The organism is Saccharopolyspora soli (assembly GCF_022678645.1).
Classification (GTDB): Bacteria; Actinomycetota; Actinomycetes; order Mycobacteriales; family Pseudonocardiaceae; genus Saccharopolyspora; species Saccharopolyspora soli.
Window position 1 is genome coordinate 1 of the sequence record NZ_JALBWV010000045.1, and the last position, 54,396, is coordinate 54,396.

The 54,396-nt window shown below is 68.3% G+C and carries 70 protein-coding genes, 1 tRNA gene and 1 riboswitch; of the genes, 59 read left to right on the forward strand and 12 right to left on the reverse strand.

The window, feature by feature from the left end; all coding sequences use genetic code 11:
* Positions 1-122 precede the first annotated feature (122 nt).
* Complete coding sequence (locus MOQ72_RS28870) at positions 123-947, reverse strand: LLM class F420-dependent oxidoreductase (RefSeq protein WP_242188882.1); 825 nt, start codon at positions 945-947, stop codon at positions 123-125.
* 278 nt (positions 948-1,225) lie between these two features.
* Here MOQ72_RS28870 and MOQ72_RS28875 point away from each other — a divergent pair, with 278 nt between their 5' ends.
* From MOQ72_RS28875 to MOQ72_RS28885, 3 genes are all read left to right on the forward strand, one after another.
* Positions 1,226-1,768, forward strand: a complete 543-nt coding sequence (locus tag MOQ72_RS28875; protein WP_242188883.1) for a SigE family RNA polymerase sigma factor — start codon at positions 1,226-1,228, stop codon at positions 1,766-1,768.
* Positions 1,765-2,790, forward strand: a complete 1,026-nt coding sequence (locus MOQ72_RS28880; protein ID WP_242188884.1) for a hypothetical protein — start codon at positions 1,765-1,767, stop codon at positions 2,788-2,790. The genes MOQ72_RS28875 and MOQ72_RS28880 overlap by 4 nt, the downstream gene beginning before the upstream one ends.
* A gap of 103 nt (positions 2,791-2,893) precedes the next feature.
* On the forward strand, positions 2,894-3,574 hold the full coding sequence (locus MOQ72_RS28885) for a hypothetical protein (protein ID WP_242188885.1): 681 nt from the start codon (positions 2,894-2,896) through the stop codon (positions 3,572-3,574).
* A 37-nt stretch (positions 3,575-3,611) separates the two neighbouring features.
* On the opposite strand, the gene MOQ72_RS28890 is transcribed toward MOQ72_RS28885, so the two are convergent.
* Positions 3,612-4,934, reverse strand: coding sequence for a hypothetical protein (locus MOQ72_RS28890; RefSeq protein ID WP_242188886.1), 1,323 nt, complete (start codon positions 4,932-4,934; stop codon positions 3,612-3,614).
* 381 nt (positions 4,935-5,315) lie between these two features.
* Between MOQ72_RS28890 and MOQ72_RS28895 the strand changes: the two genes are divergently transcribed.
* Entirely contained in the window at positions 5,316-5,792 is a 477-nt protein-coding gene (locus MOQ72_RS28895) for a DUF3145 domain-containing protein (protein WP_372495575.1), read from the forward strand.
* A 65-nt stretch (positions 5,793-5,857) separates the two neighbouring features.
* Entirely contained in the window at positions 5,858-6,430 is a 573-nt protein-coding gene (locus MOQ72_RS28900) for a hypothetical protein (RefSeq protein WP_242188888.1), read from the forward strand.
* A gap of 28 nt (positions 6,431-6,458) precedes the next feature.
* On the opposite strand, the gene MOQ72_RS28905 is transcribed toward MOQ72_RS28900, so the two are convergent.
* From MOQ72_RS28905 to MOQ72_RS28930, 6 genes are all read right to left on the reverse strand, one after another.
* On the reverse strand, positions 6,459-7,895 hold the full coding sequence (locus MOQ72_RS28905) for an acyl-CoA carboxylase subunit beta (protein ID WP_242188889.1): 1,437 nt from the start codon (positions 7,893-7,895) through the stop codon (positions 6,459-6,461).
* 151 nt (positions 7,896-8,046) lie between these two features.
* A complete protein-coding gene (locus MOQ72_RS28910) occupies positions 8,047-9,291 on the reverse strand; it encodes a beta-ketoacyl-[acyl-carrier-protein] synthase family protein (RefSeq protein WP_242188890.1) in 1,245 nt (414 codons plus the stop codon).
* Positions 9,288-9,527, reverse strand: coding sequence for an acyl carrier protein (locus MOQ72_RS28915; RefSeq protein ID WP_242188891.1), 240 nt, complete (start codon positions 9,525-9,527; stop codon positions 9,288-9,290). The genes MOQ72_RS28910 and MOQ72_RS28915 overlap by 4 nt, the downstream gene beginning before the upstream one ends.
* 68 nt (positions 9,528-9,595) lie before the next feature.
* A complete protein-coding gene (locus MOQ72_RS28920) occupies positions 9,596-10,576 on the reverse strand; it encodes a beta-ketoacyl-ACP synthase III (protein WP_372495571.1) in 981 nt (326 codons plus the stop codon).
* A complete protein-coding gene (locus tag MOQ72_RS28925) occupies positions 10,573-11,493 on the reverse strand; it encodes an ACP S-malonyltransferase (RefSeq protein ID WP_242188892.1) in 921 nt (306 codons plus the stop codon). The genes MOQ72_RS28920 and MOQ72_RS28925 overlap by 4 nt, the downstream gene beginning before the upstream one ends.
* 196 nt (positions 11,494-11,689) lie before the next feature.
* The gene (locus tag MOQ72_RS28930; protein ID WP_242188893.1) at positions 11,690-12,904 is read right to left on the reverse strand and encodes a PucR family transcriptional regulator; all 1,215 of its coding nucleotides are present in this window, start codon (positions 12,902-12,904) and stop codon (positions 11,690-11,692) included.
* 211 nt (positions 12,905-13,115) lie between these two features.
* On the opposite strand from MOQ72_RS28930, the gene MOQ72_RS28935 reads away from it, so the two are divergent.
* Both MOQ72_RS28935 and MOQ72_RS28940 read left to right on the forward strand, forming a co-directional pair.
* A complete protein-coding gene (locus MOQ72_RS28935) occupies positions 13,116-13,856 on the forward strand; it encodes a mechanosensitive ion channel family protein (protein ID WP_242188894.1) in 741 nt (246 codons plus the stop codon).
* A gap of 135 nt (positions 13,857-13,991) precedes the next feature.
* Positions 13,992-14,876, forward strand: a complete 885-nt coding sequence (locus MOQ72_RS28940; protein WP_242188895.1) for a peptidoglycan recognition protein family protein — start codon at positions 13,992-13,994, stop codon at positions 14,874-14,876.
* A gap of 52 nt (positions 14,877-14,928) precedes the next feature.
* Here the strand turns inward: MOQ72_RS28940 and MOQ72_RS28945 are convergent, their stop codons facing one another.
* Positions 14,929-15,153 carry a DUF3263 domain-containing protein gene (locus MOQ72_RS28945; protein WP_242188987.1) on the reverse strand — a complete coding sequence of 75 codons (225 nt, stop codon included), beginning with the start codon at positions 15,151-15,153 and terminating at the stop codon, positions 14,929-14,931.
* Positions 15,154-15,371: 218 nt separating this feature from the next.
* Positions 15,372-15,505: riboswitch (FMN riboswitch) on the forward strand.
* 99 nt (positions 15,506-15,604) lie between these two features.
* Between MOQ72_RS28945 and pnuC the strand changes: the two genes are divergently transcribed.
* Positions 15,605-16,246 carry a nicotinamide riboside transporter PnuC gene (gene pnuC / locus MOQ72_RS28950; RefSeq protein ID WP_242188896.1) on the forward strand — a complete coding sequence of 214 codons (642 nt, stop codon included), beginning with the start codon at positions 15,605-15,607 and terminating at the stop codon, positions 16,244-16,246.
* Positions 16,247-16,336: 90 nt separating this feature from the next.
* Here pnuC and aceE read toward each other — a convergent pair whose 3' ends face one another.
* The gene (gene aceE, locus MOQ72_RS28955; protein WP_242188897.1) at positions 16,337-19,105 is read right to left on the reverse strand and encodes a pyruvate dehydrogenase (acetyl-transferring), homodimeric type; all 2,769 of its coding nucleotides are present in this window, start codon (positions 19,103-19,105) and stop codon (positions 16,337-16,339) included.
* A gap of 292 nt (positions 19,106-19,397) precedes the next feature.
* Here aceE and MOQ72_RS28960 point away from each other — a divergent pair, with 292 nt between their 5' ends.
* The 4 genes from MOQ72_RS28960 to MOQ72_RS28975 all read left to right on the forward strand — a co-directional run bounded on the left by MOQ72_RS28960 (position 19,398) and on the right by MOQ72_RS28975 (position 21,597).
* Positions 19,398-19,832: a DUF3052 domain-containing protein gene (locus MOQ72_RS28960; protein WP_242188898.1), complete on the forward strand. Its 435-nt coding sequence runs from the start codon at positions 19,398-19,400 to the stop codon at positions 19,830-19,832.
* A gap of 129 nt (positions 19,833-19,961) precedes the next feature.
* Positions 19,962-20,426, forward strand: coding sequence for a peroxiredoxin (locus MOQ72_RS28965; protein WP_242188899.1), 465 nt, complete (start codon positions 19,962-19,964; stop codon positions 20,424-20,426).
* A 105-nt stretch (positions 20,427-20,531) separates the two neighbouring features.
* Positions 20,532-20,606 (forward strand) — tRNA-Val (locus MOQ72_RS28970).
* Between the two features lie 85 nt (positions 20,607-20,691).
* Positions 20,692-21,597 carry a tyrosine-type recombinase/integrase gene (locus MOQ72_RS28975; RefSeq protein WP_242188900.1) on the forward strand — a complete coding sequence of 302 codons (906 nt, stop codon included), beginning with the start codon at positions 20,692-20,694 and terminating at the stop codon, positions 21,595-21,597.
* An 826-nt stretch (positions 21,598-22,423) separates the two neighbouring features.
* Here MOQ72_RS28975 and MOQ72_RS28980 read toward each other — a convergent pair.
* Positions 22,424-22,921 carry a helix-turn-helix domain-containing protein gene (locus MOQ72_RS28980; RefSeq protein ID WP_242188901.1) on the reverse strand — a complete coding sequence of 166 codons (498 nt, stop codon included), beginning with the start codon at positions 22,919-22,921 and terminating at the stop codon, positions 22,424-22,426.
* Between the two features lie 168 nt (positions 22,922-23,089).
* Here MOQ72_RS28980 and MOQ72_RS28985 point away from each other — a divergent pair, with 168 nt between their 5' ends.
* The 23 genes from MOQ72_RS28985 to MOQ72_RS29095 all read left to right on the forward strand — a co-directional run bounded on the left by MOQ72_RS28985 (position 23,090) and on the right by MOQ72_RS29095 (position 34,366).
* Complete coding sequence (locus tag MOQ72_RS28985) at positions 23,090-23,431, forward strand: helix-turn-helix domain-containing protein (RefSeq protein ID WP_242188902.1); 342 nt, start codon at positions 23,090-23,092, stop codon at positions 23,429-23,431.
* A complete protein-coding gene (locus MOQ72_RS28990; protein WP_242188903.1) occupies positions 23,428-23,679 on the forward strand; it encodes a hypothetical protein in 252 nt (83 codons plus the stop codon). The genes MOQ72_RS28985 and MOQ72_RS28990 overlap by 4 nt, the downstream gene beginning before the upstream one ends.
* Before the next feature lie 142 nt (positions 23,680-23,821).
* Positions 23,822-24,061, forward strand: a complete 240-nt coding sequence (locus MOQ72_RS28995; protein WP_242188904.1) for a hypothetical protein — start codon at positions 23,822-23,824, stop codon at positions 24,059-24,061.
* Positions 24,062-24,245: 184 nt separating this feature from the next.
* Complete coding sequence (locus tag MOQ72_RS29000; protein WP_242188905.1) at positions 24,246-24,641, forward strand: hypothetical protein; 396 nt, start codon at positions 24,246-24,248, stop codon at positions 24,639-24,641.
* Positions 24,638-25,258 carry a hypothetical protein gene (locus tag MOQ72_RS29005; RefSeq protein WP_242188906.1) on the forward strand — a complete coding sequence of 207 codons (621 nt, stop codon included), beginning with the start codon at positions 24,638-24,640 and terminating at the stop codon, positions 25,256-25,258. The genes MOQ72_RS29000 and MOQ72_RS29005 overlap by 4 nt, the downstream gene beginning before the upstream one ends.
* Entirely contained in the window at positions 25,255-25,446 is a 192-nt protein-coding gene (locus MOQ72_RS29010) for a hypothetical protein (protein ID WP_242188907.1), read from the forward strand. The genes MOQ72_RS29005 and MOQ72_RS29010 overlap by 4 nt, the downstream gene beginning before the upstream one ends.
* A gap of 5 nt (positions 25,447-25,451) precedes the next feature.
* Positions 25,452-26,249 (forward strand): hypothetical protein, encoded by a 798-nt coding sequence (locus MOQ72_RS29015; RefSeq protein WP_242188908.1) that lies wholly within the window; start codon positions 25,452-25,454, stop codon positions 26,247-26,249.
* On the forward strand, positions 26,246-26,887 hold the full coding sequence (locus MOQ72_RS29020; protein ID WP_242188909.1) for an ERF family protein: 642 nt from the start codon (positions 26,246-26,248) through the stop codon (positions 26,885-26,887). Before MOQ72_RS29015 ends, MOQ72_RS29020 begins: the two co-directional genes overlap by 4 nt.
* Positions 26,884-27,231, forward strand: coding sequence for a hypothetical protein (locus MOQ72_RS29025; RefSeq protein ID WP_242188910.1), 348 nt, complete (start codon positions 26,884-26,886; stop codon positions 27,229-27,231). The genes MOQ72_RS29020 and MOQ72_RS29025 overlap by 4 nt, the downstream gene beginning before the upstream one ends.
* The gene (locus MOQ72_RS29030) at positions 27,228-27,593 is read left to right on the forward strand and encodes a hypothetical protein (protein ID WP_242188911.1); all 366 of its coding nucleotides are present in this window, start codon (positions 27,228-27,230) and stop codon (positions 27,591-27,593) included. Before MOQ72_RS29025 ends, MOQ72_RS29030 begins: the two co-directional genes overlap by 4 nt.
* Positions 27,590-27,982, forward strand: a complete 393-nt coding sequence (locus MOQ72_RS29035; RefSeq protein WP_242188912.1) for a hypothetical protein — start codon at positions 27,590-27,592, stop codon at positions 27,980-27,982. Before MOQ72_RS29030 ends, MOQ72_RS29035 begins: the two co-directional genes overlap by 4 nt.
* Complete coding sequence (locus MOQ72_RS29040; RefSeq protein ID WP_242188913.1) at positions 27,979-28,353, forward strand: HNH endonuclease signature motif containing protein; 375 nt, start codon at positions 27,979-27,981, stop codon at positions 28,351-28,353. Before MOQ72_RS29035 ends, MOQ72_RS29040 begins: the two co-directional genes overlap by 4 nt.
* Positions 28,350-29,765, forward strand: coding sequence for a DNA cytosine methyltransferase (locus MOQ72_RS45315; RefSeq protein ID WP_242188914.1), 1,416 nt, complete (start codon positions 28,350-28,352; stop codon positions 29,763-29,765). Before MOQ72_RS29040 ends, MOQ72_RS45315 begins: the two co-directional genes overlap by 4 nt.
* Positions 29,762-29,989 (forward strand): hypothetical protein, encoded by a 228-nt coding sequence (locus MOQ72_RS29050; RefSeq protein ID WP_242188915.1) that lies wholly within the window; start codon positions 29,762-29,764, stop codon positions 29,987-29,989. The genes MOQ72_RS45315 and MOQ72_RS29050 overlap by 4 nt, the downstream gene beginning before the upstream one ends.
* A 3-nt stretch (positions 29,990-29,992) precedes the next feature.
* On the forward strand, positions 29,993-30,832 hold the full coding sequence (locus MOQ72_RS29055) for a phage replication protein O (RefSeq protein ID WP_242188916.1): 840 nt from the start codon (positions 29,993-29,995) through the stop codon (positions 30,830-30,832).
* A complete protein-coding gene (locus MOQ72_RS29060; RefSeq protein ID WP_242188917.1) occupies positions 30,829-31,359 on the forward strand; it encodes a zinc finger domain-containing protein in 531 nt (176 codons plus the stop codon). The genes MOQ72_RS29055 and MOQ72_RS29060 overlap by 4 nt, the downstream gene beginning before the upstream one ends.
* Positions 31,360-31,361: 2 nt before the next feature.
* A complete protein-coding gene (ssb, locus tag MOQ72_RS29065) occupies positions 31,362-31,817 on the forward strand; it encodes a single-stranded DNA-binding protein (protein WP_242188918.1) in 456 nt (151 codons plus the stop codon).
* A gap of 64 nt (positions 31,818-31,881) precedes the next feature.
* Entirely contained in the window at positions 31,882-32,265 is a 384-nt protein-coding gene (locus tag MOQ72_RS29070) for a RusA family crossover junction endodeoxyribonuclease (protein WP_242188919.1), read from the forward strand.
* Positions 32,262-32,453, forward strand: a complete 192-nt coding sequence (locus MOQ72_RS29075) for a hypothetical protein (protein WP_242188920.1) — start codon at positions 32,262-32,264, stop codon at positions 32,451-32,453. The genes MOQ72_RS29070 and MOQ72_RS29075 overlap by 4 nt, the downstream gene beginning before the upstream one ends.
* Positions 32,450-33,115, forward strand: coding sequence for a hypothetical protein (locus MOQ72_RS29080; protein ID WP_242188921.1), 666 nt, complete (start codon positions 32,450-32,452; stop codon positions 33,113-33,115). The genes MOQ72_RS29075 and MOQ72_RS29080 overlap by 4 nt, the downstream gene beginning before the upstream one ends.
* Positions 33,112-33,339, forward strand: a complete 228-nt coding sequence (locus MOQ72_RS29085) for a hypothetical protein (RefSeq protein ID WP_242188922.1) — start codon at positions 33,112-33,114, stop codon at positions 33,337-33,339. The genes MOQ72_RS29080 and MOQ72_RS29085 overlap by 4 nt, the downstream gene beginning before the upstream one ends.
* Positions 33,336-33,527: a hypothetical protein gene (locus MOQ72_RS29090; RefSeq protein ID WP_242188923.1), complete on the forward strand. Its 192-nt coding sequence runs from the start codon at positions 33,336-33,338 to the stop codon at positions 33,525-33,527. Before MOQ72_RS29085 ends, MOQ72_RS29090 begins: the two co-directional genes overlap by 4 nt.
* Before the next feature lie 446 nt (positions 33,528-33,973).
* On the forward strand, positions 33,974-34,366 hold the full coding sequence (locus MOQ72_RS29095; protein WP_242188924.1) for a DUF4145 domain-containing protein: 393 nt from the start codon (positions 33,974-33,976) through the stop codon (positions 34,364-34,366).
* Between the two features lie 122 nt (positions 34,367-34,488).
* Here the strand turns inward: MOQ72_RS29095 and MOQ72_RS29100 are convergent, their stop codons facing one another.
* Positions 34,489-35,076 carry a DUF4145 domain-containing protein gene (locus MOQ72_RS29100; RefSeq protein WP_242188925.1) on the reverse strand — a complete coding sequence of 196 codons (588 nt, stop codon included), beginning with the start codon at positions 35,074-35,076 and terminating at the stop codon, positions 34,489-34,491.
* Positions 35,077-35,261: 185 nt separating this feature from the next.
* Here MOQ72_RS29100 and MOQ72_RS29105 point away from each other — a divergent pair, with 185 nt between their 5' ends.
* From MOQ72_RS29105 to MOQ72_RS29220, 24 genes are all read left to right on the forward strand, one after another.
* Positions 35,262-35,519 carry an HNH endonuclease gene (locus tag MOQ72_RS29105; RefSeq protein WP_242188926.1) on the forward strand — a complete coding sequence of 86 codons (258 nt, stop codon included), beginning with the start codon at positions 35,262-35,264 and terminating at the stop codon, positions 35,517-35,519.
* 464 nt (positions 35,520-35,983) lie between these two features.
* Positions 35,984-36,394, forward strand: coding sequence for a hypothetical protein (locus MOQ72_RS29110; RefSeq protein WP_242188927.1), 411 nt, complete (start codon positions 35,984-35,986; stop codon positions 36,392-36,394).
* Positions 36,342-37,859, forward strand: coding sequence for a terminase large subunit domain-containing protein (locus tag MOQ72_RS29115; protein WP_242188928.1), 1,518 nt, complete (start codon positions 36,342-36,344; stop codon positions 37,857-37,859). The genes MOQ72_RS29110 and MOQ72_RS29115 overlap by 53 nt, the downstream gene beginning before the upstream one ends.
* Positions 37,860-37,870: 11 nt before the next feature.
* Positions 37,871-38,026 carry a hypothetical protein gene (locus tag MOQ72_RS29120; protein WP_242188929.1) on the forward strand — a complete coding sequence of 52 codons (156 nt, stop codon included), beginning with the start codon at positions 37,871-37,873 and terminating at the stop codon, positions 38,024-38,026.
* Positions 38,026-39,399 carry a phage portal protein gene (locus MOQ72_RS29125; RefSeq protein WP_242188930.1) on the forward strand — a complete coding sequence of 458 codons (1,374 nt, stop codon included), beginning with the start codon at positions 38,026-38,028 and terminating at the stop codon, positions 39,397-39,399. The genes MOQ72_RS29120 and MOQ72_RS29125 overlap by 1 nt, the downstream gene beginning before the upstream one ends.
* Positions 39,399-40,112, forward strand: a complete 714-nt coding sequence (locus MOQ72_RS29130; RefSeq protein WP_242188931.1) for an HK97 family phage prohead protease — start codon at positions 39,399-39,401, stop codon at positions 40,110-40,112. The genes MOQ72_RS29125 and MOQ72_RS29130 overlap by 1 nt, the downstream gene beginning before the upstream one ends.
* A gap of 33 nt (positions 40,113-40,145) precedes the next feature.
* A complete protein-coding gene (locus MOQ72_RS29135) occupies positions 40,146-41,369 on the forward strand; it encodes a phage major capsid protein (protein ID WP_242188932.1) in 1,224 nt (407 codons plus the stop codon).
* Between the two features lie 64 nt (positions 41,370-41,433).
* On the forward strand, positions 41,434-41,655 hold the full coding sequence (locus MOQ72_RS29140; RefSeq protein WP_242188933.1) for a hypothetical protein: 222 nt from the start codon (positions 41,434-41,436) through the stop codon (positions 41,653-41,655).
* Positions 41,625-41,936, forward strand: a complete 312-nt coding sequence (locus MOQ72_RS29145; protein WP_242188934.1) for a hypothetical protein — start codon at positions 41,625-41,627, stop codon at positions 41,934-41,936. The genes MOQ72_RS29140 and MOQ72_RS29145 overlap by 31 nt, the downstream gene beginning before the upstream one ends.
* 115 nt (positions 41,937-42,051) lie before the next feature.
* Entirely contained in the window at positions 42,052-42,582 is a 531-nt protein-coding gene (locus MOQ72_RS29150; protein WP_242188935.1) for a hypothetical protein, read from the forward strand.
* Positions 42,579-43,031 (forward strand): hypothetical protein, encoded by a 453-nt coding sequence (locus MOQ72_RS29155; protein WP_242188936.1) that lies wholly within the window; start codon positions 42,579-42,581, stop codon positions 43,029-43,031. The genes MOQ72_RS29150 and MOQ72_RS29155 overlap by 4 nt, the downstream gene beginning before the upstream one ends.
* A 30-nt stretch (positions 43,032-43,061) precedes the next feature.
* Positions 43,062-43,247, forward strand: coding sequence for a hypothetical protein (locus MOQ72_RS29160; RefSeq protein WP_242188937.1), 186 nt, complete (start codon positions 43,062-43,064; stop codon positions 43,245-43,247).
* The gene (locus tag MOQ72_RS29165) at positions 43,247-44,233 is read left to right on the forward strand and encodes a phage tail tube protein (RefSeq protein ID WP_242188938.1); all 987 of its coding nucleotides are present in this window, start codon (positions 43,247-43,249) and stop codon (positions 44,231-44,233) included. The genes MOQ72_RS29160 and MOQ72_RS29165 overlap by 1 nt, the downstream gene beginning before the upstream one ends.
* Positions 44,234-44,236: 3 nt before the next feature.
* Positions 44,237-44,803 (forward strand): hypothetical protein, encoded by a 567-nt coding sequence (locus tag MOQ72_RS29170; RefSeq protein ID WP_242188939.1) that lies wholly within the window; start codon positions 44,237-44,239, stop codon positions 44,801-44,803.
* A 7-nt stretch (positions 44,804-44,810) separates the two neighbouring features.
* Entirely contained in the window at positions 44,811-45,173 is a 363-nt protein-coding gene (locus MOQ72_RS29175) for a hypothetical protein (protein ID WP_242188940.1), read from the forward strand.
* A gap of 151 nt (positions 45,174-45,324) precedes the next feature.
* Complete coding sequence (locus MOQ72_RS29180; RefSeq protein WP_242188941.1) at positions 45,325-47,712, forward strand: hypothetical protein; 2,388 nt, start codon at positions 45,325-45,327, stop codon at positions 47,710-47,712.
* A complete protein-coding gene (locus MOQ72_RS29185) occupies positions 47,713-48,579 on the forward strand; it encodes a phage distal tail protein (protein WP_242188942.1) in 867 nt (288 codons plus the stop codon).
* A 12-nt stretch (positions 48,580-48,591) separates the two neighbouring features.
* A complete protein-coding gene (locus tag MOQ72_RS29190) occupies positions 48,592-49,836 on the forward strand; it encodes a hypothetical protein (RefSeq protein WP_242188943.1) in 1,245 nt (414 codons plus the stop codon).
* Position 49,837: 1 nt separating this feature from the next.
* Positions 49,838-50,971 carry a hypothetical protein gene (locus tag MOQ72_RS29195; protein ID WP_242188944.1) on the forward strand — a complete coding sequence of 378 codons (1,134 nt, stop codon included), beginning with the start codon at positions 49,838-49,840 and terminating at the stop codon, positions 50,969-50,971.
* Between the two features lie 13 nt (positions 50,972-50,984).
* On the forward strand, positions 50,985-51,710 hold the full coding sequence (locus MOQ72_RS29200; RefSeq protein WP_242188945.1) for an early set domain-containing protein: 726 nt from the start codon (positions 50,985-50,987) through the stop codon (positions 51,708-51,710).
* Between the two features lie 13 nt (positions 51,711-51,723).
* Positions 51,724-52,047, forward strand: coding sequence for a hypothetical protein (locus tag MOQ72_RS29205; protein ID WP_242188946.1), 324 nt, complete (start codon positions 51,724-51,726; stop codon positions 52,045-52,047).
* A gap of 2 nt (positions 52,048-52,049) precedes the next feature.
* Positions 52,050-53,000: a peptidoglycan recognition protein family protein gene (locus tag MOQ72_RS29210; protein WP_242188947.1), complete on the forward strand. Its 951-nt coding sequence runs from the start codon at positions 52,050-52,052 to the stop codon at positions 52,998-53,000.
* Between the two features lie 5 nt (positions 53,001-53,005).
* Entirely contained in the window at positions 53,006-53,278 is a 273-nt protein-coding gene (locus tag MOQ72_RS29215; RefSeq protein WP_242188948.1) for a hypothetical protein, read from the forward strand.
* A 249-nt stretch (positions 53,279-53,527) separates the two neighbouring features.
* Positions 53,528-54,196 (forward strand): cysteine hydrolase family protein, encoded by a 669-nt coding sequence (locus MOQ72_RS29220; protein ID WP_242188949.1) that lies wholly within the window; start codon positions 53,528-53,530, stop codon positions 54,194-54,196.
* Positions 54,197-54,396: the final 200 nt, after the last annotated feature.

The following is a 54,396-nucleotide window of genomic DNA, read 5'->3' on the forward strand; positions in this document are numbered from 1 at the left end:
ACGTCCGGGGTAGCGGCCGCGGTGCCCCTATTTCCTCCCCATTGGCCCGTACTAACCCTGTATCTCACCACGGCCCGGTGGCGGGGTGGGGGGGGCCCCACCCCCGCAACGGGTCTGCTGGGTCAGGTGTGGCGCTTGGCGAGTTCGGTGAATTCGTCGAGCGTGCGCAGCGTTTCGTCGCGCGGTTGGGTCGGCAGGAAGAACAGCGTGCGGTCCACCCCGGCCGCGGCGTAGGACTCGATGACCGCCGGATCGCGCCGCGCCGCGTAGACGGTGACGGGCACCCGCCAACCGGCCCGGTCGCGCACCTTCGCCACCAGATCGCCGAGGTTCTCGACGTTGCCGCGCGGCAGCCAGCCGCCGCCGTACTCGGCGACCCGCGCGATGGCCCGCTCGCTCTCCCCTCCGACGTAGATCGGCGGGTGCGGCTGCTGCACCGGCTTCGGCCACGCGTAGATCGGGTCGAAATCGACGTACTCGCCGTGGAACTCCGCCGTCTCGGCGGTCCAGATCTCCCGCATCGCCCGGATCCGCTCGTCCATCAGCGCGCCGCGGGTGGCCGGGTCCGTGCCGTGGTTGCGCATCTCCTCGCGGTTCCAACCGGCGCCGACGCCGAAGACCATCCGGCCGCCGGAGATCAGGTCCAGGCTGGCGACCTCCTTGGCGGTGGTGATCGGATCCCGCTCGATGACCAGCGCGATGCCGGTGGCCACCACCAGCCGCTCGGTGACCGCCGCCACCGCGGTGAGCGCGACGAACGGATCCAGCGTGCGGTAGTAGATCCGGGGCAGCTCGCCGCCGCCCGGATAGGGCGTTTCGCGGCTGGCCGGAATGTGCGTGTGCTCGGCGATGAACAGCGCGTCGAAGTCGCGTTCCTCCAGCGCTCGGCCGAGATCCGCCGCCCCGATCCCTTCGTCCGTGATGAACGTGGAAACACCGAATTCCATCGGTTTCCTCCCTAGGCGTGCTTGCACCACAGGCGTACATCGCTGAGCGGTGGACGGCAAGATTTCGCTCGGAGCGGTTGCTTACCCCGATCGCGCCAGGCGGTGGTGCGGTGGGGCTGACCGGGCATGATCCATCTGGCGGCAGGGAATGCGCAGGAGATCATCGGTGCGCCGCGCGCCGGTAAACTTCGCCGCCGCTGGGACGCTGCCGATTGATAACGAGTGGAATCCGGCCGCAACCAAGGAGGGGGTCTTGGGCGTCGTGCAGAGATGTGACGGTGTCGATCGCATTGCCCGTGACCGCCTGGCCGGGCGACGGGCTGGCGGCAATGGATGAACTGACGAGCAAGCTGACCGACCTCTACCAGGAGCATTACAAGCAACTGCTGCGCATCGCGGTCCTGCTGGTGGACGACCTCGCCACCGCCGAGGACATCGTGCAGGACGCCTACGTGCGCGTCTTCGACTCCCGCGCCCGGCTGCGAGATCCGGACAAGGCGCTGGCCTTCCTGCGCCAGGCGGTGCTCAACCGCGCCCGTTCGATGCTGCGGCGCCGGTTGATCGCCAAGAAGTACCAGCCGAAGCTCGCCACCCAGGACAGCCAGCCGGACGACACCGGACGTGAGATCGACCGCGCCGTGCTGACCGCCGCGCTGGCGCAATTGCCCCGACGGCAGCGGGAGGCCGTCGTGCTGCGCTACTACGCGGACCTCAGCGAGTCGCGCACCGCCGAGGTGATGGGCTGCAGCCAGGGCGCGGTGAAGTCGTACTGCTCGCGCGGTGTGTCGCGGCTGTCGGATCTGTTGGGGGAGCGGGTGTGAAGGACGGCAACAGCGCTCGGGACGTGGACCTGGTGCGCGCGCAGCTGCACCGGTTGGTCGAGGACGTCGAACCCCGGCCCGACGCCCTGCCTCGGCTGCTCGCCAACGCGCGTCGGCGGAAGTCCCCGCGTCGCCCGCTGCTCGTCGTGGCCGCGGTGGCCTCAGCGGCGGCGGCGTTCGTGGTGGCGATGCTGGCGTTGCCCGGTCAGCAGGAGCCCGAACCGGTCAGCGTCCAGCCCAACAGCTACCTCGCCGCTCCCCGATCCGGGGTGATCGCGTCGTTCGACGTGCTGTCCGGGCGGGAGAACCACGAGGTGGCCCGCGTGTCCGGAGCCGACACCGCGGTCTTGGCCGCCGACCGCGATCGCGTCTACACCCTGGTATCCACTGTGGACGGACGTCGGGTGGTCGAGGTGGCGCTCAGCGGTGGGCAGCAGGTGCTGCCCGGCGACGTCGGCGACGGCCGGTTGCTGGCCGCGGGTGGCGGGCGCATCGCCTACCTCGACGGAACCGCTGTGGTCGTCGTGCACGGCCAGCAGCAACGACGAATCCCGATCCCGGCCGAACTGCGGGTGGACGACCTGGCGCTGGCCGACGACGGTCGACTGGCGGTGCTGGCCGGGCAGCAGGGCAGCGACCACGTGCTGTTGCTGCCGCCAGATGCGAACTCGCTGGCCGGGCACGTCGAGGCGGTGCCCGACGGGCCCTGCGGGCCGGTGGCGATCACCTGGTCCGGGCGCGATCTCGCGGCGCTGCAACCGGTCGACTGCACCGCCGAGCAGGCTCGGGTGGCGACCTTCGCCGCCGACACCGGGCGCAAGATCGGTGCCGGGGCGCCGTTTCGAACTCCGCCGCTGGTCGCGGGCCGGACGCGATTGTCCGCGGATCCGCTGGGTCGCTTCCTGGTGTCCACCGACGGGCAGGGGCAGTGGCTCGTGGACGGCTCCGTGATCCGCCCGATCCCACCGGCCTGCACGACCGACGGAGTTTGCGCGCCGGGACCCGGCACGTTCTGGAGTTGATCACGCTCCGCAGTGCGGACACGCCCCTGATCTGATCAATGCCGGGCTTGATCATCGCGGCGCCCGGACCATCGTCAGCGGCTTCCGGTGCCCGAGGACAGGGGTGGACGTGCAGGCGCAACAACGAGAATTGGCGCGGCTGTACCACGTCGCGCTGAACCGGCCGCGGTGGCAGCAGGCCGTCGCGTTCGTGGTGTCGCTGTGGACGCTGGCGTGGATCATCGGCCAATTCCTCGCTCCGCAGGACGGGCCGACGGCGCTGGGCGTGCTCGGCCAGCTCGCCGCGCGGCTCGGACTCACCGGCGGCACGTGGGCCGAGCGGCTCACCGAGACCTGGCAGAGCAGCGGCGGCGGTTTCGCGGTGCTGGGCGGCCTGCTGTGGGCGGCCACCACAGAGCGCGGCCAACTGCCCGCGCTGCTCGGTTGGATCGCGGTGATGCTGGGATCGGAGCGACTGGGCTACCAGCCCGCGATCCTGTTCGCGGTGGAGACCATGGCGGGCTTCGTGGTCGTGCTCTGGCTGGCGGCGTTGACCAGCGGCCGGTTCGTGGACCGCCGGAGCACCCTGCTGCCACGCGACGTGGTGCGGGCGGGTGTCACCGCGGCGGCGCTGTCGGCCGTCGTCCCGCTGTTCGCCCCGGTGTTCTTCCTGACCCGCTTGGGAAATCCGTACGTCACGAAGGCGCCGCGCCGCCTGCTCGACCGCACCCCCGGACGCGGCGGCTGGTCGAGGATCCCCGAACAAGCCAAACCGGACGACGTCCCAGAACCCGAGCAGTCGTGACCCCGTCCAGGTGAGGGGTGAGGACGGTTCGATCTGCTCACGGCTGGGGTGTCAGGCGCAGCCCGCGTTCGGCCAGCGCGCGCAGCCCCACGTCCTCCGGTGTCGAGGCTCGTTGCCGCCAGACGGTTTGCACGATGCGCACCTGGTTGCCGTCCTGCTGCACGGCCTGCGCCGCGTTGTCGAACCCGTCCGGACCGCCCGGCCAGCCCAGTCCCTCGGTGACCAGATCGGTGACGCCACCAGTGCCGACGGAGTCGGCGACCACCCGCAGTTCGCTCGCCGCCTGCTGGTCGGGCAGTTCGACGATGGCGACCGACACCGCGGCGGGTCGACCGGAGACCTGGGCCTCGAAGACCGCGCGGGTCAGGCTCCGGCACGGCCGCTGCTCGAACCAGCGCTGCACGTCACCGAAGGAATGCCGGGCGCAGTCGGTCTCCCGGGTGGTCACCTGTTGCACGAACTCGACGCCGTCCACCCGCTGGATCGGCGCGGCCCGCGGCGGAGGGCTGGCGGCCGGTCGGTCGAGCGTCAACCACACCCCGACGACCCCGCAGATCAGCACCAGTGCCGCCACCGCCGCGATCAGCTTGGTGCGCGGGGAAAAGCGCGACAGCGAAGAAGAGACGCGCGACAGCGGCAGTCGGTCTGCGGACTTCTCCGTGTACTTCGGGATCAGCATGGTGTCCACGGTGGCCAGATCCGTGCCGTCGGATTCCGGGAAGCCCTCGTCGGCCAGTTCGGCGACGCTGAGCTCGCATTCCTCGTCGAGCACCCGCAACAACCGCTGCACGGGTTCGATCGGGCAGGGGCGTTCGTAGGTGGCCAGCTCGCGGGCGGCCGCGAGGATGGTCGTCGTGTTCGGCGAAACCACCCGCACGCCCCGGTGCAGGTCGGTGGTGGGCTGCGTGACCTGCCCGGCATACGGGCCGACCACCACGATCGCGGCCACCGGCAACGGCTCCAGCCCGCGCGACTGCAGGCTGCGGGCCAGCGCCGCGGCGGATTCGAGCCCTTCCAGACCGGGGTTGACCGCTCCCTCGGTGCGCACCAGCGGCCAGCCGTCGATCGTCCACGGGGTCTGCAGCGGCGCGTCGACCTTCAGCGCGGGTTCGGGCAGGTCGATGCCGAGCACCACGATCACCCCGCGGGGCAGCACGATCACCGCGTCCAGCGGGCGCGGACTGCCCGGCGGGCGGCAGCCGAACACGGCGACCCCGCCGAGCACCGAACCACCGACACCCCACGCGGAGATGGCCGCTCGGATGTCGGTGCCGACCTGCGTCGGTTCCGCACCGAGCCGCACCAGTCGCATGACCACCTCCAATGTCCGGCGGGCGTCGCGTTCGCGGCGATCACGCACCTGTTCGAGCAGAGACGTTAGCCGGCGTGGTCAAGTATTGTCGCTGGGTTCTTTCATTCCTCCGTTCGAGTGGTATCCGCCACTCGTCCGCCGCTGCCGCGTTGGTGCGTTCGAGCGACGCGGAAAACCCGTGACAACGCCCCGGATCTGCGATTTCCGCTATTCGGAGCAGTCGCTGGCGGATACCGCTGGGCAGGCCGAGCGTACTGTGATCCGTCGTGAATGACGCCGTTCTGGTGGCGGAGTGATCCGTCCGCAATGCAGAATGGCGCCGCACCTGTTGATCGCCGGTACGCGAGGTCGTAGGGGAAGACGTCCCTCGTCGAACAGCGGAGGTCAGCAGTGAGCACCCGTGGCAGCGACCGTGGCCCCACCTCCGGTGTGGTCTACGTTCACTCGTCGCCGTCTGCGGTCTGCCCGCACGTCGAGTGGGCGATCTCTGGCGCACTCGGCACCCGGACGGATCTCCGCTGGACGGCACAACCGGCAGCCCCTGGGCAACTCCGCGCGGAGTGCAACTGGTCGGGGGAGCCGGGCACCGGCGCACGTTTGGTCACCGCGCTACGCGCGTGGCCGATGCTGCGCTTCGAAGTCACCGAAGACCCCAGCCCAGGGGTGGACGGGCAGCGGTTCTGCCACGCCCCCGGACTGGGCCTGTGGCGCGCTTGCACCAGCGCCAACGGCGACATCATGGTCAGCGAGGACCAGTTGCGGACGCTCGCGGCCAACGCCAAGGGGCCGGAGGCGTTCAGCCACCGAGTGGACCAATTGCTCGGTGCGGCGTGGGACGACGCCCTCGAACCGTTCCGCCGCGCTGGCGACGGCGCCCCGGTGACCTGGCTGCACCGCGTCGGCTGAGAGCCGGGGCGGCCGATCCCTGGAGACGCCTGCTGGCGTTGATCGCGGTGTGCGAAGCTGACGCCGTGCGTTCCTGGTTGAAATGGGGTCTACCACTCGCCCTCGTCGTGCTGCTCGGCGCTGCTGGCGGTGGGGTCTTGCTGGCCCAGTACGTCTACCGCGACCCGCAGTCCCAGCAGCAGCCCTCGACCCTGGGCCAGCCCGCCGCGGCGGTCACGTCGCCGTTGGGCATCGTCTACACCTCGGACGCCGCGGCGCATCCCGATTACCAGGCGGTGCAAGCCCTGCTGGACCAGCACTTCGACTCGATCAACCGGCAGCAGTACGAACGCTGGCAGGACACCGTGGTCCCTGCCAAGTGGAAGGAGCTGCCGAAGGGCGAGTGGCTGAATGCCTACGACACCACCCGCGACGAAGGCTGGACCGTGCAGCGGATCGACCCCGGCCCGGACGATTCGCTGCTGGTGCTGCTGACCTTCCGGAGCAACCAGGCCATCGAGGACGCGCCGCCGCAGCTCAAGGCGACGTGCGTGCTCTGGAACGTGGTGTACCCGGTGGTGGTGGACGCCGGGACGAGCAGCGGACTTCGCCTGGACACCGGCAAGCTGCCCAACAGCGCCCTGTTCAGGCGCTGCTAGGCGTGAGGGGCCTCTGCTGCTCAGGCGGTCACAGCGGGATGTTGCCGTGCGAACCGCGGCCCGCGGGGGCGGCGGCGAGCGCCTCAGCGATGCGGCGGCGCGTGGTGGACGGGTCGATGACCTCGTCGACCACGCCGATCGACATCGCCCGGCCGACGCCGCCCGCGACCCGCTCGTGCTCCTCGGTGAGCTTGGCCTGCAACGCTTCCCGCTCTTCCTCGGGTGCGGCGGCCAGCGCCTTGCGGTGCAGGATCCCGACCGCGGCCTTGGCGCCCATCACCGCGACCTCGGCCTCCGGCCAGGCGAACACGGTCGTCGCACCAAGAGAGCGGGCGTTCATCGCGATGTAGGCGCCGCCGTAGGACTTGCGGGTCACCAGCGTCACCCGCGGCACCACGGCCTCGCCGAAGGCGTGCAGCAGTTTCGCGCCGCGCCGCACCACGCCGCCCCACTCCTGGCCGACGCCAGGCAGGTAGCCGGGCACGTCGACCAGCACCAGCAGCGGCACGCCGAACGAGTCGCACATCCGCACGAATCGGGCGGCCTTCTCCGCCGACAGCGAGTCCAGGCAGCCGCCCTTGCGCAGCGGGTTGTTGGCGATCACGCCGATGCTGCGGCCACCGAGCCGACCGAGGCCGACCACGATGTTCGGCGCCCATTTGGCTTGCAGTTCCTCGAAGTCCGCTGTTCCGTCGGCACGGGTGTCCAGGATGCCGCGGATCACCGGCTTGACGTCGTAAGCGCGCTGCGGGCGGTCCGGCAGCAGCGCGCGCAGGTCGGCCTCGTCCTGCACTGAGTGCAGGTCGAACAGACCGGGCTTGGCGAACAATCCGGTCAGCCGCCGCGCCCGCAGGTACGCGTCGGCCTCGCCGTCGGCGACCACGTGCACCACACCGGACTTCTCGCCGTGCGCGGAGATGCCGCCGAGCCCTTCCTGGTCGATCTGCTCGCCGGTGACGCTGCGGACCACGTCCGGGCCGGTGACGAACACCCGACCGGCCGGGGACATGATGACCACGTCGGTCAGCGCCGGGCCGTAGGCGGCGCCACCGGCGGCCGGGCCCACCACCACGGAGATCTGCGGCACCCGGCCGGAGGCGCGGATCATCGCCGCGAACATCTGGCCCATGCCGTCCAGCGACTCCACGCCCTCCGGGATGCGGGCGCCGCCGGAGTGCCAGACGCCGATCACCGGGCAGCGTTCGCGCACCGCCATGTCGATGGCGTCCACGATGTGCCCGCAGCCCTCGGAACCCAGCGCACCGCCCATCTTGGTGGCGTCGCTGCAGTAGACGATCACCTTCGTGCCGTCGATGCGGCCGCGCACCGCGTGCATGCCGCTGTTGTCGCGGGGGTGCAGCGGCTCGATCGACTCCGCGTCGAGCAGCTGGTCCAGCCGCACCTCGGGGTCGCGCAGATCCCGCTGTGCCTGCTCGCTTTCCGGTCGGGTGGCCAGTGCGGTCATCGATTCCTCCGGAAGTTCGGTGTCAGGAAGGGCCGCCGTGCGGCGGAAAGACCGCCCAGTGCGACCGACCAGATGCGGCTGTCCTACCGCGGAGCACTCGGGGACGGGTTGAGCGACGGTCCACCCAGCCCGGCCCCGATGCGCCGCCGAGTCATGCCTTCGTGAAAGCGAGCGCGACGTTGTGCCCACCGAAGCCGAAGGCGTTGTTGATCGCTGCGGTCTGCTCGACGTGCCGCGGCTTGTCGGCCACCACGTCGAGCTCGACCTTCGGGTCGATCGTTTCCAGGTTCCGGGTCGCCGGGATGAGGCCGTGGTGCAGCGAGAGGACTGTGATGATGCTCTCCACCGCACCGGCCCCGCCGACCAGGTGCCCGAGCGCTCCCTTCGGCGCGGTGACGGCCACCTGGTCGCCGAGCGCCTTGCGCACCGAGTTCGCCTCGCCCACGTCACCGACCACAGTGGACGTCGCGTGCGCGTTGACGTGCCCGATGTCCGAGACCTGCAGTTCCGCGGTGCGCAGTGCCCGCTGCATCGCGTTGATCTGGCCGATGCCGTCCGGGTGGCTGCCGGTGATGTGGTAGGCGTCCGAGGTGATGCCCACGCCCGCCAGTCGACCGTAGATCCGCGCGCCGCGCGCCTTGGCGTGCTCCGCGCTTTCCAGGACCATCACCCCGGCACCCTCGCCCAGCACGAACCCGTCGCGGTCGACGTCGAACGGGCGGGAGGCCCGTTCCGGTTCGTCGTTGCGGGTGCTCAGGGTGCGGGCCTGGGCGAACCCGGCGACGGTGATCGGGTGGATGCAGGACTCCGCGCCACCGGCCACCACCACGTCGGCCAGGCCTTGCCGGATCATGTCCCAGCCTTTGGCCAAACCCTCCGCGCCCGAGGCGCAGGCCGATGCCGGGGAGTGCACCCCGGCGCGGGCCCGCACGTCCAGGCTGACCATCGCGGCAGGCCCGTTGGGCATCAGCATCGGCACGGTCAGCGGCGAGACCTTGCGCAGCCCTTCGCCCTCCAGCAGGTCGTCCTGCTGCAACAGGGTCAGCGGACCGCCGATGCCGGTGCCCAGCGACACCCCGAGCCGGTCCGGGTCGACCGATTCGGTGTCGTCGGTCGGCAGCTCGAAACCGGCGTCCGCCCACGCCTCGCGGGCGGCGATCACGGCGATCGCCTCGCAGCGGTCCATCCGCCGCAGCTGCACGCGGGGCAGCACCTCGCTCGGCTCGACCAGCAGCGGCGAACCGATCTTGGCCGGTAGCTCGAACCGGTCCACCCACTCGGCCTCCAGGCGGCGGATGCCGCTGGCGCCGTTGACGATTCCGTCCCAGGTGGACGCCACGTCACCGCCGAGCGGTGTCGTGGCGCCCAGCCCGGTGATCACGACATCGGTGGTCATGCGTTCTTCGTGATGTAGTCCACCGCATCACCGACGGTCTTGAGGTTGGCCAGCTCGTCGTCCGGGATCTTGACCCCGAACTTGTCCTCCGCCTGCACGGCGATCTCCACCATGGACAGCGAGTCGATGTCCAGGTCGTCGACGAACGACTTGTCGATGGTCACGTCAGCGGCGTCGACACCGGCGACCTCCTCGACGATGGCGGCGAGACCGGTGGTGATTTCCTCGTTCGACACGGGTAGTTCCTTCCTAGTTCTTGCGTTCTCGCCGCGGACCGCTGGCCCGCGGCAGCTTGGGGGTTCGCTCAGGGGCAGACGGCGACCTGGGCGGCGTAGGACAGCCCAGCTCCGAAGCCCACGAGCAGCATCACGGCACCGCTGGGGATTTCACCCGCCGCCCGCATGTGGTCGATGGCCAGCGGGATGGACGCCGACGACGTGTTGCCGGAGTAGACGATGTCACGCGCGACCACCAAGTCGTCACGGGCACCCTTGCTCTGCAGCTTCTTGCCGATGGCCTCGACGATCCGCAGATTCGCCTGGTGCGGCACCAGGACGTCCACATCGGAGAGCTGCAGTCCGGCCGCCTCGACCGCGCGGATCGCCACCGGGGCGATCTGGGTGGTGGCCCACCGGAAGACCGTCTGGCCCTCCTGGTGGATGTACTTGTTGTCGCGCAGGTGGATGGTGTCCGCCAGATCACCTGCGTTGCCCAGCACACCCGGACCGAGCTCCGGTTCCTCGGCCGGACCGACCACTGCCGCACCGGCGCCGTCGGCGAAGATGATGCAGTTCGCCCGGTCCTCCCAGTCCAGCCACTCCTGGAACCGCTCCGAGCCGATCACCAGCACGTTGCGGGCCGAACCAGCGCGCACCGCGTCCGAGGCGGCGGACAGCGCGTAGACGAAACCGGCGCAGCAGGCGTTGAGGTCGTAGGCGCTCTTGGCCTTGATACCGATCTGGTCGGCGACCTGGGCGGCGGCGTTGGGAATGCCGCCCTGCATCGTGCAGGTGGCGACGACCACCTGGTCCACTTCGGACGGCGCCAGGCCGGAGTTGGCGATCGCCTTCGCACCCGCCTCGACCGCCATGCTGACCACGGTCTGGTCGTCATCGCCCAGCCGCCGGTGGATGATGCCGACGCGCTGCCGGATCCACTCGTCGTTGGTGTCCACGATCTTGGCGAGATCGTCGTTGGTGACGATCCGGTTGCCCTGCGTGCTGCCGAAGCCGAGCAACCGGGTGGCGGCTGGCATGGCGGTTTGCGCAATGCGGGGTCGGGTCACGCGTCGCTCCCAAGCAGGTCGGTGACCTTGTCCAGGTCATCAGGGGTCTTCAGGGCAACGGACTTGACGCCCTTGAGCTCGCGGCGCACCAGGCCGCTCAGGGTGCCCGCGGGCGGGAACTCCACGACCCCGGTCACCCCGCGGTCGGCCAGCGCGGCCATGCAACTGTCCCAGCGCACCGGGCTGGTCACCTGGGCGACCAGGCGGCGCAGGATTTCGGCGGCCGCGGTGACCACCGAACCGTCCGCATTGGACAGCAGCGGCAGCGCGGCATCGCTCGCGGTCACCTTTTCCGCGTGCTTGGCCAGGGTTTCCTGGGCGGGTGCCATGAATCGGGTGTGGAACGCACCGGCCACCGGCAGCGGGCGGACCCGTGCGTCGGCGGGCGGTTCCTCGGCGAGCTGCGCCAATGCGGGCAGCCGACCAGCAGCGACGATCTGACCCGCGCCGTTGCGGTTCGCCGGGTCGAGACCGAGGAGGTCGAGGTGGTTGACGACGGTGTCCGGGTCGCCGCCGAGCACGGCGGACATGCCGGTCGGCTCCAGCGCGCATGCCGCGGCCATCTCCCGGCCGCGCACGGCGGCCAGCACGACCGCGTCGTCGAAGGTCAGGACACCGGCCACCGCCGCGGCGGCCAGTTCGCCGACGGAGTGCCCGGCGACCGGGGTGTCAGCCGGGATCGTCACGCGGCGACGCAGTTCGTCGGCGGCGATCAGCGACAGCGCCACCACCAGCGGTTGGGTGACCGCGGTGTCCTTGATCTCGTCCGCCTCGGCGGTGGTGCCGAGGCGGATCAGGTCCAGGCTGGTGAGCTCGGACCAGGCGCCGAGGCGTTCGGCGACCCCGTCCAGTTCGAGCCAGGGGTTGAGCATCCCAGGGGCCTGCGACCCCTGTCCGGGGGCTAGAAGCGCGATCACGCTTGCTACTGAACACGTCCCGAGGCGATCGACGTGATGTCGACGGAGACGAAGTCCGGACCACAAAGTTGTGGAGTGTCTACAAGCCAGCCGGTAGCGGGGCGGTGTCAGGACGTGAATTGTTGTTGGCTGTGTCCGGTTGGTGACCGATCAGTGAACACCGGTGAAGATCGGTCACCGCGGGTGATCGCGGCGGTCACCAGAGACCTCGGGCCTTGGCGAGCCGCCCCACCGCCAGGCCGATGCGCAGGACGTGCGCGTCGCGGGCGTTGGACGGGATGCGGCCGGTGAGTTCCGCGACCCGGCGCAGCCGGTAACGGACGGTGTTCGGGTGCACGTACAGCTGCCGCGCGCAGTTCTCCAGCACGCCGCCGACCTCCAGGTACGTGTCGACGGTCTCCATCAGCGAGCCACCGGCGTCCACCAGCGGCAGCACGATCCGCTCGACCAGCTGCCGCTCGGCCTCCGGGTCACCCGCCAACGCCCGCTCCGGCAGCAAGTCGCCGGAGGGCACCGGGCGCGGCGCGGTCGGCCACGCCACCACGGCCCGCAGCGCGGACATCGCGTCGCCAGCCGACCGGTGCGCCTCGGCCAGGCTCGGCACGGTCGGCCCGACCACGACCGGACCGTCGTCGAATGCCTCGGCCAGCCGCTTCGCGGCTTCCTGGTTGGCGCGTTCGTCGTCCGGACCGCCGAAGACCACCACCAGCCGACTGCCCTGCACCCCGAGCAGCACCGGGCAGCCGACCCGCGCCGCGCGGCTGCGCACCTGGTAGACGATGGTAGGCGGGTCGTCCGAGGGGGCGTTGCCGACCAGCACGGTCGCCTCCGAGGACGGCTCCCAGCCCAGCGCGGCGGCGCGGGACAGCAGCGACTCCTCGGCGTCGCCACGCACGATGCCGTCCACCACCAGCGCTTCCAACCGCGCGTCCCACGCGCCGCGGGCCTCCGCGGCGGCGGCGTAGGAGGTGGCCGCGGCGAAGGCGATCTCCCGCGTGTAGCGCAGGATCGACTCGGTCAGCATGGTGCGTTCGTGCTCTTCGTCGGCCAGCTCGGGCAGGCGCTGCTCGAAGACGTCGATCGCGACCCGCACCAGTTCCAGGGTCTGCCGCAGGCTGACCCACCGGGACAGGTCTCGGGGCGCGGCGCGGAACGCCTCGGCGGTCAACCGGATCGCCTCGGTCGGGTCCTGCAGCCACGCCACGAAGTTGGCGACCCCGGTCTGGGTCACCAGCAGCACGCTGGCCCGCTGGTCGGCGGGCAACCGCCGGAACCACGGCAGCCGCTGCTCCATCGCGCTGATGCTGGCGCTGGCCAGCCCCCCGGAACCACGTTCCAGGCGGCGCAGAGTGCCCGCGGAGATCTGCCGCTGCGTACCGGTATCCCGCTCACCTGCGCGTTCGGTACTCATGCCTCCAGAATCGCACGCCACCGATCAGCCCCGGCGGGCAGCAGTGGTCGACCGGGCGGACGCGCAGCGGTTCGGGAATCGACGAATGTCATCTCATCGAATTAATTGAAACGCTCTTTCGGGCTGCCTGTCGCGGTTGCTGCTCGTCGCGGCCGCAGGAAACGATCTCCGGCACACGCGAATTCGCAGCTGTTTCGTCGAGGGGAAAATAGTGGGAACTCTCCAGCAGGGATTGGCGCAGGCATGGGTCGCGGTCGCGACCTTCGTCCCGAAACTGGTCGTATTCATCATCATCGCGCTGGTCGGCTGGCTGATCGCGAAGGCGGTCGCCAAGGGGATCCAGATCGTGTTCGCCCGGCTCGGATTCAACCGGCTGCTGGCCAGATCCGGGCTCGGCGAACTCACGTCGAAATCGAACATCGACGTGGCCAGCGTGTTGGTGAAACTGGTCCACTACTTCATCCTGCTCATTTTCGTCCAGCTCGCGCTGGGCGTTTTCGGGCCGAATGCGATCAAGGACCTCATCGACGTCGTGCTGCTGTTCCTGCCGCGGATCGTGGTGGCCATCGTGCTGGTGCTGATCGCCGCGGCGATCGGTCGGGCGGTCGCCGACCTGGTGCGCGGCGCGCTGGGCAACCGGGCGATCGGCTCGGCGCTGGCCAAGATCACCTTCGGGTTCATCGTCGCGCTCGGCGTGATCGCCGCGCTGAACCAGATCGGCATCGCCCTCACCGTCACGACGCCGGTGCTGATCGCGGCACTGGCCGCGGTGGCGGGCGTGATCGTCGTCGGAGTTGGCGGCGGTCTGATCCAGCCGATGCAGCAGCGCTGGAGCCGGTGGCTGGACAACGCCGAGGCGCAGTTCACCGGCGGTTCGCCGGATGCGGCCTCGAACGGCGCGAAGCCCAGCAAGGCCCAGGCCGAAGACGTCCGGGTGGAAGGCCACGCGTGACCACGTGTCGCCAGCAACGACGATCGGGGCTCACCCGGTGGGTGGGTCCCGACTTTTTCACGCACTTGGCCGTGGTCGCCCACGCCTTGGCACGACACTATGAGGGAACGGATCAAGCCGGGAGAGTGATCAGCAGTGGCCTTGCCCCTCGTCTGGCTCGCCGACGTGTTGCGCGCAGCCGGGTTGACGGTGGTCGAAACCGATGGTTGGCGGGATCGGACCGCGACGTCGGGATCGCAACCGGCACCCGTCGGCGTGCTCGAACACCACACCGCGACGCCTGCGTCTTATGAGAACCCCGCGCCCAGCGTGCAGCTGTGCATCGACGGCCGCCCCGACCTGGCCGGTCCGCTGTGCCACGCGGTGATCGGATTCGACGGCGTCTTGCACCTGATCGCCGCCGGGCGGGCCAACCACGCCGGGAAGGCGAAGGCATCGGGCCCGAACCCGGAGGGCGACGGCAACACCCTCTACGTCGGTTTCGAATGGGACTACCAGGGCGTGGACCAGGGGCCGAGCCCGGAGCAGTACAGCGCGGCGCTGCGGGCCACCACGGCGGTGCTCAACCACCTGGGCCGCCCGATGGACGCCGCACGCGGTCACAAGGAGACGAGCGTCACCGGCAAGATCGACCCCGGTCACGTGGACATGGACCAGTTCCGCGCCGAACTCGGAAAAAAGGAGCAGGAGGACGACATGACCCCGGAACAGGACGCGATTCTGCGGCGTCTGGAGCACGAACTGCTCGGCCCGCGCGGGCCGCAGGGCGAGATCCAGGGCTGGCAGACCGAGGTCGGTCCGCGCACGATCGTCGCGATGCTCGTCGACCTGGTCAACGGGCTGGTGGCGAACCAGCAGAGTTCGGCCGTTCCGGCGCAGGGGCTCGACGGGGCAGCGATCAAGGCGGCTTTCCAAGCCCTGCCACCAGATCAGGCCGCGCCGCTGCTGGCCGAACTGGTCCGCATCCAGCAAGCCCGCCAGCTCACCCCCGAGCAGCAGGCCGAGCGCTCCCAGCAGTAGCGGCGGTGCCGAATCCCGTCCGGCCTGCCGGGTCGGGCGGGATTCGTCGGGTTCAGCTCTCCCGTGCGGCGCGGTGCTGGGCCCGTTGGTCGCGGCGGCGCTGGAGGCGTTTGACCAGGGTCGGCTGCTGCCGCAGCGCCTCCGGTTCGTCCAGCAACCGGTTCAGCCGCTGGTAGTAGCGGGTGGGGGAGAACCCGAACCGTTCCTGGATGATCCGTTCCTTGTTGCCCTGGTAGTGCCAGTGCTCCTGCTCGAAGGCGAGGATGGCGCGGTCCATGTCGTTCACCGGCGTCCCTCCTCGGTTGTCGATCAGCAGTCGATCAGAGTCTACCGACAGGGGCACGGGTGTTCGATCGGCCATCCGGGCCGAAGTCAGCGGCCCGGCCAGGTCACCAGGTCGATCGGCATGACCCGATCGAGGCTGTGATCCATCCCACGTGTCGGTGTCGGAACAGATCCGCGGACGCACGATGTTGACCAGGTCGAACAGAAGTCGTGCGCTCCGGGGCTCGGTGCAAATCCGAACCGGCGGTGAAAGTCCGCGAACCGGCGTCGCCAGGTGGCAGACGTCGGCCGATCCGGTGAAATTCCGGGACCGACGGTGAAAGTCCGGATGGGAGGCAGCGCACGGGCGGCCGCAAGCCGGTCGTCGGCGTGCCGCGCCGACGGTCGTCGGCTCGAGCTGCTCGCGTACCCCGGTGCGTTCGTGGCCGGTGGGAGGAGCGGGCGTGCGGGCTGTCGCGGAATGGGTGCTCGGCAACGGGATCACCGTGCTGGGGCAACAGATCTCCTGGGCGGAACTGGTCGGGCAGTTGTGCGCGCTCGCCGTGGTCTTCCTCGCGCAACGCCGAACGTTGGCGACCTGGCCGGTGCAGGTGTCCGCGACGGTGCTGCTGTTCGCCGTCTACGCCTCCGCCCACCTGGGCGGCCTGGCCATCCGGCAGGTGGTGATCCTGCTGATCTCCATCTACGGCTGGTGGGCCTGGAACCGCCGCAGCGACCCGGTTTACGGCGTCGCGGTGCGCAAGGCCCGCGGCGTGGAACGGCTGGCGCTGATCGCCCTGCTGCTCGTCGGCACGGCCGCGTTCGCACTGCTGCTCACCGCGCTGGACGCCTCGTGGGCGCCGTGGCCGGACGCCTGGATCTTCATCGGCACCCTGGTCGCGTTCTGGGCGCAGGGGCGCGGTCTCGTCGAGTTCTGGCTGGTCTGGCTGGCCGTCGACGCGGTCGGCGTCCCGCTGCAGATCGCCTCCGGCCTCTACTTCAGCGCGGCGATCTACGTGATCTTCGCCGCGCTGGTCATCCACGGCTGGTGGAGCTGGAACCGCACCGCCAAAATCCAACGAACCCGCGAATCCGCCGCGACCTGACCCGTTCGGGGAGGAGTGAAGGGCACCTTTGACCGGCTTACCCGGTTAAAGGTGCCCTTCACTCAGTCTCTGGTGCGCTCGCGAGCGGTGTCAGGCGACGCCGGGGTCTGAGGTCTGCGGACCAGCGGCCCGGACGTCGTCCAAGCGGTACCGGCGGGTCGCCTCGACGACCGTGGCCTTGTCCACCTCCCCGGCGCGCGCTAGCGCGGCCAACGTCGCGACCACTGTGGACTCCGCGTCCACCAGGAACACCCGTCGCGCGGCGGGCCTGGTGTCGGAGAACCCGAATCCGTCGGCACCGAGGCTGACCATGTCGCCGGGGACCCACGGCCGGATCAGGTCCGGTACCGCGCGCATCCAGTCGCTGACCGCTACCACCGGCCCGGCGGCCTGCGACAAGGCCCGCGTCACGTACGGCACCTGCGGCTCGGCCTCCGGGTGCAGCAGGTTGTGCCGGTCGGCGGCTTCGGCTTCGCGTCGCAGCTGCGACCAGGACGTGGCCGACCACACGTCGGCCTGCACGCCCCACTCGTCGGCCAGCAGCTGCTGCGCCCGCAGGGCCAGCGGCATGATCACGCCAGACGCGAGGAGCTGGGCACGCGGCCCCGCGCCACCGGGCGCGGCCTGGTAGCGGTACAGGCCGCGCAGCAGCCCGGCGATGTCCAGGTCTTCCGGCTCGGCTGGTTGCTGGTAGGGCTCGTTGTAGACGGTCAGGTAGTAGAAGACGTTCTCGGCGTCCTCGCCGTACATCCGCCGCAGCCCGTCCTTGACGATGTGCGCCACTTCGAACGCCCACGCCGGGTCGTAGGCGATCACCGCCGGGTTCGTCGCGGCGATCAGCTGCGAGTGGCCGTCGGCGTGCTGCAGGCCCTCACCGGTCAGCGTGGTCCGCCCGGCGGTCGCGCCGAGCACGAAGCCGCGGGCCATCTGGTCGGCGGCGGCCCAGAAGCTGTCGCCGGTGCGCTGGAAGCCGAACATCGAGTAGAAGATGTAGACTGGGATCATCGGCTCGCCGTGCGTGGCGTAGCTGGTACCGGCCGCGGTGAACGACGAGGTCGATCCGGCCTCGTTGATGCCCTCGTGCAGGATCTGGCCCTGCTCGCTCTCCCGGTAGGCCAGCATCAGCTGGTAGTCCACCGGCGTGTAGAGCTGGCCGAGCGGGTTGTAGATCTTCTGCGACGGGAACATCGAGTCCATGCCGAAGGTGCGGGCCTCGTCCGGGATGATCGGCACGATCCGCGGCCCGATCTCGCGATCCTTGGCGAGGTCCTTGAGCAGCCGGACGAAGGCCATCGTGGTGGCGACCTCCTGCCTGCCGGAGCCGCGTCGGATCACCTCGTAGACCTTGTCGCCGGGCAGCACCAGCGGCTTGGCCTTCACCCGGCGCTCCGGCAGGTAGCCGCCCAACTGCCGACGCCGTTCCTGCAGGTATTGGATCTCCGCCGAGTCCTGGCCCGGGTGGTAGTACGGCGGCAGGTAGGGGTCGAGGTCCTGGTCGCTGATCGGGATCCGCAGGCTGTCCCGGAACAGCTTCAGGTCGTCCAGGGTCAGCTTCTTCATCTGGTGGGTGGCGTTGCGGCCCTCGAAGTGCGGCCCGAGCCCGTAACCCTTGATCGTCTTGGCCAGGATGACGGTCGGCTGGCCGTGGTGCTCGGTGGCCGCCTTGTACGCCGCGTAGAGCTTGCGGTAGTCGTGACCACCGCGGCGCAGGCCCCAGATCTGGTCGTCGGTGAGGTGCTTGACCATCTCCTTGGTGCGCGGGTCGCGGCCGAAGAAGTGCTCCCGGACGAAGGCCCCGTCGTTGGCCTTGTAGGTCTGGTAGTCACCGTCCGGGGTGGTGTTCATCAGGTTCACCAGCGCGCCGTCGCGGTCGGCGTGCAGCAAGGCGTCCCATTCGCGGCCCCAGATCACCTTGATGACGTTCCAGCCAGCGCCCCGGAAGAACGCCTCCAACTCCTGGATGATCTTGCCGTTGCCGCGGACCGGGCCGTCCAGCTGCTGCAGGTTGCAGTTGATCACGAACGTGAGGTTGTCCAGACCCTCGTTGGCCGCGACGTGCAGCAGGCCGCGCGACTCGGGCTCGTTCATCTCGCCGTCGCCGAGGAACGCCCAGACGCGCTGTTGGCTGGTGTCCTTGATGCCGCGATCGTGCAGGTAGCGGTCGAACCGGGCCTGGAAGATCGCGTTCATCGGCCCCAACCCCATGGACACGGTGGGGAACTCCCAGAACTCCGGCATCAGCCGGGGGTGCGGGTAGGACGGCAGACCGCCGCCGGGCCCGGCGTGCGAGTACTCCTGGCGGAACCCGTCGAGCTGGTCGGCGGACAGGCGGCCTTCCAGGAACGCGCGGGCGTAGATGCCGGGGGAGGCGTGGCCTTGGATGTAGAGGTGATCACCGCCGCCGGGGTTGTCCTTGCCGCGGAAGAACCAGTTGAAGCCGACCTCGTAGAGGCTGGCCGAGGACGCGAATGACGAGATGTGGCCGCCCACGCCGATGCCGGGGCGCTGCGCGCGGTGCACCATCATCGCGGCGTTCCACCGCATCCAGGCGCGGTACCGGCGTTCGGTCTCCTCGTCGCCGGGGAACCACGGCTCCTGCTCGGTGGGGATGGTGTTGACGTAGTCCGTGCTGGTCAGTGACGGAACACCGACGCCGCTTTCGCGGGCGCGCTGGAGCAACCGCAGCATCAGGTAGCGGGCGCGCTGCTGCCCGTTCGCCGACAGCACCGAGTCGAAGGACTGCAGCCACTCCTCGGTCTCCTGCGGATCGATGTCCGGCAGGTGGGAGGCGAGACCATCCCGGATGACCCGCACCCGCTGAGTGGGCGCGGCGTCGGCGTCGTTGTTGAGCGGGGACAAGGGAACTCCTCGACTACGTCGTGGATGTGGCAGGGTGTCGAAGTGATGTCCGACACTCTCATGGTCCCCCATCTCGCCTGCCGATGCGTACACCGGCGGCAGGACCAGCGCGCATCAGGCTGTTGGCGCGGTGCTACCCGGTCTACAGTCGAGTCTCAACGCGTTGCTACGGCGTGTCGTGCCGTTAGCAGTTGCGCCGGTGGCGGTTCGCAGTGTTCGCTATCGGCCAGATCTGGAAGGTGTGCGGCGCCGAACGGTCGTCGCACCGGTGCATTGGAGGAGTGAGCAAACCGTGGTCGCCGCGGGAGACGCCGGTAAAGGCGAAGCCGACGTCGCCGAGAGGCTCGACATCGAGCCGGAGATGGTTGTCCAGGAACTCGGCTGGGATGAGGACGTCGATGACGACGTCCGGGCCGCGATCGAGGAGCGTTGCGGGAGCGATCTGCTCGACGAAGATGCCGACGAAGTGGTCGATGTCGTGCTGCTGTGGTGGCGCGAAGATGATGGCGACCTGACGGACACGCTTCTCGATGCCATGACGCCACTGTCCGATGACGGGGTCATCTGGGTGCTGACCCCGAAGACCGGCCGGGACGGCTACGTCGAACCGGCTGACATCGCGGAGGCGGCATCGACGGCGAACCTGGCCCAGACGGCCAACGTCAGCCTCGGTGAAGGCTGGATGGGTACCAGGTTGGCCTACCGCCGGGCCAAGGCCCGGCGCTGATCGGCCGGTCGCAAGTCGCTGTGTGCATGGTCCACCCCGTGGGCACCGGTTTCCGCATCGGTGCCCACGGTGGTGTGGTCGGTGTAGGTTCGGCGATGACAAGGTCATGTCGAACAGAAGGGTGTGCTCATGGCGGTTGAGGTCGGTGCACAGGCGCCGGACTTCACGTTGTCGGACTACAACAAGCAGAAGGTCTCGCTGGCCGACTTCCGGGGCGAGAAGAACGTGCTGCTGGTCTTCTACCCGTTCGCGTTCAGCGGGACCTGCCAGGGCGAGCTCTGCCAGGTCCGGGATGACATCGGAGAGTTCCAGAACGACAAGGTCCAGGTGGTCGGCGTGTCGGTCGACTCCCCCTTCGCGCTCAAGGCGTGGGCGGACCAGCAGGGCTACACCTTCCCGCTGCTGTCGGACTTCTGGCCGCACGGCGAGGTGGCCAAGGCGTACGGCGTGTTCAACGAGAAGGCCGGGATGGCCAACCGGGGCACGTTCCTGATCGACACCGAGGGCAAGGTCCGCTTCGCCGAGGTGAACCAGCCGGGCGAAGCCCGCGACCAGAACGTCTGGAAGAAGGCGCTGGCCGATCTGACGGCGTGACGCACCGCCCAAGGCGGTGGTGGCCGACCACGTACCGAGGACGCCGCGAAACCCCGGTAGGGTGGCCGAGGTGATCCGATCGGCGGAACGGCTCGGCCACCAACAGGGCGCATAGCTCAGCGGAAGAGCACTTGCCTTACAAGCAAGGGGTCGTAGGTTCGAACCCTACTGCGCCCACCAGAGAAGGGCTGACCAGCACAAACAGCCTTTGTGTTGGTCATCGACTTCGTTGCACAGCGCACCGCGACACGATAACTTAGCTCCCATGCGGGAGCAATGGGACGGGCTGATCCGTGACTTCAGCAAGGCTTTGAAGCGCGAGAACAAGTCGGCGAACACCATCGAGATCTACACCTCGTCAGCGCGGCGGTTCGTCGACTGGCTGGAGTCCCACGACCGGCTGCACGCGGTTGCCGAGGTCACCCGCCGCGACGTCGGCGACTGGATCACCGAGCTGCTGGAGACCCGTAAACCAGCCACGGCCAACGGCAGGTACCGGGCTCTGCAACAGTTCTTCAACTTCCTGGTCGACGAGGACGAGCTGGAGTCCTCGCCGATGCAGCGAATGAAACCGCCGCACGTGCCCGAAACCCCGGTGCCGGTGGTGCCGCTGGAAACGATCAAGGATCTGCTGAAGCAGTGCGATGGCAAGGACCTCATCTCCCGCCGCGACACTGCGATCATTCGCCTGCTCATCGACACAGGTGGTCGGCTCTCCGAGGTCGCCAAGATCACCGTGGAGGACCTGGACCTCGACCAGGACCAGGTCATGGTGATGGGTAAGGGATCCCGGCCGAGGATGCTGCCCATTGGATCCAACACATCGCTGGCGCTCTCCCGCTATGTGCGGGTGCGCGCCAAGGAGAAGTTTGCCAAGGCTCCGCAGCTTTGGCTGGGGGAGAAGAACCGTGGACCGTTGGGTGACAACGGCATCAAGCTCATGCTGCGTCGGCGGGGCCGCGCGCTGACGCCGCCGATCGACAACCTGCACGCCCACCAGTTCCGGCACACCGCCGCGCATGAATGGCTGGCCGCTGGGGGCAACGAATCCGACCTGATGCGGCTGATGGGCTGGCGCTCGCCGCAGATGCTGCGCCGCTACGGTGCCTCGCTGGCCGACGAGCGGGCCCGCAACGCGCACCGCAAGCTCGCGCTCGGCGACCGCGTCTAGAGGAGCGCCCCGACCAGCTTGCCGACCTTCACGAGGCAGGCACCTGGGGCGATCGTGGGAGTGGGCAGCACCCTCAGACACGTTATTGGCCGATGCCCGTTGCCCCGTGGTGGTTCATTCGGCCCGATCTCGTCGGTTTCCTCGCGCGGGGGCACCTCCGCCGCGGGGGATTCGCCGCCAGGGGGAAGGGATTCGGGGTCGGGTTCTGGGGATGGCTGGCCGGGCGTCGGTGTCGACGCGCTGGGGCGCGTGTGGTCGGGCGGTCCAGCTGTGCGCGTCGCCGGAGGCGCCGGTTCGGGTTGCCCTGCGAACGCGACTGTCCAGGTGGGTGTCGGTGCGGCTGGCGGGGTAATGGCGGCCGGAAGCGGCGTGACGATGACCGGCGGCGGCGTGAGTGTGACCGGCGAGGGTGCGGCGTCACTATGGTGCGGCCGGTCGCGTGTGGGCGGAACGACCACGAGCACGATCGCCACGGCCACGGTGACCGCCGCGCCTGCGGTCGCCGACCATGCGGTCACTCTCGGGCGTCGGAGCGCCCACGACGCGGCAGCGAGGATTCCGGCCGCAGCGAGCAGGCCACCCTTGAGCAGGGCGAGGTGGCGTTTCCCCCGGATCATTGTTTTCTCAACCTGGCTGCGCTCGGCGTCGTCGTTCGCCGCGATGTGGGCTAACTGTGCGTCGATGCGCCCCCGAAGCCGTTCCAGGGTCATGCGCCAGTGGGACGGTGTGATCATCGATCATCCTGGTTGAACGATCTAGTAGGAACGCTTGATCGTAAAACTCGATGTCCATTTTGAACAGTCAGTAACTGCCCATTAGCGCCGCGTCACCCGAATGCGCGCTTTTCTCCTGGCTCGTGTCCGGCCTCGCCGAGTTGGGCGAGCAGCGCTTCGACCTCGGTCACCAACTGTTCTCGCTGGGACTCGTCGGTGACCTCGCCGCGGTCCAGCCGCGCCAGTTCCTCGTTGATGCGGTCGCGCATCTGGTACAGCGCCACCTGTTGACGCAGCCGTTCGAGCTCGGCGCGCTCGTCGTCGGCCGGGGCCGACGCTGCGGCCTGGCTGGCCTGGCCATCGATTTGCCGGTCGAGTGTGGCTTCGTCGCCCGTGTCCAGAAATACGGAGATGGCACTTTCGGTCCAGCCGAGCCCGCCCTCGATCGCCAGGAACACGCTCTGGCCGACGCGTTCGTCGCCAATCTCGGCTCGCGCCACGCTGTTCTCGCTGACCCCGATTGCCTCGGCGAACGACTTCTGACTGCGGTAGCCCGCACCCAAGCGCGCACGCTTGATGCGTCTCCCGAGCGTCTTCCGTCGGCCCTCCATGCGGCCAGAGTATCCCAGAGATTTACAGGAATTGATGCCCCTACCTAGGGGTTTTCCGAGCCTCGTTAGCACTCGCATGTCCAGGAAAGTACAGATAAATCCAGCATCATGCATCCTGCTAGCGGACTAGCTTTGACTTTTCTGTAAGAGTCTGGAAATCTCTTGACCATGCCACCTGTCAACGCAACCCGGCTCCGAGACCGCCGCGACGAGCTTGACCTCACCAACACCGAGCTCGCGCGCCGTGTCGGAACGTCGCAGGGGTACGTCGAGAACATCCTCTGTGGCGCCGACGCGCCCTCGAAACGCGTGATCTACCGCCTGAGCCGGGTCCTCGACCTGCCCGTGGACGAGATCGAGGCCGGGCGGCGTACGCCGCAGGGCGATCCGTCCGAGCCGCCCGTGCAGCCGCCCAACGCGCCTACGCACCCGCCCCGTCGGCAGGACCACGAACCGGGGAAGACCAGCCCCCAGCGCGTCACCAGCTCCGCCCGCGGAACTGCGGCATGACCCCCGAGCAGCGTGCCCTGCGGGCCCGCATCGGGGCACACGTGTCGTGGTCGCAGACCGAAGACCGCGCCGCCCGTACGTCGGCCGCCCGGCAGCGGTTCCTCGACCGCTGCGAACGCGAAGTCGACCCCGGCGGGGTGCTGCCGATGCAGGAGCGCGCCTACCGCGCCGAGCACGCCCGGAAGGCGTACTTCGCGCGTCTGGCCATGCGATCCGCTGCGGCGCGACGCGCACGAAAGTCCGCCTGACCCAACAAAAACGCGGGTCGCCGCCCTTCCGCCAAGAACCGGCAACGACCCGCTGACCAGAGAGGACAGAGCTCTCATGGCTACTAACGAGCCTATCCCACCAGCTGAAAACCCTTGTGAGCGGACCGAATGGTCGATGGACATGGCAGCCGTGCTGAACAGCATGTTGACCAGCGATGTGGCGCTGTTGGAGCAGGACAGCCGGGCGTGGTTGGCGCTGCCTGGTCGCGGCTGCGACGGCGGCCGTCTGCGTCCCTGTACTCGCGACGGGGCGTGGCATTTGCGGGATCACGGCAACGACGTGTTCTGCATCCAGCATGCCGCGCTGTTGCTGCGCGTCGAGGACTGGACGGCCGAAGGCCCCGAGGCGGTGACCGAGTGATGCCGCGCGTTGTTCTTGTGATGTTGCCGCTGCTGGGTGCCCCGTGCGCCGTCTGCGCCCATCCAGCACGCCATGTCGATGCCGACCGGCACGTGATCCACGTCGATCTCCGGCTACGGCCGTGCTTGCTCCCGCCGGTCCCCGCCGCGCCTGCGGTGTCCTCCGATCTCGCCGAGGTGACCCCATGACGACCACGGAAACCGTCAGCAACGACCTGCTCGCCACCTTCGACCGCCTCGTGGGAGCGGGTGAGAACGCGCCGCTGGCCGAGTTGAAGAAGCGGTTCGCCGACGCCGAGTACTTCCGGTACCGGGATCACCAGCTCTACAAGACGTTGATCGAGCTGCCGGTGACCGTCGCCATGATCACGGGCGACACTTCGACCGCCGTGCGCAAGATCCTTGACGGTCTGCGTGAACTCCACGGTGATGATCTGCTGTTCAGCTTCGAGGGACGCGGCGACCAGGTCACCTTGCAGGTCCGGATCTGGCGTGACGAGACCGCGCTGCGGGCCCTGTGGCGCGAATACGCCGAAGACGAGTACAAGTCCACGGTTCTCGCGGGCGGCGGTGCGGCGTGAGCGACCGACTGGACGAGATCAAGGCTCGCGCCAAAGCTGCGTCGGCAGGCCCCTGGCACTGGGCGGGAAACACCGACGCAGGAGACCCCTACCTAGCCAACTGGCGGCCCGGCTACGGCCGATGCACGGTCATGGGCCACGTGCACGTCGAGCGCACCAGCAACGACCGCGCCCTGGTCGACGGGCTCTGTGATGTGCCCGACGAGGACCGGGCCGACGTCATCGACAACTACCTGCACGACGCCTACGGGGAGCCGCGCCACGACGAACGGCTGGCGTTCCCCCTCGACCTGTGGATGAAGCCCGCCCGCGACATGGCCGTGTACCAGGTCGCTCCGCAGGCAACCAGCCGCGACGACGAGCGGGTCTACCGGGCCGACATCAAGGGCATCCGCCACCCCGATGCCGAGTTCATCGCTCACAGCCGCGCTGACATCGATTGGCTTGTGGCCGAGGTCGAACGGTTGCGCGCGGAAGTGTCCGCTGTGCGGGAGCTGCACCGCCCGGACGAGGACGGCGACTGCACCGCGTGCGGCGTCGACACGTACGAGGAGCCGATCCCGTGGCCCTGCGTCACCGTGCGGGCTGTCGATGACGCCTCGGCGGTGACCGCGTGACGGTGTTGGTCGTGGGCTTTGCGCAGCCGGAGGTGTGCCCGCTGTGTGAGGGCTACCCGGCCCTGGAGGTACAGCCGCTCGATGGGCGGGCCGCCGCTCTCATGCCGTGCCCGCTGTGCGTCACGCCCGATCCGATTCACGACTTCCTCAGCGCAAATTTCCTTGCATCGAAAGGCAATCAGGAATGACCACGATGTCACCTCGTGAGCGCATAGTGCGCGGGATTGTGCGGGTGGACTACCCGAACTATCACCGCTACAAGATCGACGGCCGGTGGGCGATCGGGGTCACGACCGCGTTGAAGGGCATCCCGAAAGACGACGCCTTGAAGCGGTGGGCAGCCCGGTTGGTTGCGACGCATGCGGTGGAGAACATCTGGGATCTCAAGCGGATGATCGACGCGGGTGGCAACGGCCCGGCGATCCACTTCCTCAAGGAGTTGCCGAACCAGCGCCGCAACGAGGCCGCGGTGCGCGGCACCGACGTGCATGCGTTGGCCGAGCGCTACATCAAGGGCGACGAGGTCGAGGTGCCCGAACACCTCGAACCGTACGTGCGCGGCTACGCCGCCTACATCGAGGATTTCAACCCGACCACCGTCCACGAAGAACTCACCGTCGCCAACCGCACGCACGGCTACGCCGGAACCCTGGACTCCATCCAGGATATTCCGACGCTCGGTCGGGCGCTGGTGGACTACAAGACCAGCAACGGCGTGTTCGGCGAGCATGCGTTGCAGTGCACCGCCTACCGGTACGCCGAGGTCTACCTCGACGCAGGCGGCGACGAGCAGCCGATGATCCCGGTCGACCGCGTGTTCATCCTGCACATCCAGCCCGACGACTACCAGCTGATTCCGGTGCAGGCCGATGGCGAGGCGTTCGCCAGTTACCTCGCGGCGCAGGCCAACTACGTGGCCAACGTGCAGTCGCGCAAGCTCGACAAGCTGCTCGGCGCCCCGGTGATGCCGCCGGTCGGTGATGCCGCGTGAACATCCAGGAAGCCATCACTGCGGTCATGGAAGACGTGCGCTCGATCGAGAAGGGCGACCACAACGACTTCCACAACTTCGCCTTCCGCGGCATCGACCGCGTCCTGAACCGAGTCGGCCCCGCGCTGCGCTCTCACGGCCTGGTGGTCACCCCCGAGTTGCGGTCGCTGGACTCGCGGGACATCACCACCTCCAAGGGCAAGCGCGAGCGGGAGGTCACCGTGACGGTGGCCTACCACTTCCGTGGCCCGGAGGGCGATTCGCTCGAACCCCCGGTCGTCGTGCCCGGTGAAGCATCCGACGCGGGTGACAAGGCGGTGGCCAAGGCCATGAGCGTTGCGCAGCGCACCGCCTATATCCAGGCGTTCAACATCCCCACCGGCGAAACCGACCCGGATCAGCACACCATCACCCGCGCCGTTGACCCGCTGGTGAAGGTCAAGACCGAGATCTGGGCCCAGGCCGAGAAACGCGGCTGGATCACCGACGACAGCTACCAGCCATTGGCCGACGACTTCGGCCAATGGAGCCAGGGCCGCGACATCACTGAGGCTGACGAGAAGACGCTGCGCGACTACCTCGCGCACATCCGCCCGAAGCGAACCATGCGCCGCGGCAACGGAGGGCAGCAGTCGTGAGCGCCGGACAGCTCGCGCTCGGCTACGTCGACCGGCATGAGGGGCAGGCCGCCGCGCTTGCGGCGGCCACCGCGCCCCAGCGGGGGGACTACCGGCAGCGGTGCGAGGCCGCGCTTGCCGCGCTCGTGCGCGCCGGTGGTGAGTTCACCGCCGACGACGTGCGGCGACTGGCAGGGCCGCAGGACGGGGCCGGGCGCAACGTGCTGCCGTCGGTGATCGGTGTCGCCGCACACCCCGATACCGGCATCATCGTGCCCGCTGGGGAGTACCGCAGCAGGCGACGTGAACGCCGCGGCTCCCGCAACCGCGTGTGGATCGCGCGGCCGAAAGGCGGTGCGGCATGACAACTCCGGACGCGCCGCTGAACCCGGTGCAGATCGAGCAGAACATCCGCACCTGCGCCGAACGCATCCACAAGGGCGTCACGGTCACCACCGACGCCGAGTGCGAGGCTCGACGGGCACGCCGGGAGTACGACGCCGCGGTGGCCCGCGCCTACATGGACCACGAGGGCCCCGCGCACGAGCGGAAGTACGCCGCCGAGCTGGCCACCCAAACCGAGCGCGAAGCCGCCGAAACCGCCGAGATCACCTACAAGTACGCCGAGCGCACCGCCAAGGCGGTCGAGGCCGAGTTGCGCGCCTGGCAGTCCGTCGGCGCATCCGTGCGGCTGATGTATGGCGTGGAGACCGGGGTGGGCCGGTGACCATCGACTACGACGAGGTGCGGCGCCGTTCCCGCGAGGGTTCCCCGTTCTCCAACGGCACTGAGGGCTACGGCTGGATGGCGGTCTGGTGCGAGATCTGCCTGCGTGATGCCCCGTTCCGCAACGGCATCAGCGCCACCGGCTGCCCGATCATCCTTGTTGCCCAGCTCGGCCGCACCCCGGCCGAATTCCTCGACGGCCCACGTGACGAGCACGGCCGCTACTCGATCGCCCAGCGGTACACCTGCATCGAGTACCGCGCACCCGGCAACGGCGGGGGAGAACCCCGGCCGAAGCCCGAACCGCGTGGCATGGACGGGCTTTTCGACCGGCCGGAACGCAGCACGCGGATGTTCGTGCCGCCGACGCGAATCGAGGTGTCGGCATGAGCAAAGCCCCGAGTGCCCGCACTCGCGAAATCGTTGCGCAGCGTGCGGATCGTGGCGGCTGGCCGGTGTGCGAGCGCTGCGGCACTCACCGCGGCGCGAACCTGCATCACCGGCGGCCCCGGCAGATGAGCGGCAGCACCGACCCAGCCACCAACCTGCCGTCGAACCTGCTGCTGCTGTGCGGCAGCGGTACTACCGGCTGTCACGGGTGGATCGAGTTACACCGCGCCGTCGGCTACCAGCACGGGTGGCTGCTGCGCTCGTGGCAGGTGCCGATCGATACCCCGGTGCGCATTCACGATCGCGGTCTGGTGGTGCTGGATGACATCGGCGGGATGACGCCGACCTTGCCTTTGGGAGGCGTGGCGTGATCACGTTCACTGACCTGTTTTGCGGTGCGGGTGGTTCGTCGACCGGGTTGGTCGCTGCGGGGTATGAGCTGCGGCTGGCCGCGAACCATTGGGCGCGTGCCATCGAAACTCACGCCGCGAATCACCGTGACGCCGAGCATTTGTGTGCGGATATCAACAACTACGACATGCGGCGTCTGCCGCCCACCGATGTGTTGTGGGCGTCGCCGATCTGCACGGAGATCTCGCCCGCCGGCGGTCGGCGCCGTACCAAGGGGCAGCTGGCGTTGCTGGAGTACGGGAGTGTCGACAAGGCTGGGTGGGAACGCACTCGCGCCACCGCGTATGACGTGATCCGTGCGACCGAGGTCCATCGATACAAGGCGATCATCTGCGAAAACGTCGTCGAGTTCGCCACCGACTGGGAGTTGTTCGACTGGTGGCGCCACGCCATCGAGCTGCTGGGTTACGAGTCGCAGGTGGTGTCCGTCTCGGCGGCCCACATCGGCGGGGACGGCAACGACTACGCCCCGCAGTGGCGGGACCGTATCTACGTCGTCTTCACCCGCCGCGGGATCAGGAAACCTGATCTGCGGCCCCTCCCGCTGGCATGGTGCGCCGAGTGCGGCGAGGACGTGCGCGCCAGGCAGGCGTGGCGCAACGGGAGGCGTGTCGGGAAATACCGGCAGCAGTACGACTACCGTTGCCCGAACAGCCGTTGCCGTCACGCGCTGGTCGAGCCGTACGTGCGGCCCGCTGCGTCCATTATCGACTGGTCGGATCCCGGCCAGCGCATCGGCGACCGCACGAGGCCGCTCGTCGCGAACACGGTGCGCCGCATCGAGGCCGGACTGACAATGCTCGGCGAGCAACGCATGGTGCTGACTGTCAACCACAGTGGACACGAGCGCACGGTGAAAATCGGTGACGCGCTGCTGGTTCCCACTGGCGGCACCTGGAACAGCACGGCCACAACCACCACCGAGCCCATGCGCACGCGCATGGCCAACCCCAAGGGTTTCGAGGCGCTGGTCACCCCGCCGCAGGCCGACGACTCGTTCATCGTGACCCTGCGCCGCAACGGCACCGCCCGCCCGGTGTCACAGCCGGTGGCCACCGTCACCGCCGAGGGACGGCATCACTGGTTGGTCATCCCCTACCGCAACGCCGCCACCAAAACCGTCGAGGAGCCGCTGCACACGCTCGGCACACGGGATTCCGCCGGGCTACTCGCCGCCGCCCCGGCATTGGAGGACTGCCACTACCGGATGGTGCAGCCCCGAGAACAGCTGTGCGCGCAGCGGTTCCCGCACGACTACATCGTGCACGGCAACAAAGGCGAGCAGACCATGCAGGCAGGCAACTCGGTTGCCGTCAACGTCGCCCAGTGGATCGCCGGAGGAGTCGCGACCTCCCTGGACGGCACCACATGAAACCCGACCTACGGCCGCTGACGGGCCGCGACACCTACCGGTCGTGCCTGCTCGGCAAGCAACCCGCCGAAATCCTCGACACCACGGCTCGTGAGCGCCTGGTCGCCGAGCTGCATGCGCTCGGCTGGACCGACGCCGAGATCGCCGCCCACTGCCGCATGACCACCTACACGACGGGCCGAATCCGGGAACGCCTCGGACTCGCGCCGAACTTTGGAGCGTGACCCATGACCTTCTTCCCGCTCCCCGACGAGTTCCACTCCATGCCCGAATTCCTCGGCGCTTCCGATGCCGCCGTGGCCCTGTATGCGCGCGCCGCGTCGTGGTCCGCCTGCCATCTCACCGATGGGCACGTGCCGACCGCCGCGCTGCCGTTGTTCACGGCCAACCACGAGCAGGCATCGGCAGAACTGGTGGAACGCAAGGTATGGCGTCGTGCTCGCGGTGGCTTCCAGTTCGCCGACTGGCCGAAACAGGCCAGCCGCGCCTATGTGGAAGCGAAACGGGAAGCCTGGCGACTTCGTCAGCAGAAAACCCGCAGCTCACAAGGGGGAATGTCACGGCGTGACACACACGTGACTCACGCAGGAGTCACATCCGGAGTCCCTGACGAGTCACAGCGTCCCTATTCCACTTCCAGTTCCAAGAAGGAATCTCCTAACGGAGATTCCTATAAGGGCCGCAACAGCGCCGAGCTGGCCCCGCAGTCTCGCCTCGACGTCGAACAGCTCTGCTCGCACATGCTTGACCGGCTCACGGCGAACGGCGTCCGAGCGTCGATCACGAAGCAGTGGCGCGACGACGCGCGACGCCTGCTCGACAACGACAAGCGCGACCTGCACCAGGCGCTCAGACTGATCGACTGGGCCACCGCTCACCGCTTCTGGTCGGCGAACATCCACAGCATCCCGAAGTTCCGCAAGCAGTACGACAAGCTGCGCATGCAAGCCGAACGGGAAAACACCCCACGGTCCACGACGAAAGCCGACCGGATCGACGCCCTCGACGCGTTCCTGGTGCCCGACGCCGAGCCCCACCTCCGCGCACTGCCCGGCGGTGTGGCATGAGCCTCACACAGAACGAGATCGTCGGCGTGCTCAAGGTCGCCACGGCCTACGACGGCCGCCAGCGCGGCGAGGCCGATGTCATGGCCTGGATGGACTCCGCAGCCCGCGCAGGGTGGACCTACACCGAAGCGCTCGAAGCCGTGAAGGAGCACTTCGCGTTCGATGGCAGCTGGATCGGCCCGGCGGTGGTCACCAAGCGCATCCACGCCGCGCGTGAGTCCGCCGAGCGTGCCCGGCTGGCTGAACTCGGTGCGGCCAAGCGCGCCGAACTCGAATCCGGTGGCGACGCGACCGCCGACCCCGAGCGCGCGCACCGGTTCTTCGAGGCGATCGCCGACCGGTTCGGCTGGCAGCACAAGCCCAAAGCCGCCGCCCCGGCGCTCGCCGTCGCCTGCCCACACTGCCAGGCCGCCCCCGGCCGCCCCTGCGCCCGCGTCATCCGCCGCGGCCACCGCGAAGGCGAATTCGTGCCCCTGTCCAACGTCCACGACTCCCGCGTGGCCGCCTCCAAGAACGGAGCCCACTGACCATGTCCCTTCCCAAGATCAACGGCGAGGTTGCCCGGTTGTGGGCTGAACCGGAACTGCGCTGGACCCCGTCCGGCAAGGCGGTGGTGACGGTGCCGCTGGTGTTCACCAAGCGCAAACGCACCGACGCCGGGGAATGGGAAGACGCCGGAACCATGTTCGTCCGCGCCCAAGCGTGGGAACAGTTCGCCGAGAACATCAGCGAGTCCCTGGCCAAAGGCGACGAGGTCGTGGTCACCGGCGAGCTGTCCGTGCGCGACTACGAACGCCAGGACGGCAGCAAAGGCCAGAGCCTCGAACTCACCCTGTACGCGATCGGCCCGAACCTCAAACGCCACATGGCCAAAACACTGCGCATCGACCGCCAAGACGCCCCTGCGTCGGCGAACTCGCCTGACCCATGGGGCAGCGCCCCGCCGTCCAACTCCAACGGTTTCAGCGACGAACCGCCGTTCTGATCCGGCTTCCCCGCTGACCGGACGAGCCCGAAACGCGCGCACGCGCGAGACCCGAAAGGCCACGATGACTGCGCCGACCACGTACCGGCTCGTGCTGCCGTACCTCCGGCCGCCGTTGACCGCGAACCAGCGCCAGCACTGGGCCCGGAAAGCCAAGCTGACCCGCGCTGTCCGGCACACCACGGCGACCCTCGCCCGCGCCGAGCGCATTCCCCCGCTCGGACGTTGCACGGTCAGTCTGGTGTGGACCGTCACCAACCGACGCCGCCGCGACGCCGACAACCTCGTGCCCACGCTCAAGGCATGCGCCGACGGCCTCGTCGACGCCGAGATCGTCGCCGACGACGTACCTGAGCTGATGACCAAGCAGATGCCCGAGATCGTGCTTGGCGAGCGCGTCGGCCTGGTGCTCATTGTCGAACCGCTCGCCCTGGAGGTGCCCGCGTGACCACCATTCCGCCGCAGCTCGACAAACGCCGTCTGGCCGCAGGCGTCGTCAAAGCCAACACCCCCAGCGAACGCCGCCGCGCCACCCTCTACGTTGCCGGACGCGCCCGCGACGCCACAGACCTCGCCCAGGTCCTCGACGCGCTCGGCCTCACCCCAGCCGACACCCGACAGGAGGTCCCCGCGTGAACGCCACCGACACCCAGCCGTGCACGATCGGCCGCTGCCAGCGTGCCGCCGAGCTCGGGCGCTACACCTGCCCGCAGTGCGCCGAGCTGATGCGCCGGTGGCTGTGCGAGATCGAGGAGTACACCGCAGCCCTCAACCCACGACCGTCACGCGGTGGCAACACCGGTCGCTGCTCACCCGGTTACGGTTCTCGGCCACCGGCCCGGCTCGACGTGATCGCCGCCCTCGACCCGCGTTCGGTGCCGCATGCTGTCGGCCCCGACGACATCGACGGCGATGTGTGGTCGATCCTCGGCACGCTGGCCGGTATCGCCAAATGGGTCGCCGACGAGCGCCGCAGACTCGGTGAACCGCCGGAACCGTCGCGGACACCCACCATCGCCGGTGAGGTGCGCTATCTGCTGGGCCGCATCGACTGGTGCACCCGACAGCCCTGGGTGGACGACCTCGCCGCGGACCTGCGCGGCCTTCACCGCCAGGTGGTGGGTCTTGCTGGGAACTCCACGCAGCCGTTGGCTCCTTGCCTGGACTGCGGGGGACCGCTGTGGCCGAGGGGTAACGCCGAGGTGCTGGGGGTGCGATGCGGAGTGTGCGGGGCCACGTTCGATGGTCTTGAGCTGCTGCGGCTGGGCGCAGCCTTCGCCGACAGGGGAGCGGCATGAGCGTTGAAGCGATGACGATCGCTTTGTTCGTCGGATCGGTTGTTCTGCTGTGTGTTTCGGTGTATCTCGCATGGCGTACTCGGCGGGTCTACAAGGAAGCTCGGGAGGTCATGCGTCAAGCCGAAGACGTGCTGACCACCACGGAGAAGGACCTCGAACGCGTCAAGCAGGTTCACACCGACCAGCAGTTCTGGGAGATTGCCGCTCGCGAGGACATGCCGTGAACCGCGTTCCCGCGCAGCTGGCGTTGTTGGCGTTGCGCTACAGCGGCCACGCGGTGACCGGCTCGGCGTTGCGCAACTGGGTGCACCGTGGCCACATCCGGCGCTACCACGATGGTTATGACCTTGCCGAGATCGTCGCGTATCTCGACCGACGAAAAACCAGACACGGCACGCTGACGGCTGCTTGATCGTTGTCCCAGGTCAGGTGTAGTGTGCCGCTTTGAGGCGGTACTCCCTACCCAAAAGCAGGTTGAGACGCCGGTTCGAGGCCCCCGACGATCACACCGATCGCGGGGGCCTCGTGCTTCTTAGACCGGCCTTCAGCGGGTAGGAGTGTGTCTACTTGCAGTCCTTTTCCGCCAGCCAGCATGGCTAAACTTGCATCATGGCGGCACGAATCTGTTGGCGATGTGGTACCAAAGCCCACCACACGATGCGCGGTGATCCGATCTGCACATCACGCGACGGCTACTTATGGTCAGCGTCTTTCCAGTGCGATGAATGCCTCGCTGTGAGCACCGGGACCGTCACGTGGGCGGTATCAAGCGTAGTCGAGGCCAGACGCAGATTCGACGAGCCTGGAGCCGAAACAAGTTGGCAACCACAGCAGGCGTTAGGACGCTACTATCCCTATGTGCCCGCTCACATCGCGGAAGCCGCATCCGAGGCGCACGAATGCCACAGCATCGGCGCCAATCGGGCCGCCATCCTAATGGCGCGATCCGTTCTGGAAGCCACCGCGAAGGACTGCGGTGCTACAAAGGGCAACTTGCAGGACAAGATCGACACTCTACACGTGAACGAGAAGATCGGGCGCTTCGTGCGCGAGCAAGCCCACGAGATTCGATACTTCGGAAACGACATGGCCCACGGCGATTTCGTTGTCCCCGTCACAGAGGAAGAGGCCAGCGAAATCCTTGGCCTGATGGCGGTTGTCCTCAACGAAGTGTATGAAGCTCCCGCAAAGCTAGAGGAGCTGCGACAGGCACGCCTTGCACGTAAGGAAGCAGTGCAAGGTGAAAACTGAGCGTTCAGGCGTGGTCTTGAATGAAGCCCACCCCGACCACCGTCTCGGATCGGGCTCGCGTCTGAGAACTTCGCGCAGGGCAAGACCCGCAACCGCATCGCATGAGCCTTGGCTTTTGCAGGCTAAGAGAGGGGAATGGTCTTGAGCTGATCGATAGCGTCTGAAGCTGTCAGGACGTACAGCGCGGCACGTGCGGGAGTTACTTCCCCTGTACCGTGTACCACTTCATTGCGGAGATGACGCAGATTATGAAGTGTGCTGGCAAGTTGAAAACCAATTAGCTCTTCCGACTGAGCCGTCTGGATTGCCTTGGCCATGGTCCACGACCACCCGCCACGTGGTTGAATTCCCTTCTCTCTCAGGAGCTCCGATAGCTCGTGTTCGAGATTCTTCGACGTCTTGATGACCGCTGCCTCGGGGGCTTTCGACGCAAACTCCAGAACTTCCTGCAGCTGGGGATCCGTGACTTGGCTGTCAGCGCCCGGTTTACGCTCACCGTCGGTGCTGCTGGCAGCCTCATGCTGGGCTTGGTCGAGCTTCTCCCACTCCGCTTCGGCCGGGCCAAGCTTGAGCCGCTGCAACCGCCGACCGCCCACGGTTCCTGAAACGAGACTTCCGATCGGCTTCCTGAACAGAAATAGCCCCACAACGGTGGCTAGCGGCCACGCCAACGAGTTGGCGAGGTTCGCGACGAACTGAAGAACAGACACGCTAGGTGATCGTAGTGTCACTCGATCCAGTGCGGGGGCGTTTGGAAGATCGGACCGCGCGACTCGGTGGCCGGAAGGTCGCGATTGGCCACGCGTTCCGGCGGGCCGTCCGACTGTCTATCGGAGGACGAGCGCGGGCTGTTAGGAGTCCTCTTGGCGAGAGGATTGCAGTGGCTCCGTCGGGTATGAGCGGTCACCGTTGGCGGAAGCTTGTTGCGAGTTTGCGGAAGCCGGGCGCGGTGTGCTGGATCTGCGGGCATGGCATCGACATCAGGTTGAAGTTTCCGGATCCGGGGAGCTTCACGGTGCACCACCGGGTACCGCGATCCAAGGGTGGCGATGTGCTGGATCCGGCCAACGCTGTGCCTGCGCACCTGAGGTGCAACTCCAGTCTTGGCAATAGGCCGCTGGTTCGACGTCGCAGAACCTCGCGGCGCTGGTAGCCACACTCGCACCGCCCCTGCCCGGCATGGCGGTCGGCGCACAGTCCTGAGCACGACAGCTCGCAGTACATCACCACTACACACACCTACCTGTGATGGCCAGAGCGAACTGTCGATGTGCTCACCAGGTGGCACGCCACCCAGGCCAGCGGTCAGCCCAACGCCACCGACGTGCTCGATGCCTCGATCACTGGTCAGCGATCACTCACGCAGTCGATTGCGATTCACGCTTCGATCATCAGCAGCGATGACCGTCGGGCGCCGGTGGGTGGCCGGGGTGGGTAGGGGGCGGGGGTGGTGCGTGTGAGCTGGGGGTAGGTGACCCCGCTGCCTTCGTCTCCCTTTCTCCCCCCGCGCGAATTCTTGGAGGGGTGATGGCTGAGTCGGCTGCGGAGAGGCAGCGTCGCTATCGCCGTCACAAGGCTGGTGACCACGGGCTTTGCATTCCTGGGCGGTGTGCGGCGGTGACTCCGACCGTGACGCGTAACGCCGAGCCCGAAGGCGTGACGCTCGGCCCGTCGGGGCAGCGGTTGTGGGCGGCGATGACCGAGGGCGGGCAGCTTGCGCCGATGCAGGCGGTGCTGCTGCTGGAGGCGTGCCGGATCGCTGACCGGCTGGACAAGCTCGACGCCCAGTTGCGCGGCGAGGACTGGCTGCGGTTCGAAGCGAGCGAGGACGGGCCCGAGGTCACAGTGATCGTCGACCGCGCGCTGTCCGAGGCACGCCAGCAGGCCACCGCGCTCAAGCAGATCGTCGCCGAACTTCGCCAGACCACGAGCCGCGGCAAGCAGAAACCGGCCGCTGACGCGAAGGGGGCGGGCATTGCTGATCTCACCGCCCGGATCGCTGCACGGCGCGCGTCGCCCTCGGCTTGAGGTCGCGCCGCCGTACTCCTACAGCCTGGGTCAGGAGGCGATCGAGCTGGCCCGGCGTGCGGGTCTGGTCCTGGATTTCTGGCAGCAGCAGGCGTTGGACTTGATGCTGGCTGTTCGGGAGGACGGCCGGTGGGCGTGTTTCGAGTACGCGGAGATCGTGGCTCGGCAGAACGGTAAGGGCAGTCTTCTGGAGGCTCGCGCCCTGGCCGGTCTGTTCCTGCTCGGTGAGCGGTTGATCATGTGGTCGGCGCACGAGTACAAGACCGCGATGGAGGGCTTCCGCCGTTTCCGGGACCTGTTGAAGAACCTGGGAGAGTCGGTCAACGACAACCTGATCGACGTCGGCGGGGTGCTGGTCAAGGTCTCGAACACCAACGGTGAGGAGTCGTTCGAGCGGCTGGATACGGGGCAGCGGGTCAAGTTCATCGCCCGCAGCAAGGGTTCCGGCCGCGGGTTTAGCGGTGACGTGAACTTTATCGACGAGGCGTTCGCGTACACGCCGGATCAGCATGCGGCGTTGATGCCGACGATGTCGGCTCGGCCGAATCCGCAGATCATCTACACCTCGTCGCCGCCGCTGACGGGCGACACCGGCGAAACCCTGTACGCGCTGCGGGAACGCGCCGAAGCGGGCGGCGATGACTCGCTGGGCTTTCGGGATTGGGGCGCGGCGGGCGACCTCGACCACCTCGACGGACTCAACCTCGACGACCGCGAGCTGTGGGCGGCGACGAATCCCGCGCTTGGGGTGCGTATCACTGAAGAAACCATCGCCCGCGAACGCCGATCGATGACCGCCCTCGACTTCGCCCGCGAACGCCTCGGCGTGTGGCCGCACAAGATCGCAGGTGGCGGCGCGATCGACGTCAAGCAGTTCGCGAAGCTCACCGACCCGGACTCGCAGGCCGGTGCCGACGTCGTGTTCGCCGTCGAGGTGGCCTACGACCGCAGCTCGTCGACCATCGCCGCATGGTCAGTACGCGCCGACGAGCTCGGCCACGCCGAGATCATCGACCAACGGCCGGGAACCGACTGGGTCGTCAAGCGGCTGGTGGAGCTACGGGACCGGTGGAATCCGGTGGCCTTCGGTCTCGACGGCAAAGGTCCGGCGCTGTCGCTGGCCTTCGACCTCGAAGCCGCGGGCATCAAACGCTCGGAAGACCCCGAGAAACCGGTGCGCGGTGACCTGGTGGTGTTGTCGTTGCCGGAGATGGCGGCGGCGTGCGGGCAGCTGCTCGACGCGATCACCCAGGAGTCCTTCCGGCATCTCGACGACCCGGACCTGAATGCGGCTGTGGCGGGCGCGAAAACCCGCCCAGTGGGGGATGTCGAGGTCTGGGGACGCCGCAACGCCGCCGCCGAGATCAGCCCGCTGACGGCCGTGACGGTGGCGCGGCGGGTGTATGTGACCCGGATCGATGCGATCAACAAGCCCCAGCGGAAACCGCTGGCGGCATGGGCATGACGGGAGGGCCGATGGGCAAGACCGAACTCGCTCTTCTCGTTGTGCTGCTGGTGGCGTGCGGGCTGGTCGTCACCGGTGTGGCGATGTTGGCGGTCCCGGCGGCGTTCATCCTCGCTGGGCTGCTCACTGCGGCGTTGGGGTTTTTCTTCCTGGCTGAGGTGCGCTGATGAGGCTGTCGCAGCGGTTCACCCGTGGTCGCAAGAGTTGGTCCGAACCGCCGTTCTGGTCGTTGGACCGGTTGCCGATGCTGGGTTCGGCGGGTGTGCTGCCGGACCGGGAGCAGGTCGGGAACAACTTCCTCGGCTACGTGCAGGGCGCCTACAAGTCCAACGGGATCGTGTTCGCCTGCATCCTCGCCCGGCAGTTGGTGTTCTCCGAGGCCCGGTTCCAGTGGCAACACATGGAGTCCGGCCGTCCCGGTGATCTGTTCGGCGACGCTGCTGATCTGGCACTGCTGCAAGCCCCGTGGCCGGGAGCCACGACGGGAGATCTGCTGGCGTGGATGGAAGCGGACGTCAGCCTGGCGGGGAACTTCTACGCCACCACCGCCGACGACAACGGCCGCTACGGCAGGGCGGCGACCGGGCCGGGTCGGCGGATCGTTCGGATGCGTCCGGACTGGGTGACGATCGTGCTGGACTCACGTTCGCATGATCCGTATGCGCTGGATACCAGGATCGTCGGTTACATCTACGAGCCGCCCAGCACTGTCGGCAGGTCGGAGCCGGTGACGCTGCTGGCCGATGAGGTGTGCCATTACAGCCCGATTCCGGATCCGGAGGCGCGGTTTCGGGGGATGTCGTGGTTGACGCCGGTGTTGCGGGAGATCGAGGCGGACAAGGCCACCACCCGCCACAAGCAGAAGTTTTTCGAGAACGGTGCGACGCCGCAGGTGATCGTCAGTCTCGATGTCGACGATGAGGACGCGTTCTCCAAGTTCGTGGAGATGTTCCGCCGCAACCACCGGGGCCCGGACAAGGCCGGGGAAACCCTGTTCTTGGCCAACGGCGCGGACGCCAAAGTCGTCGGCGCGGACCTGAAGCAGTTGGACTTCAAGAACACCCAGGGCGCCGGGGAAACCCGCATCGCGGCGGCGGCCAGTGTGCCGCCGGTGATCGCGGGGTTCTCCGAAGGCTTGCAGGCCGCCACGTATTCCAACTACGGGCAGGCTCGTCGCAGGTTCGCGGACGGCACGATCTATCCGCTGTGGCGGTCGGCCGCGGGCAGCTTGCAGACACTGCTGCCGCCGCCGGAGGGTGCGCGGCTGTGGTTCGACGCCTCCGATGTGGCGTTCCTGCGCGAGGACCGCAAGGACGTCGCTGAGATCCAGCAGGCCCAGGCCATGACGATCCGGCAGCTCGTCGACGCCGGGTACGACGCGGCGAGCGTGGTCGCTGCGGTGAAGGCCGAGGACTTCAGCCTGCTGCGGCACACCGGTCTGTTCTCCGTGCAGCTGCAACCGCCCGGCACCGCACAGGGCACCGCCGAGCAGGACGCCCCCGAGCAGGGCACCCCCGGATTTGAACAGGAGGCGACGTGATGGACACCAAGCGCCTGCACGTCGAGGTGAAGGACGCCGACGACCGGGGCGAGGTGACCGCCGTGTTCTCGACGTTCAACGTCAAGGATTCCGACCAGGACGTCACCCTGCCCAGTGCCTTTCAGGATGGCGCTCCGGCGTTGATCTCCGCCTACGGACACACCTCGTGGACGGGGCTGCTGCCCGTCGGCAAAGGCACGATCACCACGACCTCGACCGAGGCCGTGTTCCAGGGGCAATTCTTCATGGACACCCAGCACGGCGCGGATACGTTCCGCACCGTCAAGCACACTGGCGAGTTGCAGGAGTGGTCCTACGGCTACGACCCGGTCGAGTTCTCCTACGGAGACCACGAGGGCGAACGCGTCCGGTTCCTCAAGCAGGTCAAGGTGCATGAGGTGTCCCCGGTGATGCTCGGTGCCGGTGTGGGTACCCGCACGCTCGCGGCGAAATCCGCCGCAGGCATGAAGTTTTCCGACGAGGCGCACGCGGTCATGGCCGCGGTGAGCGCGCTCGCGGATCGAGCCGCGGACGTCTTGGCGAAGCGGCAGCACAAGGGCAAGGGGCTGGGCGCCGAATCCACGGCGCTGCTGGGCACCGTTGAGGCCGAGTTGAAGCGGCTCGGTGAACTGCTGGCCACCGAACCCGAACCCGATGTGGCAGTCGACGCGCGCCGCGAGTTCCTGCGGTTCCTGCGCGCCACACGGGGCTGACCGACCAAACCCATTCGTCCCAAGGAGGACACCGTGGCATTTCCCGCGTTGAAGGAGGCGGAAGACCGCCTTGCGGCCAAGCAGACCGAGCTGGCCACGATCTTCGCCGAGGCAGGCGACGAGCTGAATATGGACAACGTCAAGTCCATCGATGGCGACTCGCAGGCCAAGGTCGACTACATCCGCACGCTCAACGAAGAGCTCGACGGGCTCGGGAAGAAGCGCGACGACCTGCTGGTGGTCGCCAAGGCCGCTGAGCGGGCCCGCCAGGTCTCGGAGCAGAGCGAGACCGGCGCCGAGACCGGCGAGCGTAAGGGCCGCCCGGTTGAACGGACGTCGGTGGGTGAGCTGTTCACCGCGTCGCAGGCGTACAAGGGCAAGAAGGGTTCGACAGGTCCCGAGGCGCACCTCGACATCGAGCTGAAGACCCTTTTCCAGACGACCGCGGGGTGGGCGCCGGAAACCACCCGCACCGGCCGCGTGGTGGATTTCGCCACCCGTCCGATTCAGGTCACCGACCTGATCCCGCAGACCACCACCGGGCAGGCCGCCGTGGTCTACATGGAAGAGACCACGTTCACCAACACCGCGGCGGAAACCGCCGAGGGCGGCGCCTACCCCGAGGCGGCGCTGGCGCTGACCGAGCAGTCCAGCCCGGTCCGCAAGATCGCCGTATTCCTCCCGGTCACGGATGAGCAGTTGGAGGACGAGCAGCAGGCGTCCGGTTACATCAACAACCGGCTGCCGTTCATGCTGCGCCAGCGTCTGGATTCGCAGATCCTCGTCGGCAACGGCACCGCACCGAACCTCCGCGGCATCCTCAACGTGGCCGGGATCCAGACCCAGGCCAAAGGCACCGACCCCACGCCGGACGCCGTGTACAAGGCCATCGTCAAGACCCGCGTGACCGGCCGGGCGATGCCCAACGCGGTGATCATGCACCCCAACGACTGGCAGGACGTCCGCCTGCTGCGCACCAGCGACGGCGTCTACATCTGGGGCTCGCCCTCGGAAGCCGGACCCGCTCGCATCTGGGGTCTGCCGGTCGCCGAGGCCGACGCCATCACCGAGAACACCGCGCTGGTCGGCGACTTCGCCAACTTCAGCGAACTGTCGGTGCGGCGCGGCATCGACGTGCAGGTGTCCAACTCGCACGCCGACTACTTCGTCAACGGCAAGCAAGCGGTGCGCGCGGACCTGCGCACCGCGCTGGTCATCTACCGCCCGGCCGCGTTCTGCACCGTCACCGGCATCTGAACCATCCACATCGGGCAGGCGTCCGAAGTGGACGCCTGCCCGTGACAAATGGGAGGAGTCCCACATGGCCACGATTCGAGGCGGCAAGGTCATCGAGGGCAGCGGGCTCGGGTCTCCGCTGCTGAACGCGGGCGCGCCCACGTCAGGCGCCGGGGGCACGTACGCGGGTACCGCGGTGGTGGGGTCGCTGCTGATCGACACCGCCAACGGTGCGCTCTACATCTGCACCAACGCGACAGTGGGCGCGTCGTTCGCGTGGACGCAGCTGGCCCCGGCGGGTGCCTGATGGCGCTGGAGATCAACGCCCAGCACACCGGCGTGTTGGTCGAGGTCGACGCCAAGCTGTGGCTCACCGCCGACCGCGACCGCCTGGTGCCCGACGGACATCCGGATGCGGCGTTTCTGTACTGCACGCCCGGCATGCAGGTCCCGCGCGACGAGGCCGAACGCTACGGCCTGCTCGGCGGCACGCCGACCGCCGAGCCCGAAGCCGAGGCAGACCTCGAACCCGAGGGCAAGGCAGTGCAGGCCCCGCCGAACAAAGCCCGCAGCTCGCGACGCAAGTAGGCCGGAGGTGAGCACGTGGAGACTCTGGACGTGCTGACTCGCCGAGGCGAAAGCCGCGCTGAACATCGGTGCCACCGTCGCGCAGGACGGCGAGCTGGCGGGATTCATCACGGCCGTGTCGCAACGGCTGGACCGGCTTGTGGGGCCCGTTGTCGTGCGCACCGTCACCGAGGAGGCGCACGACGGCGGGCACTCTGAGGTGTTCCTGGAGCTCTTCCCCGTTCGCTCGATCACAGCGGTGGTTGAGTTTGCCGACGGCACCGCGGTGCCGCTGGCGGCCGAGACGCACACGGACCGGCCCGCGGCGGCGTACCTGGCGGGTCGGTACAAGCCGGACCGGTCCCTGATGTCGCAACGGTTGTGGCGCCGCAGCGGTGGCGCCGACGCGGTGTTCGCGGCGGGCCGCAGCAACATCGTCGTGTCGTACGAGGCGGGCCGGTTCGACAGCACCGACGACGTAGCCCAGAAGTACAAGAACGCGGCAGAGCTGATCCTGATCAACTTGTGGCGATCGCAGCAGGACAGCGTCGGCGCGGTCAGCGAATACGACGTGCCCGCATCGAGCTTCCCCGCCTTCGCGGTACCGCGCGCAGCACGGGACATGCTCCTCGGCGAGATTCAGGAATCGCGGGTGATGCTGGCATGAGCATCGGAACCACCCTGCCCACCGTCAAACGGGCACTCGTCGACGCCCTGTCAGCGCGGCCCGGCTTGGCTGGTGTGCAGGTCGTCTACGAACTGCCGCAGCGCGGGCTGCTCACCGAGGCGATCTGGTTCGGTGAGGACACCGAAACCGAGAACACCATCCCCGTCATGCGCGCCGGAACCAAGAAGGTGGACGAGACCTACGCGCTGCCGCTGGTGGTGCAGGTGCTCATCACCGACGGCCGCGACGCCGAAACCGCCGACCAGCGCGCCGCCACGCTGCTCGGCCAGGTTCAGCAGTGCCTCGCCGAGAACCCCCGCCTGACACCCGAAATCCAGTGGGCCGAGCTGGGCGGCTGGTCGCACCGCGTCGGCCCCATCGGCGACGGCAGCTCACGCGGTAGCCGGTTCGACGCGCTGGTGCGCGTGCAGGCCCGCCTGTTCCCGTAACCCGTTCCCGTATCAAGGAGAAGAAGACCCGTGCGCATCGTCTACACGGGCCCGTTCGAAGCTATCGACGTGCCGTCGCTCGGGCTCACCGCCCGGCGCGACGTACCGATCGAGGCCCCGGACGAGGCCGCCGCGCGCCTGCTGGAACAGGCCACGATCTGGGCCGAGGCCAAGCCACCGAAGCCCACCACCAAGACCAGCAAGGAGGGCGAGTAATGGCCATCCCGAGCGGGCTCGACGCCCAGCTGATGACCGGAGAAGAGAGCACCTACGGCACCGCCGTGACCGTGGATCGCGGCTACGAGTTCCGGTCTGAGGCGCTGTCGCTGGAGGCCCAGCGCATCGAGTCCTCGGCGATCCGGCCCGGCAAACGCGTCCTGCGCTCCAACCGGTGGTTCCAGGGGCAGCGGTCGGTCGGCGGTGAGATCACGATGGAACTCGGCACGGTGTCGTTCGGCCGCTGGTTCAAGCACTGCTTCGGCACCGTGACCACCGCACAGCCCGACGCCACCAACGCTCCGACGGTCTACCAGCACACCTTCACACCCGGCCCACTACCGCCCGGCCTGACCGTGCAGGTGGGCCGCCCGGACACCGCGGGCACGGTGCACCCCTTCACCTACACCGGCTGCAAGATCGCATCGTGGACGCTGTCGAGCGCCATCGGCGAGATCGTCACCTTCGCCCCCACGATCCTCGGCCGCGACGAAACCACCGCCACCGAGCTCGCCACGGCCAGTTACCCGGCGAACCTGTCGCTGCTGACGTTCGTCGAGGGCTCGCTGACGCTCGGCGGCAGTGTGTATGAGATGCGGTCGGTCAGCCTGCAGGGCACCAACGGCATCGCTGATGATCGCTACGTCCACGGTTCCCGGCTGCGCAACGAGCCACTGGAGATCGGCTCCGAAGGTTCGCAGGCCCGGGTGTATTCCGGGACGATCGAGGGCGAGTTCACCAACCTCGCGGCCTACAACCGGTTCGTCAACGGCGACGAGGCCGAGATGGTGCTGTTGTTCGCCGGAGCGAATATCGCCAGCACCTACGACTTCGAGGTGCGGATCACCGCGAACGTCAGGTTTGACGGGACCACGCCGAACGTGCCGGATGCCAACATCGTCATGCAGACGTTGCCGATCAAGGCCATCGACAATGGCACCACGTCGATTCGGTTGGAGTATCAGACCACCGACGCGACGGTGTGATCGATGCCTGCGCGCATTGAGATCCGGGGTACTCAGGATTTCCGGCGTGCGGCGGCGGAGGTGAAAGCTGCGGGTGATGGGCGGTTGCGTCGGGAGATGGGCCGCCAGATGCGGACCGCCGCGCAACCGGCCGTTGATGCCGCGCAGAGCAACGTGCGCTCGGTCGCGTCGGCTGCGACTCGTGGCGGGGGTGGGCAGGCTCGGCGTGAATTCGCCTTGTCCCGTACCCGTTCTCGTACCGAGCGCGCCCGCCGCCAGGCGTACGAGGGCCGCGGGCTACGGGCCACGATTGCGCGTGCGGTGCGGGTGCAGATGTCCACCGGTGGCCGGTCGGCGTCGGTGCGCATCCGCACGCAAACCCGCTTCCTCCCCGAAGACCAACGCACGCTGCCCTCGCACCTGAACGACGGCCGGTGGCGGCACCCCGTGTTCGGCAACCGCGACCGCTGGGTGATGCAGACCGCGCGTCCGGCTGGGTGGTTCGAGTCCGCCATGCGCCGCCACGGCCCGAGGGGCCGGGACGGCGCGGTGAAAGCCGTCAACGACATCATCACCAAACTTGCGAAATGAGGTAACCGTGCCGCGTGCCGAGTTCGAGTTCCGTGTGGGCGAGTCCAGGTGGGTGCTGGATTTCGCCGATATCACCATGTCCGAGTCCGTCCAGCTGGAAAAGCTGACCGGCCGCGACATCCCCGGCATCACGTTCCCGCGGCTGGCCGCGCTGTTCACCGCGCAGTCCGCGTTGGCGCGGCGCGCGTTCTTCTGGCTGGCGCGGGTGAAGTCCGGCGAGACCGTCGATTACGACTCGCCGGTGCTCGACGTCAAGTGGTCCGAACTGATCGTGAACTACCTCGGCGAGGACGCCGACGAGCAGACCGCGGCGACGCCGGACCCTACCCAGGAGACGCCCCGGACAGCGTCTCCTACCGCGAGCAGCTGACCCGCTACAAGCCCTGGTTCCTGCACCTCTGGCACATGCACCCCGCCGACGTCGGCCGGTTGACCGTTGACGACTTCTGGATGTGCGCCGGGCTGGTCGAGGAACACAAACGCGCCCGCAGTGAGGCGCCACCGATGCCAAGGGGGCGATGATGGCAGGCAGCACCCGCGACCTGGTGTTCACCGTTCTGGGCATCGACCGGGCGTCGAAGACGTTCGACAAGGTCGGCGACTCGATCGACCGCATGGGCAACCGCGCCACGGTCGCGCTCGCAGGGGTGACCGCCGGTTCGGCTGCTGCGTCGGCCGGTGTCGCCGCAGCCGTCGGCGCCCTACCGCTGGCGTTCATCGGACTCGGCGCCGTCGCGCTGCGCGAGAACACCGCGGTGCGCGGCAGTTTCGAGGACCTGTCCGAAACCGTCCGCACGGGACTGACGGCCGACGCGGCGCCGCTGGAAGCGGCATTCGTCGGCGCGGCCGAGGACATGGGCGTGGCCTACGAGGAACTGCGCCCGTTGATGCGGGACGCCTTCGCCGCCTCCGTGCCCTACGTCGACACCCTGACCCAAGGCGTGATCGGCTTCGCCCGCAATGCCATGCCCGGCATGGTCACCTCGGTCGAGCGCGCCGGGCCGGTCGTCGATGCGCTGGCGTTGACGATGGAAGACGCCGGAGTCGGAGTCGGCGACTTCTTCGAGATCGTCTCGACCGGCTCGGAGGACGCCGGGGTCGGTATCGAGCACTTGGGGCAGCTGGTGCGCGGCGTGCTGCCGGGTATCGGCGGCACGCTGGTCGGTCTCACCGGGGTCTGGGCCGAACACGGTGACGAGGTCGCCGACGTCGTGACCCGCATCATCGGCGTGATCAACGACCTCTCCGGCGGTGCGCTGCCGGTCATGTCCTCCGCGGTCGGTGTCGCCCTCGACGTGCTCTCCGGCGTGCTCAACGTGATCGAGCCGCTGTCGGGCGCGCTCGGGCCGTTGATCGGGCTGTGGCTGTCGCTGGCGACCGCGATGCGCGGTATCCGCGCCGTCCGGGAAGTCGTCGCCGGGGCCGCCACGTCGATGATCCAGTTCAACGACAACGCGCGCCGCGCCGCCGGAGGCGGAAACATTCTGGCGACCGCCGGGCGCGGCATGCTCGGTGTCCTCGGCGGCCCGTTCGGCGCCGCGTTGGCCGCCGCATCGGTCGGACTCGCCCTGTTCGGGTCGGCCAGCCAAAGCGCTGAAGGCGACCAGCGGTCGCTGTCGTCGGCGCTACGGGATTCTGCCGGGGCGTTTGATGCCAACGCGCGGTCGGCGTTGATGCAGTCCGAGCAGTACCAGGACATCGCCGACTCCGTGGAAGCCGCCGGGCTCTCGCACGAGGAGTACATCAACGCCCTGATCTCCGGTGGTCCCGCGCTGGACAACCTCAAGGCACGGTTACAGCAGCAAGTGCAGACCGCGTTCGAGGCGCAGGGCTCGTTCACCGGCGTGACCGGGTCGCTGCGGGGCCAGGCCGACGCCTCGACTGCGCTGCTGCTGGCCACCGACGGTCTGCGCGGCACGGTCGTGGGCGCGATCGATGATCAGCGGCAGTACAACGACGCGGTGTTCGGCGCCGGATCGGCCATGACTCAAACGATCCCCGGCACCGACTCGCTGCGCGAGGCCATCACCACGCTCGGGGATTCCACTGCGGACACCGCGGATCGGGTGGATGCGCTGAATACGGCGTGGCAACAGCTGTTCGGGATCCAGATCAGCATGGACGAGGCCACCGCCGGGTTCGAGGAAGGGCTCGACACTCTGCGGGAATCCCTCGATGGTGTGCGGGGCGGTACCGCGAACTGGCAGGCCGCGCTGTTCTCGGCCGACGGGCAGATCAACCTCACTACCGAAGAGGGCCGGGAGCTGCACGACAACCTGGTCCAGCAGGGCGAGCAGTACCGGACGCTGGCGCAAACCGCCTACGACACCGCGCTACGCCAAGGCCAGTCACAGCAGCAGGCCACCGCCACGGCGGTCGCGGCAACCGAGCAGCGCCGTGCGCAGTTCATCGCCGAGGCGCAGCAGATGGGGTTCACCGCCGACCAGGCCCAACGGCTGGCTGACCGGTATTTCGGGATCCCCCGCGACGTGTCCACGCTGATCACGACTCCGGGCGCGTGGGAGGCAATGCGGGCTGCCGACGGCGTGCGCGACGCGGTGAACAACATCCCCCGAAACCGAGTCATCGACATCATCTTTCGGTCGTCCGGGTCGGGCCAGTCCAACCCCGGTTCGGGTATCCCGCTGCCGTTTCGGGCCCACGGCGGCCCGATCGCCTCACAACGCCCAGTGCTCGTCGGCGAACAGGGCCCCGAGCTTCTGGTCCCGTCCGGGCCGGGGCGGGTGCTGCCAGCACACGAGACACGGCGGCTGTTGGCGCAGTCCGGTCCGTCCCGTGAACCGCAGTCGCGTGCCACGGTCAACATCGGCACGTTCGTGGCCCAGCCCAACCAGTCGCCATACGACATCGCCGCCGATCTCGACTGGTTCGCCCGTGGAGGTGGGTAAATGGCCGCTGGCGACCTGATCACCACCGACGGACAAATCGAATGGCGCGGCGCGCTGCTGGGCGTCGACACCGCGTACGGCCTGGTGCAGCTGGAAGGCTGGCAAGACCTACCCGACATGCGTGATGGTGACGCCGAGTTGGACAACCAGCACGGCTACCAGCCTGGGAAGCTGCTGGCTGATCGGCGGATCGTCACGTTGTCGTTCGAGCTGGGGGAACGATCCGAAGCGGACTTTCGGGCCGCCGAGCTCGAACTCCGGCGCATCACCGCACCGGACGAAAATCCCGCCGAGGAACCCCTCGTGGTGCAGTGGCAGGGCATCAAGGCGATGGTCATGGCCCGCTGCACCGGCAGGTTGATCCCGACCCCGGTGGAGTACTTCTACGGGCTCACCCGCGGCACGATCCAATGGCGCGCCACCAACCCCCGGTTGTTGCACCTCCCGCAGCAATCGTCCACTACGTCGCCACCGGCTGCCGGTGGCGGCGGCCTGATGTGGCCGCTTCAGTGGCCGTTGGCGTGGGGTGCGGCGCAATCCGGCGGCGAGATCGTGCTCACCAATACCGGCAATGCCCACGCCCAACCGGTCTGGCGCATCACCGGGTCCTGCACGCGGCCGGTGGTCCGCAACGCCGACACCGGAGACCAACTGGCGTTCGACGACACGTTCACGCTGCCCGCCGGGCAAACGGTCGTGCTGACCACCCAGGACAAGTCCGTGCTGCTGACCACCGGTGTCAGCCGTAGCAACCGGTTGGCCCGGCGGCAGTGGTTCACCCTGCCGCCCGGCCCGACGCGGATCCGGTTCGAGACCAGCGACGGCGGCGGCCAACTCGAATGCCATTACCACCACACGAGTTTCTGAGATCGGAGCATCATGGCTGAGCGCCATTCGTGGGCCGTGCAACAGATTGACGACCTCGGGCAGCAGACCGTCGAAGACGGCCGGATCACCGTCGCCGCGCTCGCCACGCCAGACGGGCAGATCACCTCCCGCACCGGACTGTTGCCCGCAGCTGCCGCACCGGGTGCGGTGACCGCCACCAACCCGACCCCGGACGGGTTCGTGCACGTCGCCCCATTCCGCGCAGTACTGCAATCCCAGCGCGGCGGCGGCGCCTACCTGCTGTGCCTGGATGCCATCAAGGACATCGACGTCCTCGGCACCGCACCCGCCGACGCCTCCAACCCGCGCAACGACCTGATCGTGGCCCAACAGTCCGACGCCTACTTCAGCGACACGAACTCCGACATGGTCGTGCGGCACCTCGTCGGCACCCCGGCCGCGACCCCGGTCGACCCGACCGTAGACGGCAGCCCCGACTACCTACCGCTGGCACGCATCGTGGTCCCGGCCAACGCCGAGACCATCACCACCGCCGACATCCAGTCGTTCGATGTACCGCGCACCGTCGCCGCGGGCGGCATCCTCCCGGTCACCGACGCCACCGCGCGCAGCGGCATCGCGGCCCCGTACGCCGGGCAGGCCGTGTACCGGGTCGACACCCACCGCGTCGAGGTGCACGACGGCACCGACTGGCGTGTGCCCGGAATCCCGGTCGTCGCCGCCACTTCCGAGATCAGCAACCCCTATCCGGGGCAGCTGGTCGTGTTGTCGACGACGAACATCGTCCTGCGCTGGAGCGGAACGACGTGGGTGGACTCCTACCCGATCGGTGGCACTACCGACGCTACCCGCCACGAGGCGCGCTACTACCGGTCCGCCGTGCAGACCATCCCGAACAACGTGGATCAGCGTGTGCATTTGCCGGACTGGGATTACCTCTCCGACGACGTGAGCACGGCCGCGGTCAGCAACGGCACCGAGTTCACTCTGAACCGGGCCGGGTTGTGGCAATTGGAGGCGAACATTCGGTTCGTGAGCACCGGATCCGCCGCCGAACGCGCGGTGGCGATCGCCGGGTCGCCGACCGGGAGCCGGTACGCGCAGGCGGCCAGCGATCAGACCGGGGAGCCGTGCTCGCTGTCGTGCTCGACCACCCGCCGGTTCACCGCAGGTTCGAAGTTGAGCATGTGGGCGTACCAGAACACCGGCGCCTCGGTGAACCTCGACCCACTCGGCGGCGGCATCAACTTCGCCTTGACCTGGCTGCGAGGCTGACGTGGCGCTGCCGGTCTACACCTACGCCATCGCTGACCTGCGCACCAACACCCTGCTGGAAGAGGTCCCGCTATCCGGGGTGCGGTTCAACAAGCCCCTGAACAGCAGCGGACGGTTCAGCGGCACGTGGAAGCTCGACGAGCGCTCGACCTACCTTGACCCGTACGACTTGACGATGCCTACCCGGCGGGTGATCTACGCGTTCCGGGATGCGCGGCCGATGTGGGGCGGGCTGATCTGGTCCCGCGCCTACAACTCGGCCGAGGACACCGTGGAGATCGGTGCGGGCGAGTGGTGGTCGTACTTCGACCACCGCAAAGTCCTGCCGGTACTGCCGGTGAACCCGGACCTCACCACAGTGGCCGGACTATCGACCGCGTACGACAACGTGGATCAAAACGAGATCGCCCGTCGCCTGGTGGTGCTGGCCCAGCAGCACGCGGGTGGGGATATCGGTATCGAGTTCGACGACTCGGTCTCGAACTTCGTGCGGGATCGCACCTACCAGGGCTACGACCTCACCGACGTCGGTGAGGCACTGCGGAACCTGACCAACGTCGAGGGCGGTCCCGACATGGTCTTCGACGTCATCCCCGCCCCCAGCGGCATCGGGGCGCCGCGGCGGATCCTGCGCATCGGAACCCCCTGGCTCGGCCAACAAGGCTCAAGCCACGTGTGGGAGATCGGCGGCAACGCCATCCGCTACACCTGGCCCACCGACGGCACCCGCATGGCCACCCGCGCCTACGCCACCGGCGAAGGCGTCGACCTCGGCACCCCGATCGCCGTGGCAGAGCAGCCCGAACGCTACGACCAAGGATTCCCGCTGCTGGAGCTGGAAACCAACTACTCCGGCGCCGAAACCGAAGCCACCTTGGCCGGTCACGCCGAAGCCGACCAGCAGGCCGCCCGGATGCCGGTGGTGCTGCCCACCATCGAGGTGCGCGGCGACATCCCACCCACCGCCGCCGAGGTCAACCGCGGCGACGACGGCTGGCTGGTCATCGCACCAGATCGGTTCCACCGCAACGGATTCGAAGGACCCGTGCGGGTCATCGACATGGACTTCGCGCCCTCGGCCGACGCCGAACGGGTCACGTTGACGCTCGCGCCGCTGCTCGACGGCGTCGCCTAGGGGAGGACCGGGCATGCAGGTCAACCAGCCGTCCAACCTCTTGGATCGCATCAAGCGCGCCGAGCAGCAGCTGCAACGGCTCTGGAAAGCGGTGGGCCTGGCCTCGGCGACCATCTCCCGTGGCGGGCTGACCCTGCTGCAGGACGCGTTCCTGCGGATGGTCGACGACAACGACACCGAGATCTTGTACTTCGGGCCGGACACCGACGGACACCAGGTCATGCGCATCCGCCGCGAAGACGGATCTCAGATCATGTTCACCGGGCAGGCCGCTGGCGGCCGGGACTTCTGGGCGCTCTCTGATTCCACTGGTCGCATCGTTGCCTCCGACGACGCCGCATCTGGCGTTGGCCTTGCGCGGCCGTGGTTGTCGGTGCCGATGTATCCGTTGTTCACCATCCAGGGCGGCGACGTCGTGGCCTACATGTCGCTGCCCGTCAGCGAGCTCACCGGCGCCACCATCTGGGAAGGCCGGGCGTCGATCTCGCACCCCTACATCACCGTCGACGGCCAGTGGGGTGAGGCAAGCGGCGACAACACCACCACCTACAGACTGCTTATCAACGGCAACCAAGTTGGCAGCTGGACACCGGAGTTCTCGACGGCCACGTTCGGCCCGTTCGACGTCGCCCCGTATATCGGGCTCGACTGGTGCTCGGTGCGCATCACCGCCACCGCAAGCGGCACCGGCGCGGTCGCCGTGCAGCTGCTCGGCTGCTACCTCCACCAAACCCTCTAACCCCGGACACGTGATGACGCCTGAAACACCAGCGGACGTCGCGCTGCACTACGTCCGCGAGGAACTGTCGACCTTGCGAGCAACCATGCATGACGAGCTGGCCGCCGTGCGCGCGGACATCTCCGAGCTGGCCGCCACCCTCCGCGGCCACATGAACGACCTCGGCCCGCGCATCGCCGTGCTGGAGCACCGGATTGGCGAGTCCGAAAAGGACATCGCCGAAATCAAGTCGGAACGGGATTCCGACCGGTCGAAGCGGTGGACCGTCTGGATCGCCCTGCTGGCATCGGTCCTCAGCTTCGTCGGATCACTCGTGCTGAATTTCATGGGGAGTTGACTATGGCTCTGCCTCTCATATGGCTCGCCGACGTGCTACGCGGCACGGGCCTGCACGTCGTGGAAACCTACGGCTGGCGCGAGCGCACCGCCAGCGGCCCCCAGCCAAGGCCCGTCGGCGTGCTGGAACACCACACCGCCACCCCCACGAGCTACCAGCGACCGGCGCCGACGGTGCAGCTGTGCATCGATGGCCGCCCCGACCTTGATGGGCCGCTGTGCCACGGCGTCATCGGCTACGACGGCGTGATCCACCTGATCGCCGCCGGACGCGCGAATCACGCCGGAAAAGCCAAGGCGTCCGGGCCGAACCCGGCAGGCGACGGGAACACGCTCTACGTCGGGTTCGAATGGGACTACCAGGGCGTGGATCAAGGCCCGTCGCCGGAGCAGTACGACGCCGCAGTGCGCGCCACCCGCGCCGTGCTCGACCACCTCGGCCGTCCAGCGGACGCGGCGCGCGGCCACAAGGAAACCAGCGTCACCGGCAAGATCGATCCGGGGCGCGTCGACATGAACCTTTTCCGAGCCGCTGTCGCCAGCGGAGAACAGGACCTCGACATGGCCACCGTCAACGAGCTTTTCGAACTCGTCCGCCGATACTCCGGCGGTGACTCCGCCTACGGCTACACCATCCCCCGCTCGCCAGAGCGAGTGCGCAGGTTTGCCGCAGCCATCCCCCCGAAGATGGGCCGGGTCACCGGAAACGACGGCGAACTGTTCGTGTCCCTCGTTGCTGGCGAGAACGTCGAGGTGCGCGAGATCTACGCCTGCGAGGACTGGCAGGCCGACGGCAAACCCGGCCGCAAATACGGGCTTCAAGGGCCCTACACGCTGGTCGCGAACGACCGGCAGTCGTTCCCGGTGCCGGGCGCGGCGACTCAGGTCTGCGTGGTCTACCGCTCCGACTGCGACCTGTCCCTGTCCGTCGAGATCGACGCCAAGTGGAAGTGATCCCGATGTCCGACAAGCTCACCGCGTGGTTGCGCACGGTCGTGCCCGGCCTGTGGGCCGCGCTGATCACCTGGCTGCTGTCCCTCGGCCTGCCCGCGTCGATCGGCGACTTGCTCGCCGGTGGCGAGGAGTTCGTCATGGCCGCCGTGCTCGCCGCGGTCTACGCCGGGCTGCGCTGGCTTGAACCACGCATGCCCGCGTGGCTGACCCGCATCCTGCTGGGCTCCAACACCCCACCCACCTACGAGCCGACAGCCGACGCACCGCATCGCAGCTGATCGTCACCAACACGAAGCGCCCCGCACCGCGACCCTTCGAAGAGGTCCGCGGCGCGGGGCGCTCGTGGCTGTTCCGGGCACTTCCTTACGCCGGGCTGCATTGCGTGCTGCCGGGCACGGCCGCCACCGGCTGCGAGAACTGTTCGACGAGCGTGGCCTCCGCGCTCGGGCTAGATTCGGTTGAATGGCTACGTCGACTGACCGCCGAGTCAACAAGGGCGGAACCAGTGCCCACGCGTGAGGTAACAGATGGTCCACTTCGTGATCGAGCCGCGGCAGGCGGTGCTCCTCGTAGTCGACATGCAACGCTGCTTCGTCGGCGACTCTCCCATCGCGGCGCCCGACGCGCAGCCCGTTGCTCGACGGCTCAACGCGCTGGTGCGAGTGTGCCGGTCCGCAGCCATGCCGGTGATCTGGACGCGCCACGTCGTGCGACCGGACGGGAGCAACGCCGGGCTGCTGGCGCGGATGGTGCCCCTGGTGTCGGACGGGATCATCGACGCGGACTCCCCCTCGGCGGCCCTGCACGAAGTCATGGAGATCAGCGAGAACGACATCGTCATCGACAAGCCGCACTTCGGCGGCTTCGTCGGCACGGACCTGGAGACGATTCTCAGGTCGCGAGGCGCCAACACGATCATCCTCGGTGGGATCAACACGAACATGTGCGTCGACACGACCGCGCGTGAGGCTGCTGCGCGGGAGTTCCAGGTCATCTTTCTCAGCGACGGCACGGCCAACTTCGATCTGCCCGACGGTGGTCTCGGTCCAGCGAGTGCCGAGGACCTGCAACGCACCGCGTGTGCCGTGATGGCCTTCGGGTTCGCGGAGGTGCTCACTGTGGCCGAGGCCATCGAACGCATCGAGGGTGCCACCCAGGGAGCCGGCGCGCGTACGACTGGCTCGTCATTCGTCTAGCAACTCGCTTCAGGCTGATCACCTGGCTGAGCTCCCTCGGACTACCGACGTCGGTCGGCGACCTGCTCGCCGGTGGTGAGGAGTTCGTCATGGCCGCCGTCTTGGCTGCGGTGTATGCCGGGCTGCGCTGGCTGGAACCGCGCATGCCCGCTTGGTTGGCCCGGATCCTGCTGGTTCTGCCCGGCCGCCCACTTATGCCA

What these genes read in the sequence shown, in the direction of transcription:
- MOQ72_RS28870 (WP_242188882.1), bottom strand. Translation starts at nt 947, where the DNA reads ATGGAATTCGGTGTTTCCACGTTCATCACGGACGAAGGGATCGGGGCG.
- MOQ72_RS28905 (WP_242188889.1), bottom strand. Translation starts at nt 7,895, where the DNA reads ATGACCGCACTGGCCACCCGACCGGAAAGCGAGCAGGCACAGCGGGAT.
- MOQ72_RS28910 (WP_242188890.1), bottom strand. Translation starts at nt 9,291, where the DNA reads ATGACCACCGATGTCGTGATCACCGGGCTGGGCGCCACGACACCGCTC.
- MOQ72_RS28930 (WP_242188893.1), bottom strand. Translation starts at nt 12,904, where the DNA reads ATGAGTACCGAACGCGCAGGTGAGCGGGATACCGGTACGCAGCGGCAG.
- MOQ72_RS28945 (WP_242188987.1), bottom strand. Translation starts at nt 15,153, where the DNA reads ATGGACCGCGCCATCCTCGCCTTCGAGCAGGAGCACTGGCACTACCAG.
- MOQ72_RS28965 (WP_242188899.1), top strand. Translation starts at nt 19,962, where the DNA reads ATGGCGGTTGAGGTCGGTGCACAGGCGCCGGACTTCACGTTGTCGGAC.
- MOQ72_RS28975 (WP_242188900.1), top strand. Translation starts at nt 20,692, where the DNA reads ATGCGGGAGCAATGGGACGGGCTGATCCGTGACTTCAGCAAGGCTTTG.
- MOQ72_RS28980 (WP_242188901.1), bottom strand. Translation starts at nt 22,921, where the DNA reads ATGGAGGGCCGACGGAAGACGCTCGGGAGACGCATCAAGCGTGCGCGC.
- MOQ72_RS28985 (WP_242188902.1), top strand. Translation starts at nt 23,090, where the DNA reads ATGCCACCTGTCAACGCAACCCGGCTCCGAGACCGCCGCGACGAGCTT.
- MOQ72_RS28990 (WP_242188903.1), top strand. Translation starts at nt 23,428, where the DNA reads ATGACCCCCGAGCAGCGTGCCCTGCGGGCCCGCATCGGGGCACACGTG.
- MOQ72_RS28995 (WP_242188904.1), top strand. Translation starts at nt 23,822, where the DNA reads ATGGCAGCCGTGCTGAACAGCATGTTGACCAGCGATGTGGCGCTGTTG.
- MOQ72_RS29000 (WP_242188905.1), top strand. Translation starts at nt 24,246, where the DNA reads ATGACGACCACGGAAACCGTCAGCAACGACCTGCTCGCCACCTTCGAC.
- MOQ72_RS29015 (WP_242188908.1), top strand. Translation starts at nt 25,452, where the DNA reads ATGTCACCTCGTGAGCGCATAGTGCGCGGGATTGTGCGGGTGGACTAC.
- MOQ72_RS29030 (WP_242188911.1), top strand. Translation starts at nt 27,228, where the DNA reads ATGACAACTCCGGACGCGCCGCTGAACCCGGTGCAGATCGAGCAGAAC.
- MOQ72_RS29040 (WP_242188913.1), top strand. Translation starts at nt 27,979, where the DNA reads ATGAGCAAAGCCCCGAGTGCCCGCACTCGCGAAATCGTTGCGCAGCGT.
- MOQ72_RS29050 (WP_242188915.1), top strand. Translation starts at nt 29,762, where the DNA reads ATGAAACCCGACCTACGGCCGCTGACGGGCCGCGACACCTACCGGTCG.
- MOQ72_RS29055 (WP_242188916.1), top strand. Translation starts at nt 29,993, where the DNA reads ATGACCTTCTTCCCGCTCCCCGACGAGTTCCACTCCATGCCCGAATTC.
- MOQ72_RS29060 (WP_242188917.1), top strand. Translation starts at nt 30,829, where the DNA reads ATGAGCCTCACACAGAACGAGATCGTCGGCGTGCTCAAGGTCGCCACG.
- ssb (WP_242188918.1), top strand. Translation starts at nt 31,362, where the DNA reads ATGTCCCTTCCCAAGATCAACGGCGAGGTTGCCCGGTTGTGGGCTGAA.
- MOQ72_RS29070 (WP_242188919.1), top strand. Translation starts at nt 31,882, where the DNA reads ATGACTGCGCCGACCACGTACCGGCTCGTGCTGCCGTACCTCCGGCCG.
- MOQ72_RS29085 (WP_242188922.1), top strand. Translation starts at nt 33,112, where the DNA reads ATGAGCGTTGAAGCGATGACGATCGCTTTGTTCGTCGGATCGGTTGTT.
- MOQ72_RS29105 (WP_242188926.1), top strand. Translation starts at nt 35,262, where the DNA reads ATGAGCGGTCACCGTTGGCGGAAGCTTGTTGCGAGTTTGCGGAAGCCG.
- MOQ72_RS29120 (WP_242188929.1), top strand. Translation starts at nt 37,871, where the DNA reads ATGGGCAAGACCGAACTCGCTCTTCTCGTTGTGCTGCTGGTGGCGTGC.
- MOQ72_RS29125 (WP_242188930.1), top strand. Translation starts at nt 38,026, where the DNA reads ATGAGGCTGTCGCAGCGGTTCACCCGTGGTCGCAAGAGTTGGTCCGAA.
- MOQ72_RS29130 (WP_242188931.1), top strand. Translation starts at nt 39,399, where the DNA reads ATGGACACCAAGCGCCTGCACGTCGAGGTGAAGGACGCCGACGACCGG.
- MOQ72_RS29140 (WP_242188933.1), top strand. Translation starts at nt 41,434, where the DNA reads ATGGCCACGATTCGAGGCGGCAAGGTCATCGAGGGCAGCGGGCTCGGG.
- MOQ72_RS29155 (WP_242188936.1), top strand. Translation starts at nt 42,579, where the DNA reads ATGAGCATCGGAACCACCCTGCCCACCGTCAAACGGGCACTCGTCGAC.
- MOQ72_RS29165 (WP_242188938.1), top strand. Translation starts at nt 43,247, where the DNA reads ATGGCCATCCCGAGCGGGCTCGACGCCCAGCTGATGACCGGAGAAGAG.
- MOQ72_RS29170 (WP_242188939.1), top strand. Translation starts at nt 44,237, where the DNA reads ATGCCTGCGCGCATTGAGATCCGGGGTACTCAGGATTTCCGGCGTGCG.
- MOQ72_RS29180 (WP_242188941.1), top strand. Translation starts at nt 45,325, where the DNA reads ATGGCAGGCAGCACCCGCGACCTGGTGTTCACCGTTCTGGGCATCGAC.
- MOQ72_RS29185 (WP_242188942.1), top strand. Translation starts at nt 47,713, where the DNA reads ATGGCCGCTGGCGACCTGATCACCACCGACGGACAAATCGAATGGCGC.
- MOQ72_RS29190 (WP_242188943.1), top strand. Translation starts at nt 48,592, where the DNA reads ATGGCTGAGCGCCATTCGTGGGCCGTGCAACAGATTGACGACCTCGGG.
- MOQ72_RS29200 (WP_242188945.1), top strand. Translation starts at nt 50,985, where the DNA reads ATGCAGGTCAACCAGCCGTCCAACCTCTTGGATCGCATCAAGCGCGCC.
- MOQ72_RS29205 (WP_242188946.1), top strand. Translation starts at nt 51,724, where the DNA reads ATGACGCCTGAAACACCAGCGGACGTCGCGCTGCACTACGTCCGCGAG.
- MOQ72_RS29210 (WP_242188947.1), top strand. Translation starts at nt 52,050, where the DNA reads ATGGCTCTGCCTCTCATATGGCTCGCCGACGTGCTACGCGGCACGGGC.
- MOQ72_RS29215 (WP_242188948.1), top strand. Translation starts at nt 53,006, where the DNA reads ATGTCCGACAAGCTCACCGCGTGGTTGCGCACGGTCGTGCCCGGCCTG.
- MOQ72_RS29220 (WP_242188949.1), top strand. Translation starts at nt 53,528, where the DNA reads ATGGTCCACTTCGTGATCGAGCCGCGGCAGGCGGTGCTCCTCGTAGTC.